Source organism: Acinetobacter sp. NigerLNRRAM0016, assembly GCF_054112845.1.
The window spans coordinates 57672-115342 of sequence record NZ_JBSYVT010000008.1; the positions used below are offsets into that span (position 1 = coordinate 57672).

The 57671-nt window shown below is 37.3% G+C and carries 36 protein-coding genes (2 of these 36 cut by a window edge); 14 read left to right on the forward strand and 22 right to left on the reverse strand.

What is annotated here, in order from left to right:
- A protein-coding gene (locus tag ACWQ4X_RS07400) for a hypothetical protein (protein ID WP_005028658.1) crosses the window boundary here: on the forward strand, position 1 shows a 1-nt sliver of it. The gene continues 644 nt to the left of window position 1, outside the view; a 1-nt sliver of its 645-nt coding sequence is all that appears in the window; the start codon falls outside the window, past its left edge; its stop codon straddles the left edge of the window (only 1 of its three bases is visible, at position 1).
- A 52-nt stretch (positions 2-53) separates the two neighbouring features.
- Here ACWQ4X_RS07400 and ACWQ4X_RS07405 read toward each other — a convergent pair whose 3' ends face one another.
- Genes ACWQ4X_RS07405 through ACWQ4X_RS07415 form a run of 3 tightly spaced genes read right to left on the reverse strand, consistent with a single transcriptional unit; the run spans position 54 to position 2939 of the window.
- Positions 54-479 (reverse strand): hypothetical protein, encoded by a 426-nt coding sequence (locus tag ACWQ4X_RS07405; RefSeq protein WP_005028662.1) that lies wholly within the window; start codon positions 477-479, stop codon positions 54-56.
- Between the two features lie 14 nt (positions 480-493).
- Positions 494-904, reverse strand: coding sequence for a hypothetical protein (locus tag ACWQ4X_RS07410; RefSeq protein WP_005005820.1), 411 nt, complete (start codon positions 902-904; stop codon positions 494-496).
- Between the two features lie 22 nt (positions 905-926).
- Positions 927-2939, reverse strand: coding sequence for a peptidoglycan DD-metalloendopeptidase family protein (locus tag ACWQ4X_RS07415; protein ID WP_005028664.1), 2013 nt, complete (start codon positions 2937-2939; stop codon positions 927-929).
- A 243-nt stretch (positions 2940-3182) separates the two neighbouring features.
- Between ACWQ4X_RS07415 and ACWQ4X_RS07420 the strand changes: the two genes are divergently transcribed.
- The gene (locus tag ACWQ4X_RS07420; protein ID WP_457903226.1) at positions 3183-3677 is read left to right on the forward strand and encodes a hypothetical protein; all 495 of its coding nucleotides are present in this window, start codon (positions 3183-3185) and stop codon (positions 3675-3677) included.
- Between the two features lie 61 nt (positions 3678-3738).
- Here ACWQ4X_RS07420 and ACWQ4X_RS07425 read toward each other — a convergent pair whose 3' ends face one another.
- The gene (locus tag ACWQ4X_RS07425; RefSeq protein WP_005028667.1) at positions 3739-6744 is read right to left on the reverse strand and encodes a DotA/TraY family protein; all 3006 of its coding nucleotides are present in this window, start codon (positions 6742-6744) and stop codon (positions 3739-3741) included.
- Between the two features lie 266 nt (positions 6745-7010).
- Between ACWQ4X_RS07425 and ACWQ4X_RS07430 the strand changes: the two genes are divergently transcribed.
- Entirely contained in the window at positions 7011-7424 is a 414-nt protein-coding gene (locus ACWQ4X_RS07430) for a hypothetical protein (protein ID WP_005028668.1), read from the forward strand.
- Between the two features lie 49 nt (positions 7425-7473).
- Positions 7474-7875 (forward strand): hypothetical protein, encoded by a 402-nt coding sequence (locus tag ACWQ4X_RS07435; protein WP_005028669.1) that lies wholly within the window; start codon positions 7474-7476, stop codon positions 7873-7875.
- 48 nt (positions 7876-7923) lie between these two features.
- Here the strand turns inward: ACWQ4X_RS07435 and ACWQ4X_RS07440 are convergent, their stop codons facing one another.
- The 17 genes from ACWQ4X_RS07440 to ACWQ4X_RS07520 all read right to left on the reverse strand — a co-directional run bounded on the left by ACWQ4X_RS07440 (position 7924) and on the right by ACWQ4X_RS07520 (position 46935).
- Entirely contained in the window at positions 7924-9780 is a 1857-nt protein-coding gene (locus ACWQ4X_RS07440) for a hypothetical protein (RefSeq protein ID WP_457903227.1), read from the reverse strand.
- Between the two features lie 97 nt (positions 9781-9877).
- Entirely contained in the window at positions 9878-10360 is a 483-nt protein-coding gene (locus ACWQ4X_RS07445; RefSeq protein WP_005028671.1) for a hypothetical protein, read from the reverse strand.
- A gap of 8 nt (positions 10361-10368) precedes the next feature.
- Entirely contained in the window at positions 10369-11157 is a 789-nt protein-coding gene (locus tag ACWQ4X_RS07450) for a hypothetical protein (protein ID WP_005028672.1), read from the reverse strand.
- Positions 11111-11683 (reverse strand): hypothetical protein, encoded by a 573-nt coding sequence (locus tag ACWQ4X_RS07455; RefSeq protein ID WP_125297400.1) that lies wholly within the window; start codon positions 11681-11683, stop codon positions 11111-11113. The genes ACWQ4X_RS07450 and ACWQ4X_RS07455 overlap by 47 nt, the downstream gene beginning before the upstream one ends.
- Positions 11684-11955: 272 nt before the next feature.
- Positions 11956-12387 (reverse strand): hypothetical protein, encoded by a 432-nt coding sequence (locus tag ACWQ4X_RS07460; RefSeq protein ID WP_005005806.1) that lies wholly within the window; start codon positions 12385-12387, stop codon positions 11956-11958.
- Positions 12388-12396: 9 nt separating this feature from the next.
- Positions 12397-19623 (reverse strand): LPD1 domain-containing protein, encoded by a 7227-nt coding sequence (locus ACWQ4X_RS07465; RefSeq protein WP_228261979.1) that lies wholly within the window; start codon positions 19621-19623, stop codon positions 12397-12399.
- Positions 19624-19910: 287 nt separating this feature from the next.
- Positions 19911-27197, reverse strand: a complete 7287-nt coding sequence (locus ACWQ4X_RS07470; RefSeq protein WP_336165468.1) for an LPD1 domain-containing protein — start codon at positions 27195-27197, stop codon at positions 19911-19913.
- 209 nt (positions 27198-27406) lie between these two features.
- Positions 27407-28648, reverse strand: coding sequence for a hypothetical protein (locus tag ACWQ4X_RS07475; RefSeq protein WP_005028681.1), 1242 nt, complete (start codon positions 28646-28648; stop codon positions 27407-27409).
- Positions 28649-28660: 12 nt separating this feature from the next.
- A complete protein-coding gene (locus ACWQ4X_RS07480) occupies positions 28661-29851 on the reverse strand; it encodes a hypothetical protein (protein WP_005028684.1) in 1191 nt (396 codons plus the stop codon).
- 5 nt (positions 29852-29856) lie between these two features.
- The gene (locus ACWQ4X_RS07485) at positions 29857-30693 is read right to left on the reverse strand and encodes a hypothetical protein (RefSeq protein WP_005028686.1); all 837 of its coding nucleotides are present in this window, start codon (positions 30691-30693) and stop codon (positions 29857-29859) included.
- A 12-nt stretch (positions 30694-30705) separates the two neighbouring features.
- On the reverse strand, positions 30706-31668 hold the full coding sequence (locus ACWQ4X_RS07490) for a hypothetical protein (RefSeq protein ID WP_005028689.1): 963 nt from the start codon (positions 31666-31668) through the stop codon (positions 30706-30708).
- 25 nt (positions 31669-31693) lie between these two features.
- A complete protein-coding gene (locus ACWQ4X_RS07495; protein ID WP_024160804.1) occupies positions 31694-32494 on the reverse strand; it encodes a hypothetical protein in 801 nt (266 codons plus the stop codon).
- Between the two features lie 9 nt (positions 32495-32503).
- Positions 32504-32932, reverse strand: a complete 429-nt coding sequence (locus ACWQ4X_RS07500; RefSeq protein ID WP_005028693.1) for a hypothetical protein — start codon at positions 32930-32932, stop codon at positions 32504-32506.
- Positions 32933-33000: 68 nt separating this feature from the next.
- The gene (locus ACWQ4X_RS07505; RefSeq protein ID WP_032055064.1) at positions 33001-33894 is read right to left on the reverse strand and encodes a hypothetical protein; all 894 of its coding nucleotides are present in this window, start codon (positions 33892-33894) and stop codon (positions 33001-33003) included.
- A 2-nt stretch (positions 33895-33896) separates the two neighbouring features.
- Positions 33897-38330, reverse strand: coding sequence for a hypothetical protein (locus tag ACWQ4X_RS07510; RefSeq protein ID WP_120364232.1), 4434 nt, complete (start codon positions 38328-38330; stop codon positions 33897-33899).
- A 312-nt stretch (positions 38331-38642) separates the two neighbouring features.
- Complete coding sequence (locus tag ACWQ4X_RS07515) at positions 38643-45269, reverse strand: strawberry notch C-terminal domain-containing protein (protein ID WP_262450250.1); 6627 nt, start codon at positions 45267-45269, stop codon at positions 38643-38645.
- A gap of 31 nt (positions 45270-45300) precedes the next feature.
- Positions 45301-46935 (reverse strand): hypothetical protein, encoded by a 1635-nt coding sequence (locus ACWQ4X_RS07520; protein ID WP_005005782.1) that lies wholly within the window; start codon positions 46933-46935, stop codon positions 45301-45303.
- A 1524-nt stretch (positions 46936-48459) separates the two neighbouring features.
- Between ACWQ4X_RS07520 and ACWQ4X_RS07525 the strand changes: the two genes are divergently transcribed.
- The 6 genes from ACWQ4X_RS07525 to ACWQ4X_RS07550 all read left to right on the forward strand — a co-directional run bounded on the left by ACWQ4X_RS07525 (position 48460) and on the right by ACWQ4X_RS07550 (position 54796).
- Complete coding sequence (locus ACWQ4X_RS07525) at positions 48460-48936, forward strand: hypothetical protein (protein ID WP_005005780.1); 477 nt, start codon at positions 48460-48462, stop codon at positions 48934-48936.
- A 167-nt stretch (positions 48937-49103) separates the two neighbouring features.
- Entirely contained in the window at positions 49104-50894 is a 1791-nt protein-coding gene (locus ACWQ4X_RS07530; RefSeq protein ID WP_005005779.1) for a hypothetical protein, read from the forward strand.
- The gene (locus ACWQ4X_RS07535) at positions 50887-51489 is read left to right on the forward strand and encodes a hypothetical protein (protein ID WP_005005776.1); all 603 of its coding nucleotides are present in this window, start codon (positions 50887-50889) and stop codon (positions 51487-51489) included. The genes ACWQ4X_RS07530 and ACWQ4X_RS07535 overlap by 8 nt, the downstream gene beginning before the upstream one ends.
- Positions 51490-51614: 125 nt before the next feature.
- Complete coding sequence (locus ACWQ4X_RS07540) at positions 51615-52460, forward strand: hypothetical protein (RefSeq protein WP_024160863.1); 846 nt, start codon at positions 51615-51617, stop codon at positions 52458-52460.
- Between the two features lie 685 nt (positions 52461-53145).
- Positions 53146-54276 (forward strand): hypothetical protein, encoded by a 1131-nt coding sequence (locus tag ACWQ4X_RS07545; RefSeq protein ID WP_005005771.1) that lies wholly within the window; start codon positions 53146-53148, stop codon positions 54274-54276.
- A 7-nt stretch (positions 54277-54283) separates the two neighbouring features.
- Positions 54284-54796 carry a hypothetical protein gene (locus ACWQ4X_RS07550; protein ID WP_005005767.1) on the forward strand — a complete coding sequence of 171 codons (513 nt, stop codon included), beginning with the start codon at positions 54284-54286 and terminating at the stop codon, positions 54794-54796.
- Positions 54797-54861: 65 nt separating this feature from the next.
- Here ACWQ4X_RS07550 and ACWQ4X_RS07555 read toward each other — a convergent pair whose 3' ends face one another.
- The gene (locus ACWQ4X_RS07555; protein WP_005005764.1) at positions 54862-55515 is read right to left on the reverse strand and encodes a hypothetical protein; all 654 of its coding nucleotides are present in this window, start codon (positions 55513-55515) and stop codon (positions 54862-54864) included.
- A gap of 164 nt (positions 55516-55679) precedes the next feature.
- Here ACWQ4X_RS07555 and ACWQ4X_RS07560 point away from each other — a divergent pair, with 164 nt between their 5' ends.
- The 4 genes in view from ACWQ4X_RS07560 to ACWQ4X_RS07575 are tightly spaced (at most 9 nt apart) and all read left to right on the forward strand, a layout consistent with a single transcriptional unit that may run on beyond the window.
- A complete protein-coding gene (locus ACWQ4X_RS07560) occupies positions 55680-56102 on the forward strand; it encodes a hypothetical protein (protein ID WP_005005760.1) in 423 nt (140 codons plus the stop codon).
- A 5-nt stretch (positions 56103-56107) separates the two neighbouring features.
- Positions 56108-56617 carry a hypothetical protein gene (locus ACWQ4X_RS07565; RefSeq protein ID WP_005005759.1) on the forward strand — a complete coding sequence of 170 codons (510 nt, stop codon included), beginning with the start codon at positions 56108-56110 and terminating at the stop codon, positions 56615-56617.
- Positions 56618-56626: 9 nt separating this feature from the next.
- Complete coding sequence (locus tag ACWQ4X_RS07570; protein WP_005005757.1) at positions 56627-57115, forward strand: hypothetical protein; 489 nt, start codon at positions 56627-56629, stop codon at positions 57113-57115.
- Positions 57108-57671 carry the 5' portion of a M48 family metallopeptidase gene (locus ACWQ4X_RS07575; protein WP_005005756.1) on the forward strand. The gene runs 216 nt beyond the window's last position, so only the first 564 of its 780 coding nucleotides appear in the window; its start codon is at positions 57108-57110; its stop codon lies beyond the right edge, outside the window. Before ACWQ4X_RS07570 ends, ACWQ4X_RS07575 begins: the two co-directional genes overlap by 8 nt.

Genomic DNA, 57671 nt, shown 5'->3' on the forward strand with positions numbered 1-57671 from the left:
AAACCAAACGACAAAAAAGGGCATCTTATAGATGCCCTTTTTATGTTTTGAAATTAATAAGAAAGGTCGATTGCCACTTGTGCTAAAGATGTAAAAGCAGAGGATTCACACATAAAAGATTGACGAATAAAAAACGATGGATTGTATGAGCTCACCATAGTTTGACTATCACAGTTTTGGCTAAATTTAATATGTTGTGTATTGATTGCTTGCCAAGCTGCAGCATTCTTTTGACTTTCCGCACGAACGTCTTTGATGAAACGTGTTAATGATTGGTTGTATGGTGTATTGCACTTAAGTTCTGGTGAACCGTACTCAGAATCACGCGCTTCATTATAATTAAACACGCATTTTTGATACTCAGCTTGTACCTTGTTATAAGCTTGAATAGCTTCAGCTTTGGTCTTATAACCAGCGTTGGCAGATGACGTAATAATGGTAGCAGCACATAACAAAGCTAAACTTAAAAACTTTTTCATAACCTGATCCTTTATTACTTCATTAATGCCGGAATAAACATTGCCCAACCTAATTTATTGGTCGCTTTACATTGCATGCTTAGTGTTTTGTACTTTGCAGTCTGGCCAGCGTATAACTGATCGCAGTTAGCAAGTAACTGAGTAAAGTTTCGATTGTGATCAGCTAGAACACGCGGAGCTTCTTCATTATTAATATATTTAGAAGCAAGGCTACCAAGCTGACTTGCGCGGTTATAAACATTTGTATAGCAATTTAGGTGTTTTGCATCAAATGGATCGTTAGAAACCGCAGCACATTTAACGTTTACTAAGCGCAGTTTTTCAAGTTCAGCACGAATAGAGTCTGAGCTAGTATTAGCACTAGCATTAAAAGATGCACATGCTAAAAGGCTAAAACCCAATAAAGACAAAAATCTGTTTTTCATAATATTTCCTTTAATTGCTCTATTAAGGGTATTCAGAATAGTAAGGGCATAAACGCATAACAATACCTTCAAATGTAACGGCTTCAGCTAAAGTCACAACACCATCTCGAGGGTTTCTATCGAGGTTTCTGTTCGCATTATATTCACGACTAGGGCTTTTATATGGTCCACCTAAAACTAGAGCATAAAACCCAGCTATTGTTTTATTATTATAGTCGCTTTTACGTTGTCGTGCTTTTACTGCAAGATATAAATCTAATAATTCGACTTGTTGTTGAGCACTCAGTGTAGTGATTTGCTTAGGGTTTGATTTAATTGAAGCTGGTATTCCTCTCGCTGTTAAATCTGAAGCATTAATATCTGTTATACCAATTTTAGTCCATTGACTTAAACCATATGCACCAGCGTTGTTGTCAATTTTAAGATTAAAACCGGCAGATTCAAAACCAAGAATAGCTGCAACGTCATTAGGGTTATAACCATGTTTTAAAGAAACACGTTTAATACCATCTTTAACCGCACCAAAAGCACCTGGTATACCCCAACCACATTTACGATCTGGAGTACCTTGTCCACCTTTTAAGATTTGTGCATCTGAATAAACTTGCCCGTTTCCACCTTCCTCAAAAAGCTGTTTCATTTCAACTACTGCTACTTCAGGAATAACAGTTGGTTGTTCAGCTTTCGTATAAAGTTCATCTACACGGCCAGAATAGCGTTGAGTTTCTGACGCTGTATAAGCTGCCAAAAGAGCCTCTAAGCGTTCATTTTGTTTATGGATCTCTTTAGTCAAATAGTTTTGTGCATTGATAATGTTTAGCTTTTCAATCAAAAGCCCCATCATCGACATAGTTGCTAATTCATTAAACCATTTAGAGTTGCCATAACGTCCAGTACCAATGTTTTCAATTAATTCTGCTGGCGTAGAATTAAGTGCACCAATATCAAAACCCACATCATCAGCCGTACCACCAAAAATAGTTCTAGGCGGTGCATATTGAGCAACATCATTTGCATAAATGGTACCGCTTGCAGCTGCTTCAGGTGAGATAGTACCGTCAGCAATCATTTGAGCGACTTGCACTTGTGCAGATCCATAAGCATCCATCGAAACATCGCCACTAAATGCAAGTGCTGGAAGCTTTTTGCCTTGTTTTACTGCAATGCCATCTACCGATGAAGAAACGGGGAGGGTGATTCCTGTTGATGATGAATATAAGGCATTCCATTGAGTCCTAATGGTGTTACCCAAGTACGGTGTGTATTTGTTTTCTAATGCTTGTCCTTGTGGCGAGACACTAATCACAACGTCTTGAGGTAAATATGGCGTAGGATCTGTTAACTTATATTCAGAACTACCCACATATGGCGCAGATCCTTTAACGCGTTGCTGAAGTGCAATGGATGGATTTTTAAAAACTTGATCTAAGTTTTTATTCAGCCAAACATCTAGCCCACGTTTTGCCTTTACACCATATTCAATGTGCAAATGCACGGCACATGAACCACAGCCTTTATTTGACATGTGTGCGATGTTTTGACCAGCTTGAATACGTTGACCAGGGTAAGCGTTATATTTTTTTTGATACGATGGATCAGTATGGCGATACATGATTCGATCGCCAGTATCCATCTGCATAATTAGTGGGTTAGTGGTTGATTGGTTGCTTGCACCAGATGAACGAGTGTCATAAGAGACAATAGAACCTGAACCAATTGCTTTAAGTGTAAGGTCATTAGGATTCGCACGACTAATATCAATACCGTTATGACTACCAGCAGCGCCCCCTCGCAAACGAAATTCACCAAAACGACCAGCACTACGGCGCCCATCATTCGGCATGATCGAATATTTATGGAAAATCATTTTTTGAGCGTTGTTAGGAACTTTTGCCGTATTAGCATTTGTAGCGGTTACGTTTTCAGAAATAGGATCGGCGTTAGCGGTATAAATAAAAGCCGAACAAGTCACTAAAATTGCGACTTTAATGCCACAGCTCAAGGGCTTTAATTGAAATGAGGGTTTAAATTTCATAAGTGAATCGCCAGGCTTAAAGGAAGTTCTTAAAATAAATTAACTTCTTATTAAATGTCCCTAATAGCTAAGTGGACGGATTAAGTATATACGATTAAATACTTATTTTATACTTTAAAAAAAGTTTTTAGGTTTTGTTTTAAGATAGTATATACATATAGTGTTAATCTTATTGATAGGTTTAAGAATAAGGTTACATGGTTTTAATATTTTAATTTAATAAAAGTAGTGAGGTATCTAAATATGTTAAATCACGCACACGTTTTAAGCGCTACTTTAGACCAAGCGATTGACCGTGCTTCAATGGGATTAGACTTTTTAATCCAAAACAAAGTACACATGAAGAATGAAAATGCCTTGTTAGCTCACATTGAAATGCTAGAAAACAGAATCAAAGGTATTACAAATCAGTACAACGAATTGGTTGCTGAAGCGAACGCACACATTGATGACGTTACAAGCAAGCACAATGAGCTGGCGAACAAGTACAACAATGTTTGCGCCCAAATGAAAGCAAAAGACATCGAGCTTAATAACAAGCAAATTGAGTTAGAAGAAGAGCGTATCAACAACTTTGACTTACTTGTGCAAAACCGTTCATATAACAATTTGATCCGTGCTTACAGTCATGCAGTTGGTCAGCTAGAGAAAGATCAACAGCAACTTGTTAATATCGGCGTTCGTAGATTTATTTTTAACTCTACAAACAAAAACAACATTCAGAAAATCAACTTTTAATTATGAATATTTTGATAAAAAAAATGGTGCTTATAAAGCACCATTTTTTATTGTCTAGATTTTAAGGTTTACCTTTAAACTTAGACAGAGTTGAACTTAAACCTGAACGCACACGATTAGTCATAGTGCTACGGCCAGAAATATTAGATTTCTTGGTTGCACTAGAACTAGCACCAAAACGTGCATTAGGAGTCGAACCAGTACCATACGTATAGCCAGTACCACTTGCAACATTCACACTACCGAAAGTAGAACCAGTCTTAGATGCTGATGCTTTAGCTACACCACGATTAAACGTAGAAGCTGTTTTTCCGTAAGCATTTGCACCATATAGACCACCACCAGTAGTAGGCGTATTATTTGTACCACTTACACTTGTAGCACCCATACCGAATGTAGATTGACCTTGGCTTGGGGTAGGTGATGTTGGTTTAGCACCAAGACCAGTTCTACCACCCGTACCACCAGTGACACCACTTGGAGTAATACCACCTGTACCACCAGTTGCAGCGCCAAAAGAAGCGGATCTAGCTGGCATGTTTACAGGGCTATATGCAGTCGTACTACCAGTACCGCCTAATGTATTACCACCTGTACCACCATTGCCACCACCACCACCTTTCGGATTATTTGGACCACCCTTACCACCATCAGGACGTCTACCAGGCGGTAAAGGACGGCGAGATGCTGGAGATGGACCAGACAACGTACTTGCAGCGCCACCAAACTTTTGAATAGCTTCTTTTGAGTTTGTTTCACCCCACTGACCGCCATTCAATCCAGAACCAATCCATTGTTGTACTTGGTCAGCAACACTAAATACCAACCCGTAAATCAGGTAGATCGCTGAAGTCATCAAGAATAGATATAAGAAGAACTTCCAGATAAACGTAATCAGCTCAGTAAAGATAACTGTAAACGTATTAGATGAATAAGCGATGCTCATTGCACCTTGGTAGCTAAAGAACATATCAGTAAGCGTAACAAGAGCTGGCCCGATAATAATTTCAGCCATCCAGAAACCAACAATGATAAATATTGGTCGCATGAACAACGTTAATACCGTGACATAACCTTGTGTTTGGCTACCGACAAAAGTACGCTCAGGGATCATGTGCATTAGCGCCCATAAAGGCAAACCACACACAGCGTATAGGATATGGATGATCCAACCTACACAAGCTAGACCAAAGAAGATCATTGGCATATATGGAATAACAACCGCCATCCACACACCAAGAATCGTCAAATACGTTACTAGCTGACCAAGGATAGGAGCAAAGATATTTTCAACGGCATATTCTAAAGCGTTGGTGCCTTCTTCAGTTACGCCCTTAAGCCCTGGTACCCATTGAACAAGAGCAGAACCAGAACGAGCAGTAAGCACGACTAATTTCATGCCGACAACAGTACCTTGAGCCACAGCTTTATAGACTAAGATTGCTTCACCAGTATCTTGAATATTACGGATAACATTCGTATTGCGGTGCAATGTAGTAGGGCTGATATTTGAGCTTGACGAATTATTATTTAATAATTCCGCATCGCCTTTTTCACCGACCAATACACCCATTACCAATGATTTAGTAATGTTTGTTGCCCAAGCAGAACCATATGCCGAAAACTTTTGATCGATGTTGGATACTTTGTTTGAGTCACCACCATCGGTAGACATTGATATTAAGTTGGTAGAGTCGGCAATATCGCCGTTTGCCACCCAATTATTGTTGGATGTAATGCTACCAACAGCATTATCCATTGCAACATAAACGGTGTTATAAATTGCTTCACCTTTTGAGTTGCTCATGATTGCTGAATTCAGTGTAGGAGGGCTGAACGTCCACAAAGGTTCAGTAATATACTTCTCAACAATAGCGCGATATTGACCTACTTTAATACGAGCTTCAGGCGTCATCATCCAACCGCGCTGATTTAGCGTATTAACAACAGTTTGAACCGCAGTATAGCCATTTTCAGAAGTCAGAACATTATTCGTTACGGTATGACTCTTATTCACATAATTATCAACTAGCGCATTGAAAGCATCCATAGCAGCTTTACTAATCGGGAATGTTCCTTCCTGTTCAGTGGCATTAGGGCTTACTTGATATGCGATATACCACTTTTCTAAATCGATAAAGAATTGACGATATAGATTGTTCTTTTCTTGTTGTAACTTAGCTTGAACATTTGCCAAAGCAACGTTGATCTTGTTTTGATCTGATTGGCGAAGTTTATAAACAGGAATGTCCATTAACTCAGCATTAACCGCAGCTGGATTAACAACGTTCATTGAAGCACCGCCACAGATCGGCTCTTTTTTGCCCCCAACTTCTAAACGGCTGTCAGCGTAAGCGAAGTTATAAGTAACAGATGTCCAGTTACTTGCAGTTTTAGCGGTTTTATCAATGTAGTTTTGCTTTTTCTCTACTGCAGTCATGCTAACACCAGGATTAGCATTCGCCCCATAAGCACCATCACTAAAATAGCGCCCGAATGCTGGCGGTAGAGTATAAAACTCTTGGTTTAGAACGTTAATACAATGCAACTGGCGAAGCATAACAGGCGCATTTTTCCTAAATCCAAAGATGTCACGCTGATGATCGTGCGTATCTGACAAACTAGCCGAAGCCATTAAGGATTCGCCTAACGTTCTATTATTAATTGTATTGGATACATTATTTGACCATAGCACCATACCTAGCACGACTACTTGAATGAAACAGTAGCCGGACGCCGTAGGTAAAAGTAAAATAATCGAATATAATATTCGGGAAAACATCGTAGTGACTTTTGAATCTTTCCCGAAAGCTTCACCGTCCTGGGCGCTTTTCAAAAGTGCTGTTAAACCAATACCGATCGCAAAAACCAAAACCAACGACATTGCCACACTAGCTACACCGCCTAATAATATATTAGTGAGTAAACCTGATGATGGTACTGTCGAGGCTGGTCCAGACGCATTGATAAACGCATTGATGAAGTCGTGTCCAAAGATAGATGAGAGAAGAGTAACGGCTTGGTCGCCATCACAATTCGGATTTGTCGATTGACAAAATAAACTCATAGCTAACTCACCGTTTTTCTTAATGCTTCTTATACATCGCTTACTTAAGACGACTAAAAGCAAAGTGTTATAAATTACAAGTTAGACGTTTAACTAAAAGGCTTAATACCTTTTAACCAAAGAATCATTAAAACCATTTTATTACAAATAACAATGGTTTTTAAATTAGCAATAATGTACCACAAAACTGTTATTGGTATATACAGAAAGTTTAAACATGACTTGCTAATTGTTTTAATGATTTAGTTTAAATACAAGAGACTATTATGGATAAAGCAAAGTTTACATCTCACTTAATTTTACTGTCGGAAATTAAGAAATCTGTATCTAAAGATATGGGGAAAGATATAACTGTTTTAGAGTTATCCTACATACTCAACCAAAGCATAAATCCTTTAATGGCAATAACTTATAAAGAAAAACTAGATAAAATAAATACTTTTGAATTAGATCCTATTGAAGTTCTCAAAAAACGGAAGAACCTAAAAATATTAAAAGTATTAAACCTCATGCTTACGTTAAATCTAGACAAAACCATTAAAAAAGACGATATAGAAAGTTACAACGAGTATAAAGACAAGTTTTTAGAGAACATCGCAACAATAGGTTTAGACAGATTAGAGCAAGAAGCGTTAAAGGTACAAATTGAAAATTTATTGAAGTATAATTGGGTATCTTAATACATCTCTTAATTTTAAGATTCTGACTTTAATAAAGGGTTTAAGCCAAATGGAAAACATACAGAACGAAGAAGATATACTTCAAGACGCGACCAGAGCCGTTTTTAATTGTGGCACTAGTTTTAGTGAAGCTAAAGTAGTTTCCCTTACTGACGAGTTTAACCCACAACCTACACTACAAACACAACGAACCAACCTAAAATATATCTACGACAATAAACTACCGAATGAAATTGGACGTCAATTAGCGCAAGAACCAGAATACCAAGAAGAAACACGTTCATTACTTGTTGGTCACTTTAAAGAAATGGCTCTAGAAGATTTAATTGAGCAGCAAGATTACCAAAACCGCTACAAACAAACAGATCCAGAATTGGACCAAGACAATGAATCTGAAAACAATATGGATAATGAATACACATCACGCCCACCAGAGCCTAGACCTTGGTAAGCCTAACCATTAAAAAGAAAATGCCCGAATGATGGGCATTTTTTATATCTACGTAATATCTAGCTTCAAAAGTTCAGATGGATCTATGCGCTGACGGAATGAACATGCGAGTTCTTTTACAATTTGATTTTGATATTGTTTGCGGTCGAATGTGTCAAAAGCTGAAACCTCAATTTCAGGATCAGTGATTGCATTTAGAAGATCCTTGGTAGCATTGAGTGATGCGGTAGGGCAAACATAGATAAGGTTAAGCACTGAAGTACGAAGCAAAATATCTAATAAGTGATATTTGGGCGGTTCCAGTTCCTTATCTACATTAGAAAAGTAGTTCACAAGATAAATGTCATTTGATAAATGCAGATTGATATTGTCAATGAGATCTTTGGTAACACCGTCAAGAATGCCATTCACCTTCAACAAAAGTTCAGTGTTTTCTATGTCTTTAATTTTTTGCGTATCGACACGTTCATTAAATAAGTTGTTTAGATTTCTCAAAAACTTTGGTTGTGGCGCCGTAGTTTCAAAATACATCTGATTTTTAATACGGTTCTTCATGTAAGTTTGGATAATCTTAGCTTCAGAAGAAAGAAACTCAATCTTAAACGTGTCGTATGACACTAGATCAATAAATACTTGCTGGCCAGCACCCGACTTAATATCAAACCAGTTCATAAAAATACTGGCTTTGAGTGATTTCAATTGTTTAAGAATAGCCGTCTTCTCAAAATCATTCATATTGAAGTAGCTACTTGAAAAAGTATCGAGATAAAACTTCCATTTATCTTGCACTATATTCCACGCTTGATTAATAGAAATGATTGGAGCATCTATAATTTCATCTTTGATGAATTTTGACAGCTCATATAATTCATTTAAACGTGCTTGATAGTTGAAGTCTTGAGTAATCACATTCTTTTCTGATGTTGTGGACTCAGAATCCTCAAGATCCGCACCAACCAATAAATAAGCATCGGTTACTTTTGGTGTTTCCTTATTTGACGGTGCTGGTACTGGAGCACTAGAAAGTTCAGTGGAAAAAGTTTCATCATCTTCCGCTGGCGTATACGGCGGTGTAGTCTCTTCATTAGGAGAACGTGCGTCTGTACGTTCAGCAAAAAAGTAAAACAATTCTTCTTGCGGTGCAACTTTAAACGGCGTCACATTATTATTAATGATTGCTTTTACAATATGGTTTGCCAGTTTAAGCGTGTAGGATAGGGCATGTATATAAAGCTCTAATGTTGCAAAGTTACTGGTATCAACTTCATTAGCACCAAACCAAGATAGGTTACGCAGTTCAAGCCAGCTCGTGAAAGAATCGTGAGAGCTATTAAAACTTAGATCTAAGGTCTTGGACAAATAGATAAAAACACAAAACAAAAACCTATTTTTGTACTCATACTTAAATACATCAGAATCGGTCCAGATCTTATTCTCAATGAGAGCAAGAATGTAATTTAAAAGCTCATGGTGTTTAATCGAATCGATTAAGTTGTCTGGTAATACTTTTAGTTTATTAAGGTGTGGTTTTACAGGTGCATCATTGGATGGTTTAAGGAAGTGGTAGAACAAGTTAAATGTTTGCGTATCATCTATATCAATTACAGGTTCATAATCATCTTCATCTACGTTATTTAGATCCTGTTGAATATCGACTATTTGCCCGGTGTGACCTTCTGAACGGTCAATCTGGCAGATACTAAAAAGAACAGGCAAAACCCCGACAATATTACGGTTGTCAATTGTTTGATATTGGGTATCAAAAAATATCGTATCAGCTAAAAACGTACCTTTATGATAGTTGAGAAAGAAGAATAGTACGTTATTTAAAGAACGGTGATTTTCACCAGAAGAGGTGTTAGAAATAGCGTTAAAGTCATCGAAAAAAACTAAATTTGTATCCATCTAAAAATACTTTAAACCACACCCTTAAACTATTACTAATAAGCATATAAGTTTTAAGAGAGGGTTTAAAGTTAATTTTAAATATATTTAATGGAGTTTAAGACATCGGGCTTTGTAAGCGCTCTACATTTGATGAAAGGTCAGAAACATCTTGCTCTAAAGTCATTGCCTGGTCTATCGCACGTTTCATTAAATATTCTTGATTAATTTCTTTAGGCTCTTTACGAGTAGCATTCTTTTGTTCTTCTTCTAATTTGAAACGTTCAAAAGCGAAAATAGAACGAATAATACATAAGCTATCTTCAAGTAGGTCTGAATGCACTTTAGGAAAAATTAGATCAGGATCTAAATCAGATGCGACTTGGTTAAACAGCATAAATTGATCGCGATGTTCGATAAGAAATTCATCATATGTACCGAACTCAGATTCGATCATATCTGGACAATTTGCGAGAGTAGAGACTTTCGTATCTTGTGATAACAGAATTGAATCACCTGATGGCGCAACTAAAGCATGAATAGGTTGTTCTGCAATAGGAGCCAACAACACTACAGTAAATGGGCGTGTTTGGTTTTTCATGGTTAGTCCTAATTAATATAAAAAAAGCTTTGGCCAAAAAGTCTATTTTGAAATTTTGGTAGGTTAATGGAATCGAATAGAAGGTCCGTCTCTTTAGTACACTTCTGATTAATTAGATAAATGATATTTTGAAGAAGTGCAATTAATTTAAATGGACTGTTGTATTCATTGAATATGGGTGCAGCAATGCAAAGAGTCTTTTTTCTATCGGTTGATAATGCCCATGGGTTCACCAGGGTAAAGCTCACCTTGGCATTATTATGTTCAATTGGTCGTGCATAAATATCAAGAACATCGGATAAAGTAGATACCTTTAATTCTTTTGAAATGTCAGTAAGAATCTCACTGACTTGAAGCGCTGTTTTATCATGAATATCGCTTATAGTGATGCAAACACCACTATTACTATTCATTAAATTTGCATAAAGAACTTCAATAACCATGGACTCGTCTTTGGATAAATCCTTTAAATTGGCATTGACTAAATCTATGATCCGATCTGATTTTTGTTCAAGTTTAATTTGAAGCAAAAGCGGTTCATTCTTTTTTGAAACAGGGAGTACTTTATAATCGCTAAGATTGTAATTTAACCGCTTCATTTCAGTAATCAGTGTTTCTTTGGCATTATCAAAAAGCTTCTGATCTCTCTTGGTTAAACCAATAACAAAATTTGTGGACATGAGTATATTCATGATCCACAAAGCAGTAGATAAGGATAAAACACTATCCTTAACAACTTCTGAATCTGAATCAGAAAACCCAGATATTTGCTTGATTTTGTCGGTTATCGAAATCATGTGAACCCTTGTTTAATTCGGCATTTTCATCTGAAACTTTGTCAAAAAGATTAGTTTGATTAAGTACGTCTTGGATATTTTTTTGTGGATCATCACTGAGTAAACATTGGAATAGGGCGCTAATTAAAGTAGCAAGTGATGCTCCATAGTCATTGGTACACTTGATTAACTGGCCAGCATCTAAGCAAATTGGTGTTTCATCATCATAAAGCAAGTGTAATTCTGGTGATTCAGCATAAACCAACTTTACATGAGTATCCGTGATGATTAACTCAACTTCTAAGTACTCATTATTTTCAACAAAATATTTAAAGCGCAACATCAATGCATCATCGCCACGTTCTATATATACAATTTGTCGATCGGTCGTATTGGTATGGCTGACGAATCTATTCTCTTTTGTGATCTGATCAATGTAGTTCAAAAAGATGGTTTTGAGTGACGCACTTAAAATACCTTTGGCAGCGAGTTCACTTTTCAAGTAAGGCAGAAAGTTTTCAAGATTTTCATGCAATGGTTTTTGCATTCGATCATCTCCAATGGGATTAATAAAAGGGCATACACATCAAATGTACAGCGACTCAGTTATGACTATTTCGTTATAACAGTTACTTAAAAGACTGCAGACTGTTTGACTTATAAAACTGATACTTTCGCCACACTTTTAATTCAGAAATATCTAACTTGTTTCTAAATCAATATGGCTTTATTTGATTATAAAGCCACATTGAAAGTTTAAATATTTAAAAATTATTTTTAGTATATACCTAAATCTAAGATTTAAAATGGATCTAACTTTTAACTGGCAAACTTTGTTGCTTTGGTTAAAAGGGTTAAGTCTTCATGGAATTGATTTTTTAAAAACCCATAGTTAAAAACGTAACTAATAAAGGTGAAAAACTCTAATTGGTTCGGTATTTTGTCTTCAAGAATACTGACCTCTAATTGCAATGTTCCTGTTGCACGTTTCTTAGAATGAAACTTAAGACCATCAAATGTTTGACCGTAATAAGTTGATATTTCCAAGAAAACTAAACGGAAAAAATAAGGGAAGATTTGAGAAACAACACGCTCAGGATCATCAATTTGAGTTAAACGTCTACCGTTGTGATATTTAAACTTAATACCATCAGCCATACTTTTTTCTACCAACAGGCGAATATAGGCATGACTACGAGTAATCATGCTTTTAAGTGGCGTTTTTGCTTCATGAATATTTTCGTATTGCATTTAGTTATCTCACATCTCAAGTCTTAATTGGTCAGCTTCATTTTCTTTTTCAATCGAAACTTCAGCAATAATTTTTTGGGTATTTTCGTTTTGCAGATCTTGATCAAATATTTCATTCACACAAGTTTCGACTAATTGTTCAGTCAAGTTTCTGCAGATCTCAAACTCTAAACCTTTAGGTTGTACGGTAGGGTAGCCGTCAATTAAAAATGAGTTTTTCATTTCATTTTCATTTGAAACTTTAGAGTACAAATAAGTCTCAAAATAACGGGCAAACATTTCGGTACTGGTCGCGTAATACGGCGTTGCACGATTTTCAGCACTGTCGATATTTAAACAATCCTTTTTATAACGCGATAGATTGTCACTAAAACGAATATCACCTACGCTTACTTCTACGTCTTGCGACTTATCAAAGAAGTTTTGCATTTGAGTATGAGGATTTTTAACACCCTCAGGCATGTACTTCTCTACCAGGTTATAGAACTTGTATTTAGATGACTCTATCAAGTATTCAGATAGGTTTTGCGATAGTGTTTTTAAATCCACATTCGCTGCAGTCGCAACACCTGTAATTTTTTCTTCCAAACCGGTTGTAGGTAAATGATGTTCTGGCTGGCGCATATCATTAAGTTTTTGCTGATAGCGCTCAAACGACTTAAAGCTTATAGCATTAATGTCAGTGTTAATTTTAGAGACAATGACATCCACCTTGTCTTGAACCGTACTGAAGAAAGATAGGTTTTTATCAGCTTTATATTCACGCTCATACTTCTTCAAGTACTCTTCAATTTTCTCAAACTGACGGCGAATGAGATCTTCATAGTGCTTTTGGTGCCAGTCAAAGAAGTTGTTTAAAGTTTTGCGCGTAGAATTAGGATAATTCTCTTTATTCTTAATCACTTCATCATGCATTGAATCAGCAACAATGTGGTACGCCTTGATTGCAGTCTCAGCATTCTCATGAAGTACTTGACCGTAATTTTTCATTGGCTGAACTGGCTCATTCATCATCGCACGATGTAACTTTTCAAAAGCACGACCGGACTCAGTAACAGGGGAGTATCCAGCATCCAACATATTTGATAAGAAGTGTCGTGCACCTGGTATCTCAAAATTAGGGATGTCTTCATAATAGTCCTGAAGTACAGAACGATTCATTTGAGCGTGATTTTTATATACTTCCGCTTTTTCCAACATCCCCAAGTGTGCATCTAGCGCATGGCCATACTCATGAGCCAAACTTCCAGATCCGCTATCACGAGTCAAGTTAACCACGTTCTTAGACAGCTCAAAATGCGCTGCAGATCCTTTAATTCCGCGTGAAGCCAAAGCAACACCCAAGTTCAATAAACCATTGTTTGATTTAAAGCCCATGAGTTGTTTTAAGTCAGCCAATGAGTCATACACGGCATTAACCAACTGTTGAGCCACAGGACTAACTTTATTGCCTACTTCAACACCACGGATAGAAAAGTCATCTTTAAGCTTGAATGAATCCACATCGGCACCTTGGCGATGATCAGGACCAGTACGAGAGTAATTTAACAATCCGTAAATGCTTGATTGGACTTTTTCAGTCACAAAGCCATTTTCAAGTTTTTTCACTTCACTGGTAAATGACGGCAAACGTGGTGCTTTAGGTGTATTCACAGCTTCAGTCGTTGCTTCTATAACTGGTGCAACAGGATCTTTAACATAAATAGGTGCAGATTCAGCTTTAACTAAACCACTTTCAATCGCACTTTTCAGAACGTATGGTTCAAGCACAGTTGAATATAAGCCAGTGCGTTGCATGTTGCTGATCGCATCGCTCACATCTTTAGTGACTTTCGACTTACCGTAAAAATCAAAGATCTTACCTGTTGATAGAATCTCACTGAGTTCTTTATCAATCGTTTTTTCGATGATTTTCTCAAGCTGAACACTGATACCGCCTGTATGTTCTGGCATAATGTAGTACTCATTCAAATTGCTAAGCAATTCGAAGTAGTTTTTGTAGTTGTTCTTGGTACCTTTACTATAAAGCCCGATATAGTCTTTACGTTGGCGATCAGTCATACCAAGACTTTCAGCAGATAAGCTTTTATTGTTTCTTACCGCATGAATCAACTCTTCTTGAGTATCTACCATCAAATTTCTGATGTTAGAAACAACAGCCACATACGCACGTAATTCTGTCGCACGTTGGCTATCAAGCATCAACGCATTTTTAGAGAATAACGGTTTAGTTGGGCAGTAGTCATACATTGCCTTTACGAATATTTTGTCATCAATACCGAGTGGCGTATTGGTGTACCAAGCTTGGAATTCTTTATTTGCAACGATTTTTGCTTTTCGATAGTCCGTAGCTGTTTGATCGGCTGATGTCGCTGAAATATATTCCAATGAAATATATTCTCCGTAGCGATCTTTATGTGCACCGCCAAACTTGGCACCTACATCACCTAAGTACGTAGCCGGGGAGTCACTTGGCTCTACCTTTACATCAACAGGCACATATTTGTCTTTTGGTACCAATTGATCGATAAACGTGAAGTCAGTAAAAACACGGTTTTGAAGTTGTAAGACATCTTCAACTGAGCGCATACTTTTAACAGGAAAAACGCACAGAGACTTGTAATCACCGTGAATATCGCCTTTATCACCAAAAAGTTTAACCGATGCATATTCATTGTCGGTCGATGGCTTGATGGCCAAAAACAATTTGTGATTTTCAGTTTTGATATACGGCTTTATGTGTGCAGTTTGATCGTATAGAGCACCAAGCGTATTCGTAATCAAAGTTTGGAAATGCAAACTTGCTAACTGTTTATTCTCAAAGTCAGTTTTGTGTTTAATCTGAATTTCAGGCAAGTTAGAAAGTGCTAATTGCTCTAAAGTGGTACCGAAATTAACCTTAGATTCGATAGCATTTAAGATTTCGTGACTAAACTGGTCTACATCATCAAAACCAGTAATCAATTGATACTGATAGTCATGAGACGGTATACGAAGAAGCACGGCAGTCAATTGAGGCTCATAGTCCGTATCAACCATAAACAATTGCGGTGTTTCATCTTGTTGAGATGATTTGTTTAGCAACTTGTATTGGTGAACTTTAGGGTTGGAACCTACAAAATGCTCAGCATAAGCCTGTTTAACCGTATCTTGTAATGCTTTGACATGCTCAAGCATGACGGCATTGACTTCATTTAAAGCGGTTAAGGTTTTATATTTTTCTGCAAACGCCTCATTCACGGCGATCTGCTCTAACATAAATCTAGGCTGAATATCCTCAAGTTCTGGATTGCCTACACGGTTTAATACAACACTAAATTTGAGCTTATTAATGAATGGATCAGGTTCACCATTGATACCATTGCTAAAAAGTTCTTTAAGATCGCTTTTCTGAAGTTTAGAGTTCACCAAATCAAACGGATGAACTTCTTCAAATGCCTGAACATCAAAAACTTTGGTTAAGTTTTTAGGCATGATTGCTGTCTGGCCATCTACATGAGCGATAACATAGGTGTACGCTGGAGAGATGTTGCTCAGAAGCTCAGTGACTTCATTCGGTTTTTTATCGTAGCTAAGATCCTCAAACTTTTCGTATGTTGCAGAATTAAGATTGCTGATGAAATCTAATTTAGAGTTGAAATTAGAAGGATGATCAGAAATGTACTGGAACATCTTGTTTGGTAAAGACGTAAACACTTTATTGATTAAAGTTTGCTGACTGTCTTTAGCTTTGAAGAAGTTGAGATCTGACTCGTAATATTTTTCAAAAGTGAACTTAGCTGGAGGCATAAACGTCATGCTGTTGCGTGAAGTCGATAACTTAAACAAAGCATTCGCAGACGTTTTAACCGCATCTCTATCATTAAAGCCAGTAGCCTTATGCATATTGGCATCTAGGGAAACTGAATGCCCAATAAACGGCGCATTTTTGTCTTTATGATTGTAGAGGCGTATATACTGAAGATCATTCTTTTGAAACACGGTGATAAACAAATCATGATCAGGGATCTTGATTGCGCCGTGGTGATCTTCATAGTGCTTTACAGCATTTTCTAGCTGAGTGTTAAAGTATTCAGATTCACTATTGAACTGTACGTTCTCTTCTTCAGCTGATAGCGAAAAATATTTAACGTTATTCTGAAAAGCTACATTAGGTTTGAGAAGATCCTTAATCACCTCAAATTCTTTTTGTACTTCAACATCAAATTTGCCAAAAACTGTACGCTGATTAATATCAATCAGGTTCAGATAGTTGAATAGCTGAATGTTGTTGTAGTTGTGGTTCGGTAGGGCAGTTTTGTTTAACTGGAGCTTACCATCTTCTAACTGCATGCTTTGGACTTGCTTTAAGTCATCTGCAGTCAGCTCTACACCAAAGACTTTCTTAGTTTCTTGTTTGAGCTCTTTATCTTCACCAGCAATCACTAAGGCAGCTATTTTTTGTGCCTTGTCATAATCGCCATCTTCTAGATATAGGGTTTTCTCAACAAAATACTTGGCAATGTTCGCATACGCTTGATTTGTTGCTTTGTAGGCATCGGTAGACAATGAATAATGTTTGTTTTCATCAAATTCATTTGATTTAACGGTTTTAACTTTTAAATCGTCAATGTCACCCGTTGGTTTAATCTGAACATAGATTTCATCTGCAGCGAGATCCATGTTCGAGACAAATAAGGTCGAATTTTTAGAATAAAACTGACGTTCGATACTCGACAACAAATCCTTTGCATCTTTGCAGTCTTCTTCGATGTCAGACTGCATATCTTCAGCAATCGACTTGATGTTTTCGCCACGGTCATCCTTTGTGATAAATGACCAGTCTTGTTGCGGATATTTGGCTGTTAATGCCTTTTGGAAGCTTTGAACTTCAACAAAGCGATTGAACTGACGGTCCAGACTAAACCCATCTGTATGTGATGAAGTTTTAGCAAAAATATCCTCAGGAACAGAATCAGATTTAGTCTTACGATTAAAGTTTTCACTTGCATTTGGCACCAATAAATTACGGAATAAAATCTCATTTACACCGTTCTTTAAGAATGACGCACTTTTAGTTTGTGATAGAGATTGTTTTAAAAATGCTTCATCAAAGTTTGATTCATCAAGAAGCCGAGTAAACTCTTCAAAATACGCTGAAGCTAATTTATCGTTATTAGCAAGATCAGCCGTGCACAGATCGCTTAACTCTAAACGCTGTGCATCTTGCTCTAGCTCTAACGGCGCAGAAAAATCACCAGCAACAAAATCATTGATATTTTGCTCAACATAATTGTTCGTGCGTGACATCAACATATTAACTGCAGTTTCATTATTCACAAATTCCTGAAGCTCAGGCGTGTTAATTGAAACCAATTGATTGTCGAATTGCTTAGATAGTAATTTGAACAGATCCGCTTTGTGTTGATTACTTTCTACTTCAGATTCAAAACCTACAAATTTGCCGTTTTCATCTTTAGCGTAGTAGAAGCTGTTTTTATTAAACAAAAAGGTATTTGTTGCAGACGTAATGCCAGATACCAAAGTTTCACTTTGCCATAAGACTTTTTTAACTTCATTGTACTGTTTTGAGATCTCAACATTGTGTGTGTCGATTTCGTCAGAGATCGCTTGAATATCATCTACGCTGAAGCTTTTTGTTTGTGTAGCTGAGCGCACGACATCTTGAATTTCAGCATATTTCTGATTTAGATAATCACTATATTGCTTCTCAATTTGTTGAGCTTGTTCGGTAGCCTTAGGAATGACATAGACATCCAAGATCTGTCTAATTTCAAGCATAGACGGCGCGAAATCACGCACCTTGTCATTGCCTCTTGCATCCAATAATTCTTCAGGAAACTTTAAGAGCTCTTTAAGTACGGCAACATCATCAATTTCTGGAGTAGGGAGGTCATTTGCAATGTTGAGTAGATCAGACTCAGTAATAGATGCCTTCTCAGTTGCCTCAAAATTAACATCAAGATCATTCAAGATCTCGTTAACATTTGATTCATTGAGTTGTTCTTCTAGTTTACGCTGTTTGATTTCAGCAGATTGGTGATCATAGAACGCATTAAACTTAGGAACGATGTTTACAGAGAATTCAGAGAACTCTTGGCTCAGATCGGCAAAGAAAACTTTACCTGTTGGCATCTGGCGTACCATTTGTTGTAAGACATCATGGCGAAGCATGGCAGCGTCATACACCATCTTATCTACAAGGCGTGTTTCAATACCTTGTTTAGACGCCATCCATGTGCCGTGTTCATCTTTATAAAAAGCTGGAATACCTTGTTTAGCTGATTCTAATAGCTTTGGATACGGCAATTGCTGTTGATTAAACACACGGTCTATCACAACAAGATCAGAAGCTAATTTTTGTACATAAGCATCAACATCTTTAAAGCTCATGTTAAACATTCTGTTGCCACGGCCATGCTCAATCAGCTGATTAAAAGTGGACTCGTATTCATGAGCAAAATGCACCAGGTTAATATTGTCATTTAACCCCAATGCTTCATACGGATCATGAGCAAAGATTTCAGGAATATGGCGCAAGTCATCAATAATCAGTAACGAACCATCTTTTTCGTAATTGACGGGTACTGCAAATGGAGACAACTTAATTTTGGCTAGTTTATCTGGACTTTCGCCACTGGCCATCGCCGATTCTTCATCTAGATAGACTTTAGAGAAGATATTTTCATAGCCATAATCTTGAAGACGATTAAAAGGAATTTTTGAAGACTGAAATTGAGCCAAGTAGGATTTGTTCGATTCCTGAAGACTGGTTTTCAGCGTATCAAGGATATTAGATCCATTGTTTAGCTTGCTGACATACACTTCAGGGAAAGCGGAAAGGCGTTCGGTCGCTGATGCGAAGTAACTTTTCCAGTTCGGAATGTTCTTTTTAAACGGTAGATTGGTGAGATAAATATCTTCTTGCTTAGTCGGTACTTTCATATCGTTGGTAAACGCTGGAAAGACCTTCTGAAGATCGTTTAGATCGATACCAGACTTTGCCGGGTTTTTATAGTAGTACGCATGAATACCATCATCATTTTGCACTTCATAAAAATGGGCATCCATTAACACTTGTTCAAATTGCTTAGAACTGTTTTGTTCAATAGATTTTTTGAATTGCTCAAATTCATTAACAACAAGCATCGCCGTTTTTGGGCGAAAATTGTTGGCTGGCGATACTACAAGACGCGCACCAAGACCAGTTAAATTAGGCCATTTAACTTCATTCACTTTATAGTCTCCTACTTGGTCACATAGCATGATCCAAGACTTTAAAACGACTCTTACGAGTACTTATATGTGCTTATATTAAACTAAAAAATTAACTTTGAGGGAGGGTTTAAGCGTTATTCTTTAAAATAGTATATACCGAGTAAATAGCACTGTTTAAATACCTATCATTTTTAATAAAACCATCTAAAACCGTGCACTATTCTTTCTTTTTTTATAAATAAAAATGCCACCGTATAAAAAAAGATGCCACCCACAGGGGATAGCATCCAAGATCTCAAAATTGCTTATAGTGCCAATTCAGGATCGCTATTCTTTTGTTTGCTTAATTCTGGATCTGCTTGTACTTCAATGTTGGTCATGAGCTTAGTCCAATATTCATCGTATTCAGCTTGTGACATCTCATTAATGACTTCATTCCATTTAACTAGGTTCTCATGTTGATCTGTACCCGGTTGGAAGAAGTGCATTGCATTTCTGACATACTGCTGATGATCAGCAAAACGCAGTTCAGCAATATTTTCCTGAATATAGTCCAGGCCTTTCACCGTAAATTCGCGAATCTCCTTCATGATTGCATCTTTTTCTATACCATGCGGTTGAGTTACAGAAGATGAACCACCTTCAGGACAAGGGTAAACAAGCCAATCATTACGCAAGTTCATTTCTGCTAAGGTCACTTGTAAGTACTGCTCACCACTACGGGCAAACATTTCATGTGCGGTCGTCCAATACGGCTTCTTAGCACTTGTTAAGCCCTCTAATACCATCGCATTTTTGTAGAAATCAGTTTTTAGCTGAGATTGATTAGCTGATGTTAAGCGATCGTTCGTCTGTAAGCTTAAAGAAATTAACTTTAAGTGTTCATCTGACAATGGTTTAGGGCTGTTTTCTTTGATGAAGTCGAGTGCACATATCGCAAACTGACTACGCAACATTTGTCGATAATCACGGAATACAACTGATCTAAAGACTGTACTGTTCGCTGCACCAAGTACTTGCGCTGCAAAGACACGATCATGATCAATTTCAGAACGAGATTGCGTGATATATTTGTTGAGCTCAGTCCGTGGGATTGGATACTCATTTTCAGACAAGAACTTATGCAAGCCTTGGGCAACGTGCATATAACGTCTATGCTGTATAGCGTCTTTTTGGAAAAGTTCAGGATCTTCATGACGATTAGCGAAGTTAATCAATGAAGATAGTTCAGTATGCAACTTGCCACGTTCCGCAATAAACGTATTAATTTTCTCTTTTATGCTGTCTCTATCTGGCGTAAACAAATCAACAATGTCAGGTTGATCTACCAATGTTTTATCCAAAATCGTTTTGATGCTGGTTTCATAAAACTTGACTTGATTCTCAAGACTCGTGCGAAGTACTTCTATCGAGTCATCCTTTTTCATTGGCAAGTAATACATCGCTTGATTTACTTTGGCTGCAGCTTGCAACAAATCTTGGTTAATGTTGGCATACTTCTCAGACTTAATGTTATTCAATTCTGCAAAACGAGTTAGATAAGGCTGTACGTTTTCCATCATCATTTTTGGTTGATTGCGTGTCATCGCACTAAAAATGAGATGGTCATAGGCATGGAAAAATTCATGACCAAACGAGCCAAAACCTGAATTCTTGGTTAAGTTAATCACACGGTTAGATGGCTCGTAATGTGCCATCGCAGCGGAACGTCCACGCGAACCAAAAGCAACACCCAACATACCGTTAAAGCCAACAAATTTCGGATCTATATCAAGTGCCTTAGCAAGAGCGAAACAACCGTCATATGCGTTATTTAACGCGATTTGACGATCGCTCTGGTTCAAGTACTCGCCAAACTCTACGGCTTTAAATCCAAAGGTCGCTTGCAAGGTATGTGCTGTAACATCTTGGCCATTACGTGAAGCAATGTTTTCCGTCACAACCACATCACTGAGCTTGAATGCCTTACGCATAGTACGAGGCTTAGCATACTCTTTGAATAGGGCATCTAAGGTACTCGCCGTGTCATCTACAATGTGCGATACATTCTTTTCAGATAACGAGACTTCTTGAGTATCATCATTCTCTGCAGTTGCGTCTTTGGTTTTTTTAGCAGTTAACAGATCCATTACTTGTTCAGATAGACCAGCATCAGATCTGCTAAATAGCGTACTCGAATCTATAATGTTGCCACTTCTAAAAGTAACAGTCGCTTTTACTTTGTCTTGGAACGGTTTGGCATCAATCGCACTACGTATTTTTTTATAGATAGAGTAGGTGCCTTTAACTGGCGGTAACTCTTTCCGTAAATGATGAAGTGCTTCAGTGAGCGTTTTACGTGCTTCACTACTATCGGTTTTCGCCAATTCAGAACTAATAATCATGTCAGTGGCAGCATATTCAGCATAGCTTTCTACCAATGAAAATAATGACCGATCTAATGATTTAAACGCCGTGAACAGATCTTTGTCTTCATTCAAACGAACGTATAAATCACATGCATTAGGAATAAATTCACGAACTGTTTTTGCTTCCATTAATGCATCACGCATACTTAAAACAGCGTCATAGTATCCAGCACCTACTTTTTTAAACTGTTCTTCAGTGGCATTTTCAAGCGGATAACGTGGCTGATCATTCGTCATCTTGCGTACAGCGTCAGTCAGCAAGTGAATGTAAATATCTCGACCAGCTTCTTTTGCTTGTAAAACCGATTCCTTTTTCCAAATTTTGTCACGCGTAATTAGGTTTTTGACTTGCAAAAGCGACATATCTTGAATCTGACTGAGCGATAAACGTGGACCATACAGATCCTTTTTCGCACCAGGCATTTTCATACCCGTATCTTCAATAAGTCCAACTTCAGAACGTGGCTCAGTGGCTTTCGGTTTGGTTGTTTTTGGCTCTTTTGGTGCTTCAGCTTCAGGCTTACCCTCAGACTCAAACAGTGATGTTTGCTCTGGAGCAACTGGCTCAGTCGGCTCTACAACTTCTACCGTTGCTTCCTGTACTTCTGGTTCAGTAGGCTTTTGAACTTCAGGTTCAGTTACGATCGGTTCTTCAACCAATGGTTCTTGGGCAACTTCTACAACAGGTGCGCTTTGAACCATATGTTCAGGTTTATATACTTGATCGCGAGACTTAAATAATTCTGCTTTTTTGAATGATTTTGCAAAATCAGTAATTAAGAAGTTCTTAGAGTTCGGGTGCTTTGGCGTAGGAAGAATTTTATAGCCTTGATCAACAAATTGCTGATGTTCGGCATTATTCACAATGGCCAGTTTTAACGGAGATTGATCATCGGCAACTTTAATCGCGAGATCGAACCGGTCTTTAGATTCAAGTAGCTTTTCACCAAAGGTAAAATCAATTTTATTGACCAATGTTGAAATATTAACAGCCACAATCTCATTAAGGCCTTTAACATCAATATTTTCAAAACCGGGTGATAATGGCACCTTGATTGTCTGCAGTATGTTTTCACGTAACCCAAGATCATTTAATACTTGGTCCACAAGATGCGCTTTTATCCCGTTTAACTGGAAGTCTTTAAACAATCCACCACGCTCGTTGAATTTAGCAAACTGCTCAACATTATCAAAAACCCGTAATTGATCATGCTGTAAAACTGGTGTGTCTTTATCTATGACAGAAATCACTAAATCAGCACCGTCATTGGCCACAATAATTTTGGAGCCGTTTTCAAACGCTTGATCCATTTCTTTTTGATTGATGTAGTCGGTAAAGACGTTCATCAAATCAACATTGGTCATCACATCATTGCTTTTCACAAAATCGATTAGATCTTGTTTCGCCGTTGGATCGATGTATTGATTATCGGCATCACGCAAAGTTAATGCCTTGTAATCGTCCAACTCAGGGTTAAACAATACCTTTTCTTTAAGGTGTAGGTTTTCGATCGACTGGAAGATCTGATAGCGTTTTTCTAATGAGTCGATCAAGTACTGCATTTGCTCTTGCGTACTTAAAACTGAATCATTGCTAAGCGTCAAAGCTTTAAACAGCGCCTTATCGTCTGCAGCTAAGTCATTCAGACTTGATTTAACGATTAAGCGATCGGTAGACGGAATCTGTTCACCGCTGAAATATAAGTTAATCGCACCGTGCTTTTGTTCATCAGCTGGTGAAACCGTGAGATAAAAATTTATCTCAGGAAACTCAAACTCTTTGATACGTTCTGGATTGGTGATAATGCTTAAAAGAGATCCCGTTTTTGTCTCGAGGGATTTATTTTTTAGTGCCGTCCATTCTTCAATAGAACGATTTTCAAATGACTGCAGTAGGGCAGAATTGATTAAATCACGGTTGAGGTTAAATCCATTCTTGAGTGAGTCTGGAGTCGATTGTAATGCTTCAAGCACAAGCCCATGTTTAAAGAGATTGCCAAAGTCATTTTCACTGTTAACATCGGTCTTTTCAAGTGGCAAGAAACTTGATGCATGCTCATAGACATTCTTAACTTCAATATCAAGCTTTAAGCCTTTTTCATATTTCGGTACCGCTTCCTTGGTCAAAATACGATTAAGAATTACATTCTTAAGGTCATCATAGGTCAGCTTGTTTTTGCTGATCGGATTAGAGCTCAGGATATGTTCAAACGAAGAAGCACCATTAATCATAATGGTTTTTTGCTTTTGTAATGAACTAACCTTTTGACCTAGATCCATCGGCAGTAAGCGAATGAAGTTCTGATCAGATGCTATCGTACTGCTATACACCGCCAAAGAACGTGCGCTAACTTCAGGCTCAACCATCAAAGCGTTACCTTCAGCTAGGTAGGTTTTTACCGCTTCTTCAGTCAACGTGACGACATTTTCAATTTTCGAGTCTTTTGGCGCCGTGACTTCATTGTAGGTCGGTGTTAGATAACCTAGTGCCATCAAAATATGCTTGTGCTCATTATTAATAATGGCAGTAACCGCTTCAGATTTAGACTCTTCACCCACGGCATTTTGATAAAAGTCTTGTAGATAGCGCTTATACGCCATACTTACCGCGACCTTTTTATTTAAGGCAAAAAGCTGTTCTTGTGTATTTGAGTTGAAGTGGTCTTTATGTATCACCTTAGGCAGATAGTTTTGAAAGCTGTCTACCACATAGATTTCATCTTTTTCGAGTGTTTCTTTTAAAGACAAAACTTCATTGGTCGCAGCAAAAACAATCGCGTTGGCCAGTGCATTACCAGGATTCGTGCGTACACGTAATTCCTCATTTATCGCATGATTGAGTTGCGACCTAATATCAGGTAATCGGTTAAGGATAGGGGAGTCAGGATTGTTGCCAATATTGCTACTCAGCTCAGAAAGCACATGAGCCACATCGATGCGCTTATTAAAACCCTTGTAGTTACCGTCCTGTTCTAACAGGTTATAGAATCGCTCTAAGCTTTCATCCGATAAATATTGTGATGCAATGCTATGGGCATCACCATCACCAAGCGCCGTAAATTGGCTATTAATACTATGCAGTTGTTGAAGAATACGAGGCATTTGCTGATGAAATGAAAAGTAGTTTTTACCTACATTTTCAGCACTGGTCGCAATCATGTCCTCAATACTGTTATCCAGCACTGATACAGCATTCGAGAACACCATATCGTTAAAATCTGGCATTGCAGATTCTTGAGATGGTGAATATCCCAAAATAGAATATTCAAACTTTTCGACTGCAGATAACTCTTGATCTTGTTCATCATAATAATGAACCACATCAAACTGGTTAACAGCTTCATTCCAAAGCCCGTTAGGTTCTTCACCTAGATCAACGTTGAAATGATAAATGTCAATGTCATTTGAGGTGTGAGTAGCTTCAAACTCGTTCGCTTCATCCAATAGACGTTGCATTTCATCTTGCAATTCATCATCGGTGACAACGCTTTGTAGGAAGTTATCCAGATCCGTGCCGTATTCTTCACGGTCTATCACTGAATCAAAAAAACTATCATAAAGATTGTTCAGACGCGTAGAAGCGATGTTTAACTGACTTAATGCCAATTCCATTTCATAAGCTTGATCTTCATAGGCTTGCTGATCCAAAACATACGCATTTTCAGTAGCAACAGCGACTTGAATCGCAACCGCTTTTTCAATACGCTCACTGATGGTATGTGTTGCTTTTGCTTCAACAATGGCTTGACGTTCTTCTTTGAGCTTTGCAATTTTTTGTAGGTATTCTTGCTTAATTTTTCGCATTAAAGCGAGTTTAGTCAAAGAGTCCTTAATGACTGGTTCCGGAATGTTCGGCTTAAACTTGGTGTGTCTAAAAAAGTGATCAATTCGATTGAACAAACGTTTTACTGGAACCTTAGGTTCAGGCGGTATGGTTTGCTTAATTTGATTGAGATCCAAGCTTTCTAAACTTGTACCGATGTCATCCAAACTTTCATAAATTAATTCACGATCAAAACTGCTATCACCAATTGAGTAGGGATCAAATGTTCTTAAATTATTAATATTATTTTGAACGCTTTGGATCAGGTCCTTAATCTTATCGGTAAGGTCGAATTCTTCTACATCTAAAGTTTGGTTGTTGTATTCCCAAACTTTCCAATCATTGTCCACCAGCTGTAACGCAGTTGTTTCTATACCAAATGGTGCCAATGCTGACGGGATGCTGTTTTCTTCGTATGAATACAAACAGTCATTGATTTTCGTGACTAAGGTTTGAAGCTTGATCAATCCTTGGTGATTAACGGCATGATCATCCGATCTAAGCGCATTCACAATTGGATCAATGCTCGTATTCAGTCCCTTATTCAGCTCTCGAATATCAATAAATTGCTTCGGTAAGCTGTTATACGCTGGCCATGCTGGATGTGAAGATATTTTATAATTGGTCAGCTCAGGGATTTGCGTAATATCTTTTAGGGCAAGTACTTCACCGCCTGAATTAACCGAAATCACTAGCTGTTTGCTTAGTTCAATAGGCTCTATCGTATCTTCTATGAGTCCAGCATTTAGCGCTGCTTCTTTATCAACATAATAACGAGTCAGTGTTTTATCTGCTTGGTACCCGTAATTGTCTAAATCAGCCAACGGCAATGGATCTACTGACTGCAGTAATGTCGGTAGCTTATTCCAGCCTAAATCTGCTTTATTGAATTGTTTAACCGCACCCATAATGGTTGTATTTTGGGCAAACGGTTTTTGCTGTTTTGCTTGGTAAAGCACAACGGACTTTTGATTATTGAGTTCAAATAGGGATTGCCACTGGTTTTTTTCAGCACTACTCATTGGGTTTTGCAGATATATATCTGACATATCCATTTCAATGAGGTCATTTTTAGAGTCGTAAGGAAAAACAGATTTTATGTCAGCAAGAGAGAGACTATCTTGCGAACTCTTATACATAAAACTAAGGTCGTTATTTTGCTCATTGGTGATATAAACAAACTTTCCAGTCTGTTTTAAACCAGTTAAGAAGCTGTTTAAAGATGTGTTCAACTTTTTCTCTAAAAGCTCAACATCTTTAATCTTAATAATGGCTGCTTGGTTTCTTGAATCAGTTTTAGGGGTTACTACAAGTTGAGCGCCAAAGCTACTCAGATCCAACCATTTCTTTTTAGTTGACATATAAACTCCATGGCAATATGTATAAGCATCTTTTAATTAAAATATCAAAGCACCATCGGTTACTTTTGAGCGGTATATACTAAAGATTATAAGAGAATTTATATAAAGAAACTATCTAAAAGGGTTTTAAACAAAAAAAAGAGATGGCTTAAAACCATCCCTTTTTTTTAAGTTTTTTTCATTATCAGTCTGATAATGAAAAAATCAGGCTATTTACTTGCCATTGCTTGTGAAAGTGCAATCCTACGAATGTTACCCGTAGACTTAGAACGATCAGTCACTTCAATTGAGCCGTCAGTTAATTTGCTTTCAGCAGAAACTAGCGCAGCCAATACCGCTTCTTTACGTTCATTTGACTTGTATTGTTGATATTGCAAGTTCAAGCGTTCAGTACTTTGAATTAAACCATCGACCATCAAACCACGTTCATCTTTAATCGCTTGTGATTTAGCAAAGTCTTTGTAATCTTGCCCTGAACCTAAATAACGAGAGACACTTTTTTCCAAGTGTTGCATCGGTGCAAGTTTGGTACTTGAATCATGACTATTGGTACCACCACCAGCAACAGGGGAGTATTGCGCTTGAATTGCTTTCAAAGAGGTAATTGCTGGAGAAGTTAAAGCATCTTTCGCCAGTTTAGCCATCACATAATCTTGACCAGCAGATGTTTTCGCAATTCTACCGTCAATTGGAGCATCAGGTAGACCAACCATGTTGTTGATCAATGCATTTTGAGCACGAGCCATCGCCGTGTCTGGCGCTGCAGTCGTGAATAAAGTTGAAGCTTGTAAACTTAGACCAGCATTTTCACCAGCAGCACCACATAGTCCAGACGCAGCCTGAGAAGTGGTACAAAACTCATTATGAGCTTGTAACATAGCTTCTTGTGCTTTGTGAGGGTTCATGTAGACACCAGGCGCAGCAACCACTTCAGAGCCAACTTTATTTAAAATTGAACTATCAGCAGATTTATTGTCTTGTTGAGCTTGTTCACGATCGCCTAAAACTTCACACGCTTTAAATGCTTGGCCATGTGCACCAAACTCAAATTGAGCTTTTTTCATTTGCTCACTTTGTTTAACAGCTTGGTACGCCGTTACAAGACTTTGTGCGTTTTTATGTGCGTTATCTGAAATACCTTGAGCAGATACAGCCTCTTGTTTCGTCAGGATCTTAATCGCTGCCGTCACATCATCTTGTTGCTTTTTAATGCCCAAAGATAAGTTTGTGTCCAACGCACGTAACGCAGCGCTTTCCACCGCATCAGCCTGTTGAATAAGCATATTCAAGGTATTTACTGCCATCGGGTTGCCCACGGAAGCACAGTAATAAGCAGATGCAGAACCGCTAATAATGGCGAGGGTTAAACCGAGTGCACTAATTTTTGAACGAGAGCCGTGCGCTTGTGGCGCTTTCATAACTTTACGTGATGTTCTTTTCGGAGTACGCATTATTTAGTCTCCTTAAAATTGAGGCATAGTTTGTGAAAGCTTAACTTTCACTGACTGGCCGTATTTCGTTTTCACATCATCTTTTATCGGCTGAGATTTCGCTAAAAGTAATGCAGACAATAAACCTTCTTCACGCAAACTTTGCTTGTAAGTTTGAAGATCTAAATAAACAGAAACACCGTTAATGATATTGGCTTCTTTAAGTAGACCGCGTGGATCTTGCATCGCCATCGCCATTTGCCATTTTTTAGCTTCAGGACCACCGTAGTAACGTGCGATTGTTTGGTCGATCAAATCGTTGGCAGACACCATTTTGCCGTCAATATCTTTGAATGATTTTGTATTTTGCGCGTCAATAACCGCCAAGCTATACGCTGGCATAGCAAGTAAAGCTGTTTTTTGGTTTGTTGCTTGCAAATAATCTCGACCAGCTGGAGTACGTGCCGTTGCATTAGACAATGATTTATCTGGTGTACCTAAAATGTTTTCACGCACGTAATGTCTTGCAAGAGCTTCTTTTGAACCAGGTGCAACAGACTTAAACAGTAGGGAAGCATTGGTATCGCCACCCGGTAATTTAGACAACGTACATTGACCAGCTTGTGCTTCAGCAACCGTACAGAATTCAGCTTTATGCACGTTTAGGCGTTGATTAATCACTTCCTGTTGAGAGCCAACTAATTTACCGCCGACTTGAGAAGTTTGAGTCGCCATATCAGCTGCTTGATCAATCACTTGACCAGATGCACTCGACATATTTGTATTTTCAGCCAAAACCTCACAAGACTTAAAGCCTTGACCAGTATTGGCGCCATAAGCAAATTGTGCTTTTTTCATGGTATCTGACTGTAAAAGCGCTTGAATACCAGAGGCAATAGTTTGGGTGTTTTTAGTTGTCGCATCGGTAATTTGGTTAGCAGCTTGCGCCTTTTGCTTCACCGCAACTTTAAGCGCTGCAACGATGTTTTCAGTCGAATCATCTAACTTTCTACGGGTACTTTGAGATACTTGTTGAATATCATTTGCTTGGTTGCTTGCATGCTTAGGAATCTGAGAAGACATCTCGCTCATAATCGTACCCAAACCAACCGTAGCCCATTCAGCAAAAACAGGACTACTAATCACCAAAGTTGCACCTAAAATGACAGGTACAAACTTTGATTTTCCTTTAGGCTGTCTTAAAGTATTTTTACGCTTTCTCATAGTCATTACTCAAAGAATTTGGCTGAAGCATTGGAGTTTGGTGTAGTGCGTTGCATCACATTATTAGCCACCGAATAGTTAGCCAGTGATGAAAGAGTACTTCCAGCCATGTATTTATTTTGAAAATCAACGCAAGTTGATGAAGAGCATTCCATCAATCCGACTGGAACAACGTTGTTAGATGCAATTGACGAGTAGTTCAATGCAACAGTCGCTTGCTGTTCAGAAAGTCGAGAACGAGAAAAAACAAAAGCAGTATCAATGTCGCCATACTGCAGACCATTTGGAATCAAATTACAGACACCCATTTTTGCTTCTTCTACGCCACACGAGGTCGCCAAGTGAAACGCATATGGTGAGGTTGCTTCATCTGTTGAATTTGAGAAAAGTTTCCCTGAAACATCTTGCATGTATTTAGAAACGTTAAAGTCTTTTAAGTTTCTATTGAGATCGGTTTGTTCACGTTCTTCAAGAGCCGTACAAAAAGCTGAATCAGGGAGGGCAGCATTCGTACCAGAATTTAAAATCGCTTTTTTGATCTCAATATTTTTATCGACACTTTGAATACCAGCAACGATCATTTCTGAATCACGCGTTTGGTTATCAACAATTTGATTTGCACTGACCGCTGTTTGTTGAGTAGATACACGCACAGCAGAACGTACCATCAATTGCTGAGCTTGTATTGCAAGCTCAGAAAGGATAGTGCCAAGACTAAAAGCATTGGTAAAAAGTGGTACGGATAATAGACCAACCGTTAAAGTACCCACCGCAATTGCTTTAACAGGTGAAAACTGATTAACAGTAATTCTTCTTTTACGCAGATTATTTCTATTTTTCATACCACCCCCAACTTAAGAGAAAAAGTCTTTAATTGATTGGGTGACAGAAGTAGATTCTGAACTTGAAGTTTTTGCGTTAGACGGTGTGCTAGTACTGGCTTTTTGATCAGTTGAATAAGAAACTGGACTAGTCGAGCTACTACCATTGATTGTATAAGTATCTCCACCCTCAAAAGCACCGCTAGGCATAACTAGACCAGGATCAAGTTTACCAAGTTGACCATTCACAGCAGTACCAAGCGCACCCGATACATCAGTATATTGACCAGCTTTGTTGATTTCACCTATAACATCATTCAATGGGCCAACAAGTTCAGTACTTGCAGTTTTCATTGCGTCACACGCTTTTTTAGTCGCGTAATCGACAACCATTTGTTGCGCTGCATTGATGATTGTATCAAGTGATGGAATAGTCACAGAAAGGTCAATGATTTTACCGATGTCAGCAAAACAGCCACCTTGACTAGCTGGACTGAACATTTTGTTAATATCGATTGGACGACCCCAAACCGTCATTTGTAGATCTAAGTTGTCTTTAACGACTTTACCGATCCCATCAGTTGCACATGATTCAATATTGGTTTGAATGTTTTGAGCAGCTGCTTGTTCACCTTTTTTAACCGCCATGAAGTTGTTTTCAGCAGCAGTAGAGTTGAATGACGAATTAGAACTGGTAGACGAATAATATCCGCTATTTGAATTCGACAAAGGCGTATCACCACCAGAGCTACTTGCAATGGTCGATGATGTTGCGATGTTTAAGTTACCCATGTTTTGAGTATTACTGGTAACAGAAGCAACGGAACTTTGTTGAACTGCAATAGCACTTGAACACCCAATAACGGTAGCAACAAAAATGCTTAAAGCACTTTTAGTTTTAAAAGCTGGCTTAACATTTTGTAGATTAGGGTTAGTCCTTAAAGTCTTGCCCCGAACTTGTTGTAGCCTTTTAGCTTTCTTGTGATTGTTACGCATATCTAGCCCTTTAAAAGAGTTATGATTAATGTTTTTTAGAAGCAAGTTCGCAAAGCACTACAACATCTTTTACTACAGCTTCACTACTTAAATATAAGGTAGCTATAAGGTGTTTTAACTCATATATCCTTTTAGCGAACTTATATATAGAATCATAATACCATTCTTCACCATATTGTAGTATATACTTCTCATTGGTTAAACATAGTTTTATGAATTCTTTTAAAATAGGACGCTTAAAAATAATAGCTGTCGTAATATATATAAACTGAGTACTAACCAAACACATTAAAGTATTAATTAGCTCTACTTCCTCTTTTAAGCATTCCTGTAAAACCGATGGCTTTAGGGTTTTAGAAAAACCTTCCTCAGTCACAATATCTTTTAAAAAACCTGAATCCGAGTACTTATTTTTCAGAAAATTACTTAATTCATGCACGTTCTTTAAGTAAATATTGATCTGATCTTTAGACGCAGTTTTGAAATGTTCCTCTACACGTTTTGGATCGTTTAACGTGATGTCGAGCATTTCAGATTCATTATTTTTTTGATTTAAAAGCACAAAAGCGGTGAAGCTGGTAACTTTGCGTGTTTCGCCAAGATAGCCACTACTGCAAGCATTCAAAAAAACAAGGCAATGCTGTTCAGTAAGATACAAGCCGTATTCTTTTGGTGTACCTGGTTCAAAGAAATTGAGTGAACGCTTATCAAAATGAAAAGTGTTCTCTAAGGTCTGACAAAAGTAGTTAATAGAGTGTACAAAAGCTTCTGGTACAAAGGTTGTAGGCTCTTGAGACAATGCTATGTTTTGGCTTTCTATGCTCATTCCCACGATTTAGTCCTCTTTGAGAGGTAGGGCGTAATAGCCCATTTGACTTAAAACACGTAAAGGAATATCAAAGTTAAGACTTTGCGTTAGACCAGATTTAGGGTTAAAGGTTTTAGCTGAAGCTATAAACAAAGTTTGCTCATTAATAAACACTTGAATGCTATTCGTGACTTTTTGTTCATCAAGTATGACGCCACATACAATATCTAATTTCACATCAAACGTATAAGCATCCATTTGAACGTCTATTGATTCCCAATCGATCGTCATGAACAAGTTTTGGTTTTCAAATTCCAAATTACCTTCTTCAAGAGCTTTATGGATTAATCCCTTTTCTAATAATTCCAAGTAAAACGCATGTAAAGGCGTTGCATCTGCAAAACCATGAGGATTAAACGGCGTTCTTGTCGGTTCAGTGATTTTAGTTTGAATCATGTTTAACTCCATTAAAGGGTATTTAGATTCTATCTTAAAACACCCTAAATGTTTTTATTTAAAATTAATTAAAACCCATTGCTATAAGTTGAAGCGCTTTCTTTAGTTTTAACGTTTTCAAGATTGCTTTGCGTAATAGTATCTTTGTAATGCTGACTAAACGTATTTTTACCCGTTTCGTTTATGTTCTTAAGCTCATTTTTAATGACCTTAAGATAGTCTTGATATTTTGGTGACTGTTCTACATAAACTTCGGTCGCTGCAATTGAGAACATGTTCTTATCATTGGTTGCGATCGGAAATAGGGCAGTATAGGAAGCATCTTGCTTGAGCTGGTCTACAGTTGTTTGTTGCTCAATGATCTTCGCCTGATAGTCCAACAATGTTTTATTGATATTTTCATGACTATGGATAACGAAATTCAACTGTCTGTCATTCGGACGTTCAAGGGTAAACGGCTGATCGATACCAGAAAGCTTATTACAGATCTCCATATTGTATCGGTAGGCTTCAAACGAGTCTGAAAAGTGATTAAAGTCTTTTCGGAGAGCATTATTGTTTTCTAAGTCTTGCTGAAAGTCTTGAAAGCATTGCAATACATATTCATCTTCATTTTTCTCAACGAATAATTGAGCGATGTTGGAGCACTGGTGCCGTTCGCAGAGATCCGCAAGCTTTTGAATGCTTTTAACCTCATTTTTCTTTTCTAAGATGTTGCGTAAATGTAGCTGAGTTGCCCGATACTCTTGCATCAACATATTGTGATGCTCGACAAATAGCTCATAATCGCTTTTAAGGTACGGACTGGCACCTTCAATCTCACGCTCTACCTTTTCATGCTTAGAGTTGGTTTGAACACGCTCACGCGTGGTATTCACTGTATTTTGACCAAAACCACCTAAGATTTTATCAAAAGCAATCATCGCATCGATGTCGCCAGTTACGTTTTTATAGAAATCCATGATTAACGCCCCAATGTTTGATCATTGTCATGATCGTTTCTACGTGCGACTTCTAAATCTATATGCTTATCAAGGTCACTCAAAAATTGAGATGTCGTATTTTTCTCAAGCTTTACTTGGTCTAAGTAGTTTTTAGTATTGAGATTCAAACCATCTTGGAGCGCTTCTAAGCGTAGGCCAGTTTTATCAAAATCAGCTTCAAGGATCTGATTCACTTCTTTGATTTTTTCCATGTCTTGCTGTTCTAGACGGTGTAACTTCACATCCTCATGAATCGCAGCGATATAGTGATCGGTTAAGATCTCTTGCTTTAAGTGCTGAAGCGCAATTTCCACGTTTCCTGTTTCGGCAATCACGGCGTTGAAGCTGTCAAAGATTTGACCTGTTTCAGCCGAGTTTCTAAATTCAACAATACGAGGCTCAACACTATTAAGGTTTACAAACTTGGCATCACCATACGCAGTAGGTAGTACTAGATGATCATCCATACATTCAAAAAGTTGCTTATATTCAGCATTCATAAGATTTGATGCTGCTTGAAGCTTTAAATCTTGTTGTAACGTGTCTAGGCGTTGGTTGAGATGTAGAAAGCTTTGAACATACATCTCGTTTTGAGAGTTTTCAGGCGCAACAACGGTTGAGGCCATACCTTTAACAACATTTTTCAGTTGCGTATTTTGAATCTGATCAGCAATTTGATTAAGCGCGTTAATGTGATCGGCTTTCACAAGGTTATTGTTTTTCAGTTGTTCAATAAATTGATTTTGTTCAATCACTTTTTCACTTTCCTTTTCGCTGAATAACGAATCTTTAATTTGTTGTTTCACCTGGTCCAAGTTAGAGAAGAGGTGAAGTACTTCTTGTTCATTGCTGTTATTGACTGCATTTAGCAATGTAACAAACACATCATGGCTGATTAGTTGTTGCTGATTATTTTCCGCATTCTGAAATTCAGCAATTTGACTACGGCTAATGACTTCAACACCAACATCATTGATATAGCTTGCGCCAATCGGGGAGAGTTGATTATCTGGAGCTTTTACGGCGTAGTACTCGCCTGATTTGCCATCATCTTTGGCGCATAGACCAATATATGTATTGCCATCTTGCGTAATGATTTTTGAACCGATGCTATTGAGTGCTGCAGAGGGTTGTAACGTACTCAAAGTTTGAATCAATTCTTTTTCGCGATTTTGATGAATTGCATTACTTACTGCCTGGTAAACTTCAGGATCTAAATAAGTCACCTGATTGGCAGATTCTTCATTGAGCGCCGTGACAGTATTCCACTCTAAAATATCTTTACGCGGTATCGTTGTAATACCGGCATTAATAATATCTTCCGTGGTAATTTGACGATCAAGGTTAGTAATGGCCACGGCGTTGTATTCGGGTGCAATTGATTTATGACCTTCCGAATCTGAAGTCAGTACCACGAATTGACCGTAATCCGTTTTCACCATGGCACCTACAACACTGAGCTTGCCTTCCAAAATCATTTTTGAAAGTTCAAGTTCACGTTCGGCAGATCTGGCATAAGTATTAGTCTGTTCTGCAGTATTGTTGATGGTATCGGCTTTGAGCTTGTCTAAATATTCACTTGAAAATTTACCAAGCGCATTTAACTCGTCTATCGGCTCGACAGACTCCAGCTCATACAGTGGAACGGTAGAGGATTCATTCACGATGTCTTTAAGATAAAGCACATCTTGTTCAGTGATATTTTCGAGATCTTCAATCACCGAAAGAGGCACAACGATCGCACGTTTATCCAGATTATCGGAAGCTATATCCAAAACAACCATATTGGTTTGGGTTGTTTCATCTTCATAAACCATACCGACAAACTGTTCAATTTCAGCATAAGAAACATTGTTGTGACGGTCTTTAAAGAATGCTTCTAAGTCAGAATCATGATCAACATAAATACTGTCATAAGGGTTCATTGGTTTACCGTCATTGTTTTGGTCTTGGCTTTGCGGTGCTGATTGAGTTGCCGACTGTTCTGCAGTATTGCCTTTAAACTTACCCAAAAGGTTTGAAAGTTTAGATTTGACTTTCTTTACTTGATCCGAAATTATTTGACCTGATTGATAGGCACGTTGAATAAACTGATCTTTGTATGAAGCTTTGGCTTCTTCAGTCATTTGTTCTGGATCTTGCCCTAATGGATATTCGGCACCAAGGAACATACGTGCTTGTTCTAAGTACTGAGAACAAATGGGTTCAAAAAAGCGACCTTCAAACTCATGGATCTTTTCAGACTTAATGCCTTCATGCAGTTCTTCAATTGAGAGAAACGTTACTTTGTCTTCAATCGCTTCTAAATAGAACGGCGTAATCGGGGTAGGTGCATCGCTACCTTCCACTTGAGGCGGTAAATCTGCTTCTTTAACTAGTTTGATAAATGGGGTAGAGGATTCAACACCTTCGACAGAATCCTTACCGACTACATCAATCACGATGTATTGTTCACCGTCAATGGCATAGACTTTACCGACATTTAGATCGAATTCTTCTAAGGTAACGCCGTCACGGTCTTTATTCAGTTGAGTGGTATATGGATCGTTTAAAAGAGGCAACATTTGCTCTTTAGAGATCGGTTTTAAAATATCGGCATTCTTACCAAGTTCAGTCAATTTTGATTTATCGGCTGTATTGGCAAGCTGTTCGGGTTGTTGTGCGTCTGGATGGTTACTTTTAACGGTAACATCAGGATTGATTGGTTTATCCCAAATGTTTTTCAGGTTATCAAGGCTTTTGTTCTTGTTGAACATGGCCATAATCGCTGCAATGATCAACTTGATTGTTTTCTTAACCAGTTCAATCATGACTGCAATCATTTTTGCACTGAGCGCAGCGAGTTCATCAGCGACCGTTCGTGGATGGCCGTGGCTATTTTCACGCGCTAAAGGAGGACGTTCGTTACCTTCCTCATTTCGCATATCCTTAAAGCTTTTAGAGGCAACGCTACTTGCAGCCAAACTTGCTTTGTCTTGTGGACCACCAGCAATGTTTAATGTGCTCTTTGGTGTACCTTTTGGTGCATTCGGATCAGCTGATTCAACATCTTCCTTTACTGTCTCTTTAGTCTTCTGATTTTCTTTATGTTCTTTCAAAAGTAGAGCAGCTTGTAACTGGTCGCTATGTTCACGGGTTTCTAATAACTGAATTACTTCCTTGGTTAACGTGTCCGTATTGAATTCAAGATAGTGAATCTCAAGTTGTTCAAGTCGAGCAGCTGTATGGTCGCTATTCACACGCCATTGATCCATGACGATAGATTTTGGCACTAAGCCAAGTTCTTCAGCTTCAATCCCACGAATTAAGCAAAAGTCACGCACTTGGCGCATCAATGCGTTAATTTGGTTTTTATCGGTTAATTCACCTGAAAAATAGGTATTCGGTGCACCCGTAACTTCGTTGTAGATCTGCTGTTTTGCTTCACGCACGACTTGGTTTTGGTTAATCAGGCCTTCAATCGCGAATTGACGATTACTCAGGAAGTTGAGGGCATTTTCTTTAGTTGCACCCTTCAGGCTTAAACCATAGTAGGGCTGAGTGATAAAAGATTTTGTCTCAAAGTTAAATAGGGTTTTTTCAGCCACTTGAACGGCTTCAAATGGATTCTCTTCTTTGGAAAGGAGGAAATCAGGATCATTGTCTGATAGGTATAATTTAGAGTCTGCAGTTGTATAAACACGGTCTTCAACTGGCAATGAACTGTTATTTTCAGCAATATTGCCTAATCCTTGGTCCAGTGCGTTTTTAGTCTGGATTTTATTCAGAGCCGCAATAAACTTAAGATCATCATCATTCTGCAGATCAAGCCCGATGTCTGCAAAGAATTCTAATTGACTGGCTGGCTCTCTTTGCTCAAGTGCATCAAATACTTTACCAATCAGAACAGGATCAAGTTCAGCTAAATCATTGACAGTGACAGCGGAAAGATCAAACGTGTTTTCAGGAATGATGGACCGTTCATTCTCGTAATTCGGGTAACTACTACGCTCATAATCACCTTCGTCAAAAAACATCGGTTCATCATCGTTCAACCGAGTATCTTCAAGAGGGGGAGCGTAATCATAATCTGGGTGCCCAGGAGGTACAGAGTTACCGCCCATAGGCTGATCATATTGTTCATACTGATCATACTGATTATTTTGATACCCATCATCTTGCATGACTGGCGGTTCTTCCATTAATGGAGGTTCAGATAGGGGATCATTGGGATATGGTTCAGACTGGTATTGTTGCGATTGATCTTGTGCAACATTGTTTTGTTGTGGCGTAGGCTGGATGGATTGAAATTCCACGCCGTCCAAACTTAAATCATCCCACTGTTCCAGGCCCTCATTGAAAGTTAATGATTGGCCGTCTTGCAGTTGATCAAGTGTTTGCTCGTCAAAATTATCTTGTTTAGGGCTTTGGTCCATATTTGATCCTTATGACAGGTGGCCTTCCTGGTTTTAAGAGTCCTTTTTAGAATCTGTATCAACATTCCAAATAAAGTCTTCTTTAAAGTCAGAATTAAAACCAGTTGTGATGTCTAATTCACTGTCAAAATCCACTAAATCTGAGTTATTAGAAGATTCCTCTAAGGGATTAGAGTTGCACATAAAATACCTGTATTTGTTTTTTAAAACGTCAATGTGATCGTCACGGATATGATACATGGTATATACGAACTAGACCACACGTAATTGTTATTCACGTATGGTCTGGTATATACCTTTTAAGGGAGGGTTTTAGAAAGATAATTGCTGGATTTCTTGATCGTTATCTAAGGTTTTACCCTTAGGTAACTCAGCCTTATAAGCTGGCTCTTCTGGAGGATTAAGCATACGGTTAATTTCATTTAAAAAGTAATCATTACCATCAGGAAGCTTAGATTTTAAATCCAAAAAGGCAGCTTCAATTTTGGTTGTACTGTCCAGCTCGTCAACAAAGCGTTCAACATCCTTGAGATCAAGCGCAAATCTAAACTCATTACGGCCTGGCTCAGTAAAGTGGATGTTCAACGATTCATCTGTTTTACCGCCTTTAGGATCATGGAATACGTTGGTATTCGACATAAAGCGATTGAACTGTTTTGCAACAGATTTCACCGTCACATTAAAGCAGTCTGACCCGTTGTAGTAGAACTCAATACTTGCTTTCTTGTACGGGAAATTAACCTTAGTACCCACATAGTTATTGCGGTTGAAATCAATGTTTACAGGCAATTGATTAAAGAAGTTCGCAATCTCTTTAACTTGCTTAAACGTCACTTGGTTTTCAAGAGAGCTTTCAAACAAGTCAGTTGGTGTATTTGATGGCAATAATAACGCACGGTTACGCATACCATCAGCATCGGTAAATATAACGGTTGAATGTCGTAGATCTAGTGAGCTGACAATCTTATGTGCCTTGAACATATTGCCCGTTAAGGTAATCGCTTGTCGTGTGACATCACCAGACGGCGCTTTCTCAAAATAGGTACGCGTATAACGGGAATAATTGTTTTGTTCAGTAAATAAGTTCACCAAGGGTTGACGATCCTCAACATGACGTCTATTCACATCAGCATAAGAATAAAATTCAGGATTGAAGCGTTTTAGGATAATACGTCCTTTTTCACTCACTGGAGCTACCCAATCCAAGTCTTGCTTGGCATTTTGCATGGTGTAATTGATCAGTGGAACTTTAAACGACTTCTTATCACCAGGGTAAACCAAATCAAGCTTAACCGCATTCGGTGTGATTGCACCTACACGTAACGGCGGTAGGTCTAGACGTAGCAAAGCACCTGTTTTGTGATCTGGCGTCACTTCATCATCAAAAAGACTAGGTTTTGAGATAAGGAACAATAACCCATGCGCTGAATGACCTTCTTTTTCGTTCCTTTCCATAGAACGAGCCAAGAATTTTAGATCCTGAACAATTCGATACATGCGATCAAAGTTAGAGGTCAAAATAGGATCATTGGCAAGATAAACCGCTTCAGCTACTTTTTCAAAAGCATCTGCAGAGTGATCATCAGGTTTACGAAATTGAATATCATCAATGTGTTTTACATTGGCTTCAACAACACCGAAATGATCAAATACTTCGTGTCGATAATCACGAATCACTTCACCACGCATTTGCCCATTTTTGAAAAATAACTTTTGCTTAGCAAAGCCTTCATATTTTTGGTACATCAATGCCTCAAAGTTATAGGCATAGTGTAGTAGTCCGTGTACCGTTTCATTGATGTTTTCATTGATACGTTTAAATTGACGCACCAGATAATCATCACTTTCTTTGAACATGAGTTTTAGATTGTCAGCACGTAATGGCTCAACATGTTCAATGTATTGCAGACCTTCAAAACGCACAGGTAGATCAAAGGTATTGATCTTGGCTGCTTCTGTTTCTGAAGTCACGGTAAAGAAGTTGTCCTTCACTTCAAACTCACGGACTTTTTTAGCTTTCCAGTCTAAAAAGTTGGTCTTGAGAGGGTTACGACCCAACAAGTCTAATTCACGGATCTTATCGTTATAGTCAACAACCAAGTCTTGATAAACCTGTTCTTGCTGACTAATCGGCATCAAAATCAGTTTAGATAGCAACTGGTTCACATGATAGTTTTGCGCCGTGCGATATGATGGTCCTTTTTCATCATCCGAAATATCAATATCAAGTGTGTTCGCCAAGTTTACGTTATTTTTTAAATAGTCCAACGCTACCCGGTTGCCAATGTAGTTGAGCATGTCAGGATAATCGTTTTCGTTAAACTTGGTTTCTGAGTTGGCAGAGACGTTCGCTGATAGGGTAGACAGTTTACGCATCATCATTAAGTGCATACGTGTTTCTGCTGGAATACCCGAATCTACTGTCGTCATAATCGGATGTGATTCTTCACCACGGCGACCCACACGACCGATCATCTGAATCGTATCGGTAGAGTTCTCAGGTTTTTGCAAGAAAAACAACTCACGTTGGCGCAAGTGATCCGATGGAATTGTAGGATCAGGGTTTTTGGCTGCATGTAGAGAAATACCCGTACAACCAGAGCGAGTCACAATAACAACATCGATTTCACCAGATTGGAATTTTGATTGAACCAAAATCTTACCTTGTGTCGTATTGTTCTCTTGTTTATTAACCTTCCATTTGCCGTCTCTTGTTTCCGTTAAGTGGATCTGACGGCCAGAGATTTCATCAATCTTGAAGCCAGCTTTTGTCACCTTGTTACGTAGTACGTCCAAAGGCATCAAAGGTAGGTCAGGGAACTTTTGAATCTTTTCTTTGATACGATCCAAAATGATTTTATACGGACTTACCACTGGATCGCCGTTTTCATTAAATGTCACTTCCGTACTGAGCTTCTTAACGAACGAGTTACCGTAGTTATCTTCAGCTTTCACCACATCGATGCGATCTAACATCACTTCAAGCAAGTCACGGAATTGTGGGAGTTCATCTAAAACAGAAATTTGACTTTGCAGATAGCTACCGCGCTTATCTTCAAGCTTAGTCAATTCCTTTTGAATATTTTTCGCTGCTTTTTCATCGCCAGCGTCACGGTTTTCTTTGATCATGAGTTTTTGAAGCTCACTTTCAAGAAATTCAATTTCTGACGATACCGACTTGAAGTTATTAAACGCTTTTTCTTTTTCAGGCGAATCAGCGGTAACGTCTTGCGCCGTATCTGCTTTTAAAATCGCTTCCATGTGACTTTGCATCAAAATGTTGAATAGACTCTCACCCGTATTTTCCAAACCAATCACGGGCTTTCTACCCTCATGTAACGCCTGAATCACAGCATCACTTGTAGAGTCAGTTTTCAATGCCAATAGGAATTGCTTTTGGATCTGGTACATTCGAGATCCAAAGTTCATCACACTCAAACTTAAACGGTTTTTCGGATCGTCTGAATCCTGATGAAAGTCTAAATTGGCAACAGCATCATCATCATTGGCAATGTTTTCTAGCGCATCGAGGCGAATGTCTTTAGAAAATTTCACCATGTCCGTCAAGATGTCAGAAAGAACATCTGAGTAATTGTGAAATTTCTTAATTTCCTCTTCAGTTGGCACAAAGGTTTGAATGGTAATGTGCGAGAGATCTTGCTCTCTACGAATCATTGCAGAGCTATCTACCAAACCTTCAGAAATAAACTCCAAAATTGGACCATCTGCATTATCGATAACCTTTTGTAAGTCATTACGAGATACGGATCGAGGGAACAATTTATGGAAGAATTCAAGATTTTCAGGTTTCTTAATTGCCGATGCAGACTGGAAATTAATTAGGTTGGTCTGATCAATAACATCTAAGAAAAATTGACTTGTAGCTGATTTCAAGGATGCTGCACGGTGCGTTTCATCCATCACCAAAACAGTGTCTTGATTAATAAAACGAGTCAATAACGCACGTTTACGGTTTGGTCGGTTAAATTGGCTATACGTTGCCAATACCAAGTCATGTTGCGCTGGAATATCTTCAATTTCCTTAGGCAGATCTTGGCCAGTGAATAAAACCTCTTCAGTACCAAAGCGGTTAATCACAGCATCCGAGTTAAAGATAAACGGATCTTTAAAGAACTTGTCACTGTCTGTAGCAACAATATCACGCCAAATGTCGTTCAAGAGTTGCGTTGTATCTGTAAGGAAAACAGGGGGCTTTCCTCTTAACGCACTATATCGTAAACACGCAGCTGCAATACGACCTTTACCTAAACCCGTCTGGTCGCCAATAAGCACAGGTAAGTTTTGGTCAAAACGTAAAATGATATGGGCAACCGCATCGACCTGTTCACATGCAAAAGCGGACTTTAGTGCATCAAAATTGTCATATTGCAATTTCTTAGCGACATAGGCATCAACAAGAGTAGGGTAGTTACCATTATCGACTTCAGCTTGGAAATTGATACCCCCAAAACCTAATACATTTTGGATGTGTTTAGTCAATTGAGCATTTGCCTGATTAATCGCTTTAATCTGGTTTTTAGCCACTAAAGCAATTGGCTCAGATGCCATGGACATCGGTATATACTTAACTTGGTATATATTTTCCGGAGTTGGTTCTGTTGTGTTTTCAGCATTAGGAACAGGAACAATCGGCTGTAAATTTGATTGGTCAGATTCAACAGTCGGTTCTTCTTCTTTTTGCTCAGTACCGATCGCTAATTCAGAATTTAACTTAGCAATCTCTTCAGCAGTTAAACCCGGTTCCTGTTTTACTTGCTCTACCGCTGGTTCTTCAGCTGGTGTTTGTTCAGGTGTTTCACCCTCATTGGTCGCCGTGGTATCACCTACTTGAAGATTAACGTCATCGTCAAGGTCTTCATCCTGATTTTGGTTCTCGTGCGGATTCTTTACCTCAGGCACGAAATCATTGTCATTTTCATTTTCAAACGTTGGTGTAGCTTCAGTTGGTGTAGGTACATCATCATCTGAACTGGTTGTTTGCGTACTAACTTCAACGGTTCCGAAGTCAAAAGAAACTTTATTCGGTTTTGATTTAGGTTTACGACCAAACATCGGTTTTGGTTTGACAGCTTCCTCTTGCTTAATCTCTTCTTCTTTAGCGACCACGACTTCATCAAACATAGTGACTGCAGACGTAGGCGTTACACTTGATGCAATATCTTCAAGTGGCGAAACAGGCTGTTCATCACCTAGACTGGCAAACAAATCGTCATTTTCTTTTTCAACAGGCTTAACCTCAACAACAGGTTCAACCACTGGTGCTTGTTGCTCAACTGGAGTCGGAGTAGTTGGCTTGAAGTATAGATCCTTATTCGGATTCAAACGTTTATAGATTACGTTATTAGCCCATCCCCAAAGTTCGTCATAGTCCGTTATGACTTTCAACTTATCTGGTACCACAGAAGATTGGTAAGTTTGTAGTAACGCTTGTTCATTTTTACGATTGCCTACCACCAACATACGAACATTTTGATTAGCGCCGTTTCGTGCATATGCATTGCCGTGGATTTCTACAACCGCCTCAACTTCATAATGCTTATAGAGATAATTGAGTAAATTCTTTGATTTACGCTCAACCGTACCATCTGAAATCTGTTTATCTGAGCCAATAATGAAAACTGAACGCCCTTGATCGTTTCGTGCGTTTAGTGATTTAACCAGAATGGCATGGTCCAATTTATCCGTACTGAACCAGACGTTTTCTGATGGATCTACCAATAATGGGTTTGGATCTACGCCGTTACGCTGTTGAACCAAAATTGGTGCAACACGTTCTAATTTATCCATAGCACCAAAAGGAGGGTTGGCAATCACATAGTCAACTTTTTGCTTAAACGTTTGCTCAAAATCAATTTGTGTAGCATCTGCAGTAACAACCGTGCATTCATAATTTTGAGTCAGTGCTTTTGTACGTTCAGCACGTTTGGGATCTAACTCAACCGCATAGACAGAAGCATTACGCTCTTGGGTTAATAAACCGATTAAAGATCCATTACCCACAGTTGGCTCGAGCACGGAAAAGTTTTGTTTTGTTCGGTTATCACCCTCAATCAATAAGCGCTGAGCCACAAGTGACATCGGGATTGGAGTCGAATATTGCTGTAACATACGAATCGTATTGTTTCGCATGGTCTTAGTCGGCATGCGATTGTATAACGCTAAACTCGTTTTAAATGAGCTCTCAGTAAAATCAAGCTCACCTAACTTTTCGACCATCACTGTTTCAAGCGCTTCTTCTGCAGTATGGATCTGTTTATCTGTTACCTTGGATACATCAACGTCAGCATTTTTGGCTTGCGTGATTAGAGCTAAAAACTTTAAAAAGTCCTGGTGATTATGGCTCTTTGTTTCATGTTCTAATTGATAGATATAGCCTCTTAAGCATTCTTTTAAATCTTTTTGCTTGGTCGCACGTAAGTACAGACTAGACGGCTGATCATTAGGACCTTCAGGTATTTGCGTACCTTGGGCATTCACGTAAAAACGGTTATGAGCTGAAGCATAGATTTTGTTGCCATCAGAGTTATAACCGAGTGGAGTTGCACTATTCAACGCAACGTTCAATCGTTGTGGCACCAATGTTTTTGCTTGGGCATTGAACAAATCATGCAATTCTTGGCGAGTCGCAAGCACACTACGGATAAATTCTTTTGGAATACCCAAAACTTCATGAAACAGTCTTGGTTTGATCGTTTCATTCAAATTGTATTGATACAAGTGACCGTCAAAGTGAGGATAAGCCTCAAACTTCATCGGTGTAAAACCAATGTTATTCAAATTTTCTTTAGATAGTTTTTTTTGAACGTCCAATAAGAGTAATTGGCTATCCGTCTGGCCAACACGCCGTACATCGAGATATACACCAGCTTGTGATAAGTCGATCCATTTAATTTTTTCGTTTAAATCATGAGTAGTCATAGCGAACCTGAAGAAGAATTATTAAATTTGATTAAAAAGTCATGTCGTTATAGACATCAGAAGTCGCAGCCTTTTCTTGGCTTTTCTTAACATCCATTTCTGGCTGTCTGACTTTCATCATTAACTCTTGTGGATCAGGTAAAAGATCGTGGTTGAAGTTCTTAGATAACGGACTATCGATTGAAGCTTTATGTTGCTGTACATGCTCTACCGTAATTTCTGAAAAGTTCAACGCATTCATACGGGTTTGAGTAAGTTCAACAGGCTCGATAAACGAGACAAAACAATTATTCGAGTTCCGTTGGTGTGGTTGAATAACAATAAACGCTTCAGCAAATTGCTGTTTTGCATGCGTCAATTTATTCATGGTCTGACGATCAACTTGACTTAAAAATTGAGGATTTAAGTCGTGCGGTTTTGGATTGCCGTAGTCATCGGTAAATTGATTCACTAGGGGAGGTGCACCAACACCACGAACACCCTCACCAGTACGTAAATCTATTTCTGGATCTACCTTGCGAAAACCAGCGTGAGGCGTTTTATTGTTGAAAAATTTCTTTAAGAACGTGTCTTTGTAAAGCGCACCTAGTTGTAGTTGTTGGCCATGATAAACCTCAGGCAGTAATTTTTGACTCACCAAGCCAGCGTAAAGACGTTTTAAATTTTGATTTTTTTCTTTGTCTACATCTTCATTGTAGAACACTTTAATTTGTCGATCGCCAAGTAATGCAAACAGGGCAATACGGGCCTGGTCCATAACATAAACGTTCTGAGCCTGTTTATCGAACTGGTCTTTTTCATGCTGGTTGGATGGTACAAAATTTGGATCAAAAGTTGCGGTGTGAAAGTCATTGCCGTTCAAAATATCTTTGATACTTTCAATCGGATCTTTAGCAACCCGATAAGACTTTTTAGTTTTATCAATACCGCCACGTTGCATCAACGGATCTGGCTTAGCGAATTGCTTAACACTTTCACGATCAGCACTGTCATAGGTTGGAATCAATGGGATTGTAGTTAATACAGAACCAGACTCATAGCGCACAACAATTTTTGAAAATGGAATGCGCTCAGGTTGGTTGTCAGTACTATTCGATAAAGATTTAACAAGAAGCTGTAAATTATTTTTAATAATAGCGTTATGAAGTGCTGGAGAATTAATTTTTACATTGGGCACTTGCATATGTGCTGCATCTTCAATGATTTGAGCTTTAACAAAGAAATCGCCGTTTTTTTGTTGATGCACATTGATAGAAGTGACTGCTTTGATTAATTGTGAATTCGGGTTGTTACTCATTACGTTGCACCACTGAGCAACATAAGTTTTATAACCGTCAAGAGATTCGTAGGGTGAGTCAACACATTTGTCAAAACAGATAATTCGACCACGGTTAGCACCGCGATTATGTGTGTCTAATGAAGTACGTTGGTTACGTCCAGAATCAAATTTTGCGTGGACTTCATCTACTGAAACATTCTCAGTATGATGCTTGTTGAGTTTATTAATGATCTTCGTGAATTCTTCAGATGAACTCATTCGTATGCGAACTGGTTCATTGGTAGACATATCAAAGCCGTATGCATACAGCTCGTCTTGTTCATCATGTTTGTAAAATTGATCTACAGTCATGACGATACGTTTAATCGTATTATCACTTTTACTCATTTCTTAAATTCCACGCTTTATATTTTTGATTGCTGGTCATTGACTCAAGCTATTTATAAAATACTACAAAACCTCATTGGTATATACTAAGGAGGCAAATAAAAAATTAAAAAATATATTAAAAAGTTTAAGAGTAAATTTTTAAAAAGAAATTTTTTGTTTATTATCTTTCTAATTAAGGGAAGTTAATTAGGGACATTTTTTATGCTTATTTTTCATGATATTACAGGATTAGTACGGAAAAACACAAATGGTACGAGCTAAAATCAAATTCATTTGAGCGCAAATTGAATTTGAATTTTTAGAAAATAAGGCGTTTTTAGCTGGTTTTTGATGTTTTTATCCACTTTCCTATTAAATTCTATCCACAAATTAAGTTCTTGTATATTAGAATGAATTTAAAAATATGAGTAAAATATTGTTCATTTTTTAGCTTTTTGCAATATTGGAAATTTGCAAACTAGCAAGTGTTGTAAGTCGCTGTTTATAATAAAATTAAATAGAATAAAAAATACTTCCAGCGCAAATTAAATTCATTTGAGCGCAAATTAAATTCAAAACGTTGCGGATAACTTCTCCAATTTCCTGAGAGCCTTGATAATAAAGACTTTCAGATTTTATGAGGAATAGCCCTTATATATGACCCAACGATCGCTATTTAGCTTGTTTTACGACAAATCAATAACTTACGCCATTAGGACGGAAGAAAGTTTACAACCCATTTATAAAAAACTTTCGCTGAGTTCAGACTATAACAGAAAATCAATGAGTTACGCCATTAGGACGGAAGAAAGTTTACATCCACTTATAAAAAACTTTCGCTCGTATTTTGACACAACTATAAATCAATAACTTACGTCATTAGGACGGAAGAAAGTTTACAACCCATTTATAAAAAACTTTCGCTGGAAGTTAGGTACAGCCAAAAAGTTATAACCTAACCTTAAAACATACTAAACATACTATCTATGATAGTTGAGCTATTGGATCTGGACAAAAAAGTAAAATCAATAACTTACGCTATTAGGACGGAAGAAAGTTTACAACCCATTTATAAAAAACTTTCGCTCGTATTTTGGCACCACTATAAATCAACAACTTACATCATTAGGACGGAAGAAAGTTTACACCCACTTATAAAAAACTTTCGCTCGAAATTTGCCAGCAATATAAATCAACAACTTACATCATTAGGACGGAAGAAAGTTTACAACCCATTTATAAAAAAGTTTCGCTCGTATTTTGGCACCACTATAAAACAATAACTTACGTCATTAGGACGGAAGAAAGTTTACAAACCATTTATAAAAAAGTTTCGCTGGGTGCCTATCTTGAGCACATATTTATTTGATCAAGTATTACATTGGTTAACTTACATTGTAATTGTGAATATTACTCATATAAGGCACTGTTTTTCATAGTCTTATTTATTAAGAAATTACTGTTAAAAATGCTTTTAATCGTAGTCTAATTAACGAATTGATGCTATAATGTCTACTCAGAATGCCTATGGGAATTCGAGATATGCAATATCAATCATTTAGTCTTAGACATCAAAAAATACTCATTGACTTCAATGTGTTTAGCTCTGGCTCGTCTGATATTTTGCTAAAAGGTGTTTTATCTGCCGAATTGCTTATTCTAGTTGATAATTTAAATGCATTTTATTCTGCAGAAGACGGTAGATACGTTGTATCAGCTGAAAAAGTTAACCACGTTACAGGTCTAGATTTTAATAAGAAAACTATCAACCAGATCATGCGTGAAGCTTGTGATTTATCATTTATGATTGATACAGATGCGAAGCAAGCTGCAGCACCTATGATTGACGAAATTCAAATCTTATCAAGTGGCGATATTACTTTTAAACTCACTAAAAGCTTTGATTTTTTTAGAAATTCTCTTAGTTTTAAAAGCATATATGAGAAGCTACCATACAGGTTCACTACTTCTAAACTAGAGTTACCGCAGATCGGTCAACAAATAATGTTAATTGCGTAATTAAGCCTCTGACGAGGCTTTTTTATTGTCTAAAATTTAGTTAGTATATACACAGCTTTAAAGCGAAAAGACTACAACGTTAGTTGGGTTGCAAATATATTTTTATTTTTATTTTTTAATTCAATCTCAGGCAATGTACGTTGTACGTTGTCTAAAGTGGAGCAGTTATGCAAGATTCTTCACAAGTCTGCATAAGTAAAGGAATTTCAGAAGATGAAATTTTTGGACTATCGCAGTCAATCAAAGACTCAATTATTAATGCCGAAACAAAAACCATGGATCTCTTGGGTTACGGCAACAAAATCAGTAATTTCATAGTCGAATGTTATCTAGATATTCCAGTTGTTGATCAATTCATTTTTTACTTAATGTTGGTGAATGCCAAAAATAAGTATGCACATCAGCTGCAGCGCGTTATCGCTGAAAAACCTGAATTATCCCAAATTGAAGCATTACAACTAGCGAACAACTTTGTTCTGAATTTTGAATACATCCGTCAAATTCTTTTATTCAAAAATAAAGCTAATTACCTTAGCAATGGCCGTATCAAATCTTTGGCATGGAATACGCTAAATAGTGTTGGTAAAGTGATGCTACCAATGAGCTCTTTACGCCAAATGGACAGCGAACCATTTTCAAGAAATGACGTAGACAGCGTAACTCATAAAAGAATGTTTGCCAGTACGGGCTATTTTGAATTAGATAACAATGCGTTTATTTGCTATCAGCTTGAAGAAACGTTGATTGCCAATCTATCTGAATTAGATTTTGATAAAAAGGGGCGCTACACAGTTCTCGACACTTTAACGGTTCTTGGATTTAAGGACCGTTTTGATCTTTATATGTATAACTTGATGAAGATCAATGAGTTTCGTGGCGAAGTGGTTATTCCTTACATTGACTTCAAAGCATTAACCGAGTTTTCAGTAGAATTTAAATACAAAGCAAGTGATTTTTACCGTAAACGACTTCTTGTTTCATTAGAAAGACTGAATAACAATCCATCTATTGAATTATTTATTTCTGTTAAGTATGAACCATGCAATAAGCGTACACCAGATCGTGACAATTTTTGCAATTATCGTTTTCAGATTCAGTTGAAGTCCAACTATCGTAAAGCGCTTAATACATTAAATGAAATGTGTGCAAAGGTTCAGGATGAACAGGGCAATGAGCTTAAAATCAGTAATGCGCTCTTCACTTCAGCAATTCGATTGAATAATGGTGAACCTGAAAAAGTAATAGAACTTGTTAAGGATCGTTTAGCTGCTTATACAACTAAGAATGGACCATCATATTTAGCTAAAAATCTTAATTTGGTTGCGTCTTATGTTACGCGAGCTCTAGAAGATCTATATAAAAGTAATCACTTCTTTGAAAGATTCCTAAACGATATGAAGCAAGCAGATAATTTACTTTATCTGAGAAATCGTGATAAGAAAGTTGAGATCGAAAACAAAAGTGCATCTACTTTCTCAAGCGAATTCATTAATATTCGCGACAAAGTTGATGTTACCACTTGTGAAATTCTTACAAACGCTGAGTACATTTCAAAGAAAACGGAAGCTACTGTAATTATTGATTATGCTTTCATACGTAATTCTATTTTTATTACACATCCTCATTTGCGCCACCAGCGAAATGCAGACGAGAAAAAATACATAGATCTCGTGTGTGAAAGCACAAAGCTTTGCCAAATATTCTTTGGTACGGGTAATGAAAATAAAAAAACGTTAACTCAAAACTATTTAACAGAACTCCTGTTTGAACATTTTTTTGATGATAATTTCCACTTGAACTCAGATGTATTAAAGAATCTTCTAAAAAAAGATAAGGACTATTGGGTACAAGAAAAGCAAAAGACATTTATGCGGTTGTGGAAACTTGCAAATGAGTTCAGTTTAAAAGCTATTAGTCCAGCGAACTACAACGGTAAAGAGAGTTCAGACAATGAATAATAAACTTTATTTATGTGCAATTTTTACGGCTACTATATTGAGTAGTAGTGCAAATGCCGATTTTAGTGATTGGTATAAAAAAGCAACTTCAAATGAAGATTCAACTCAGCAAGTGCCAGCTCAACAACAGCAAGCACCTGGTCAAATTCAACAGCAAGCACCAGTTCAGGTTCAGCAACAGCCGATACAGCAAAGACAATATAATTCTAATCGGAACACCACAGCTACGCGTTACCAAAACAATAATGCAAATGTCACTGGTGATTCTGGCCTTGAAGCACGAATGAATAACTTGAATTCGACCATTGAGAATCTAAACAAGTCATCAAAAAGTGGTGACAACCTCACGAATAACTATCTAAATATTGTTCAATTCATAGTGATAAACGAAGAAACACGTAAATTGGATGGTAAAGACAATACATCACTGATCAATAACATGTTGGCTGGTATTGTGAGTTGTCAGAATAAATACAAAGTCGATGTTATACAAAAAGTGAATAATCAACTCCCAAGAGATGTTGCTAACACCGTACAACGGTATTTAAGCCAGAATGGACGCTCTATTGGTGCAAACGGCAACTGTTTATACTAATTAAACCCCCTTTTAAAACCGTCCTTAAAAGGCGGTTTTTTTTATTCTTAAAACATACCTATTTATTTTAAAACCACATTCTATATACTACTAACAGTTTAATGAATATTAATGTGGGTTTTATCATGATCAGTTCTAAAACAATATATGAACTATATCAATTGCTGAATCAATCCGAAGTACAAGAATTAAAATCATCTATAACTGAGACTTTTGGTGCAGATGTGGAAAGTGAAGTTGATAAAAGCCCGGTCTTACAGCAAAAGATCAATTATTTTATTTATCAATATATACATCTCAAGCATCCAGAAAGAACAGACAAGATCTTATTCGATGCAAATGAGTCGGCTCACGAGGTTGTAAAAACAGAACACCTTAAAAGTGAGCCAGTACCCTTATTAAAAGATTTTGTATCAAACAGCAGCAATAAAAGTTTAGCACCTGAAGAACAAAAAGATGTAATTGCAGTCACTTTACCAGCCGAATTATCTGACATTCCTGTTGAACCAACAAATCAAAACCATACAGGAAATAATGAAGTAAAACATGACTATAACATTATCCTTGATGGTCGAACTAAGCTAAATATATTGCTCGAAAGATATTTAAGTGGTGTTGATGATGTGGCTCGTGAAATCATTGTGAAGTGCTTTCTTGTTATCTCTATATTTGTAGCACTGATCTCTCTTGTTATGGTTCTTCTGAATACGACCAATATTAACCAGATCCAAGAAATGTATGATATTGGCCATAAAACATTCCTATTCCAATATGCTGAAGTCTGCAATGTAAATGTTGAAGTTGCAAAAGCGAATCCATGTGTTATCTCAGAAATCAATAAACGTATTTCTGAACTATCAAATAGCAGATTTTGGAACACGTTCGGGGTGGTGCTTTTCTCACTTTTATCGTGCTTTTTCTTCTACCATATCTCTACTTACCGTGATTCTAAAGATAAGCACAACGGCTAGTCTTAAAAGGAGGGTAGGGTGTTTTAAAATGGTCTTAAAAGGCCATTTTTTTATTTTAATAACAAAGTTTTATAGTTGATAAAAGGTATTCTAAAAGTATAATAGATACACTCTTAAAACTGGAATGCGTTGTGCTTTTTAAAATTCCAAAAACGGGTGAGATTGATTCAAGTGAACAATCGATGACAGGCCTGGTACTCAAATCGGCATACAACTTAGTTGCCATTTTCAATATTTGCTACATCTTTGTAGTTGTATTCTTTGTGTTTGAAATGTTTTTAAATACAACGATATACAAGATTAAATATCTACCAGAAACCCTCAATACTCCATCATATATATTGCAAATCATCATATTCATTTTATGTTTTTCTTCACTTCTGTATGCGATAAACAAAATGTTTGATGAAAAGTATATCCCTACACGCAAAGAAATCTATCTATTCCTTATCTCTTTTACTATCAATAGTTTATCAATGTTTAATTTTTTAGCTACCAAATAACACTGTAATACCAAGTTCCCACCGTAGCCTAAGCAAAAGTTACCTGTTTTTTTGGGTTTTAAAAGCAGTGAACAAGGGCAGAATTAAAACACAAAAAAATAAAATTAATAGTTTTAAAAAATATTTTTTAAAACTAAATCAGTGATAATATGTAACCAACGTTAAGTTTAAGAAAGTATATTATGTCTGATATTCGCAGCATCTATTTTTACGGTAATAATAAAAGCATCAAATTGGGTAAAAACCCAATCTTAAATACTGTCTTTGAAATTTTTCCAGCCACTAAAACCCCTTTAAAGCGGATTCTTAATCATAACCACCAGTGGGTTAGTAATTGCGCTTTTTACGTGCCTAACGATGTGAAAAGTGAATGGGTTAAAACGGTAACACTTTCAATTTTGACAATCTCAATTATGGCTTCCTTCCGTAATGCAATTGCACAGCAAAAAGGGTTGTCACCAAACGATGAAGCACTTGATGAAGAGGTAGAGAACCTTGTGCCAGATTCGTTATTCAATTCTGCTATTGAATTATCGGATCTTAAAAAAAGTTTATTAGAAGTTCTGCCAAATTTAATGAGCGAATACCTTGCACAAAACTTTGGTGAATACGAAAGCATTATTACAAACGGTGTAGCTAAGCTTTTTATTGATAACCATGAATTTTTGGATAAGCAACTTGATTCTGATGCTGGAACAGATAATCAGATTTCAATGTTAAATTTTACTGACAATGCAGATGAATTATTTCACACAACAAACTATATTTTAGTCCGTATTGCTGATTCAAATGAAAACTTGAAAATCAACTTTACTAACAGCAAACCACATGCAGAACACTTAGGCCGAATTCTGCATACATTGTTGGGGGATGAAAGTTTTGAGATCTCAAAAGGTTCAATTGAGATACCTAATGACGAAGATGGCCAAGAAATTTTCATCTTTGAAAAAGAAACGAACTTTATTGATTTTTACAATTCATTATTGCTGGAAGTTAGTTTTTTTCTAGATCATGCAACAGTCTTAGAGCATATAGAAAAGTATGCACCAATTAACCAAACACTAAGCAGTTTGAGTGAGAATTTAGAAAAGAATATTAACTTTGTCATTTCTTCATTCAAAGAAACTCGCGATCTATCTGCATATTTAGAAAGCCGTGCTCAAATCATAGGGTTAATTCATGAAGCTGCACAAATCGCCAGCATTGAAATACAGCCAGTTGCTCAGGCTAAGGACCTTAAATCGTTAATTGAATCGCATCACCTGGTTACTTTTAATGATAAAGACACCTTTAAACAATTTAATTTATTTTGAGGTGAATATGAAATTTGTTATTAAAAATGGCATTGGTACACGTAAAGTCGAAGTGGATCTCGCATTAGATATACCATTGGTGCTACAAAAATCCATTTCTGTAATTGAGTATGAAGATTTCTTTAAATATTTTAGTGAGCAACATTTTCACATTTGCAAATTTAGAACGTTGAACTTTAAAGATAATAGCGTAGAGGGAAGTAGTAAGGAATTAAATCGCTTTATCTGGCTTGCTATGGCACATCAAGCTTATATGGAGCGTAAAGCTTTACTACCAAGTAAATATATTGCGGATCTAGAAGCTTCAATTTCAAGCATGTTTAATTTAGAGAGCGAATCGCGAGAATGGTACCGAGCTATTCACAAAGCCATAGATGCTTACCTTAAATCACAATTTCCTGAAGCAATAGAGTTTTTACCTTCCAACATTGCACCACTGGATGAAGTGACTAAAATTCTTATGCAAGAAGTACAGCCAGTGATACCAGTTGCAGACGAGCCAGCGAAGCTTTATAGCTGATTCTAGAAATAATTAAGACATAAAAAAACCATCTAAAAATTAGATGGTTTTTTTTGTTTGTGTTTTTATAATTTTGCGAATACTTCAGGATTGTCATTCATAAACTGTTCAATGAAATCATTGTCTAATTCGACATGTTTTGGAAGCTTCTCATGTTCACGAACAATGGATTTTATAGATTCAATATTTTGCTGATTGAAAACAGGTGTTGTACGGCTCTTATAGCCAGTATCAGCCATCGCATAGCGATCATCAAACATACCTGAAGAGGTATTAGAATCGACTTCTGAGTCGCTTATAGATAGTGTTAAGTTGCGGTCTTCAGCTAACTTTAAAATGAATTCGTCAGAGATAAAGTTACGTAGCTCATGCAGCATAGATTCAACTTTATTGTGTTTAAAAAGCACCTTTGCAATTGAACGACAAGATAAGAAACCTTTTGTGATGTTTAGATCTAGTAATTTTTGAGGAATGATTGGATCGCTTTTCTTGTTGCTATTCGCGATCTGTTCAACTTCTTCATCAGTCATAGAAGCTATAATGTTTTTAAAGAAATTGCCATATTGAAACTTTTCAATTTTCTCCAGCATTGTCACTTGTTCTGTATCTAATAAGCAAAAAGAAATAGGTTTAAGCTTGCGTTGGTCGGTTTTGCTTAAACTGCCATTTTGGTTTAAGCGGTTCTCTTTGGTTTTAGCGTTAGTTTTAGAGTTAGTCATTTTAAACACCTTTCAATATGTTTTAAACTTTGGTTAATACCAATAATCATATTATAAGTGGTTTTAGCTAAAATACAAAAAATGAACATTTTGTTTTTTTAAAAAAATCTTTTAAATGTTTTTCGTATATACTATAAGAATATCTATCTTAAAAGGTATAACTCGTGATTAAAACTGATACAGGCGATACGGTTGGAGGGGGTTTAACGAATCCTCAGGATGAAGTTCTAGCATTGTTAGAAGAGTGCTTAAACTCTGAACAATATACAGCTCGTATTACTTATATTTGTGAAGATGGCGGTCAATTAGTAGGTAAAAAGGCAGCTTTAAAGATTTTAAAGGAACAAGAGGACAATGGTTTAATGCTGGTTCCAATACCAGTCTTAGGAAAACAACTAAGAGTCTGGAGTGGTTTAAGTAAAACCAAAATGTCTAGTCACACAGGATTGTACAACAATATACAGTGGTCAAAGTTTGAAAGTGGCGAAAAGTTAATAACAAAGCAAGCGTGGACATTACTTCAACTTAGACTTGGGGTTCATCCAAAATACAAATTGGTTTTAAAAAATGAATTAGATGTCGAGTGAATTATATGTTAGTGAAATTAGCCCTTAGTGGTCATGCTTCTCCAGAAGCTTTAAGTAAATTTGAACGTATCAAAGCGTATGTGCCAGATAGCGCACCTGTTTTGGTCACATACTTTAATAAACAAGTTTTATTAAGTGATCTACTGGTTAATTTTTCTAATTTTTTACCATCGCTCGAAATCACAAAAGATAAAGACATGCTGGTTACGATTAGAGGAAATGAAACACCTTTAGTCGAATTTATTGTCAATTTAAAACTATACAGCATGAAATTAGGCAAACTTTTCTTTGAATTTGAGAATCAATTTAAAGAAAAAGAGCAAGACTTTAAGGGCTTTATTAAACGTCACAAACTTAAAGGTTTTGATCATGCCAATTTTGTTAATTACGTGAAACTAGGTGCATATGATAGTGCTTTAGACATTATCAAACACCAGTACGAAAGCGTTAAAAAAACATTCTTTGTACTGTTTAAAGATCGTTTCACCCTATTAGAAAGCAAGGGTTTTATTTAAGGATATTCTATGGAAATGTTAGATCCATCAAACACAAACCCTGGGCTCTTTTTAGTCATAATGGCTACGGCAATTGGTACCATACTTTTTGGTTTTTTAATTGTCGCTTTAATTGCACGATATAAGTTCAAGATTAGAGTTACGGTATCTAGTTTTATAGCTGCAGTTACTTTATCTGTATTTAGCTTTATATGCTTTGGTTCACTTGGTCCGATGGAACCTAAATACAGTACTTCAGTTGTTCAGCTTTATGCGTTGGGCTTACTGGCTGGTACTTTAATATTAAATATAGTTCTTCTGAAATTATTCAGCCCTAAAACTATTGAACAGTTAGCTTTGAAAGGTTTTAATAAGTCAGAAAATGAACAAAAAGAGCATTACAAAAACATCTTAAAAGAGTTTAAATGTATTACTGATTTGGAAGATAAAAACAAGCTTAATAAGCGCAGTTTTAACTTGTTAAATGTTTTTAAACATAAAGGAAAACAAAATGTTTGATTTTAAGATGAAATCTTTGTGTGTTTTGGCTGTTGCCGGATCTCTTTTAACTGGTTGCGTATCTAGTACTATTGATGGAATGGGTTCTAAACGCAAACAAATCATGTTGTATTCTGAAAAAGAATATCTTCAGCAAAGTACTCAGTCTTACAACAACATCATCACGACTGCTAAACAGCGTGGATTGATTGTGAATAACGCTCAAGTAAATAGAGTAGCAAAACGTCTTATCGCACAAGTTCCACATTATCGAGCTGACGCAGCAAATTGGAATTGGGAAGTTAATACAATCCGAGATAATGAAATCAACGCGTTTTGTCTATCTGGAGGCAAGATCGGTGTGTTGACTGGTTCTATCACAAAAATTAATGCAACTGATGATGAATTGGCTGCACTGATCGGCCACGAAATTGCACATGCTTTACGTGATCATGGGCGTGAAAAGGTAAGTAAAAAGCTTTTAACTGGTTTAGGTGTGCTTGCAGCTAGTTCGGCTGGTCTTGGTGACATGGTTGTATCTGGCACAAGTTTACTAGGCGATTATGGGGTTAACTTA

Bases quoted from the DNA above. Each gene is read 5' to 3' on its own strand.
- ACWQ4X_RS07485 (WP_005028686.1), bottom strand. From the start codon at position 30,693: ATGAAAAATAGAAATAATCTGCGTAAAAGAAGAATTACTGTTAATCAG.
- ACWQ4X_RS07565 (WP_005005759.1), top strand. From the start codon at position 56,108: ATGTTAGTGAAATTAGCCCTTAGTGGTCATGCTTCTCCAGAAGCTTTA.
- ACWQ4X_RS07460 (WP_005005806.1), bottom strand. From the start codon at position 12,387: ATGCAATACGAAAATATTCATGAAGCAAAAACGCCACTTAAAAGCATG.
- ACWQ4X_RS07550 (WP_005005767.1), top strand. From the start codon at position 54,284: ATGAAATTTGTTATTAAAAATGGCATTGGTACACGTAAAGTCGAAGTG.
- ACWQ4X_RS07430 (WP_005028668.1), top strand. From the start codon at position 7,011: ATGGATAAAGCAAAGTTTACATCTCACTTAATTTTACTGTCGGAAATT.
- ACWQ4X_RS07495 (WP_024160804.1), bottom strand. From the start codon at position 32,494: ATGAGCATAGAAAGCCAAAACATAGCATTGTCTCAAGAGCCTACAACC.
- ACWQ4X_RS07510 (WP_120364232.1), bottom strand. From the start codon at position 38,330: ATGGACCAAAGCCCTAAACAAGATAATTTTGACGAGCAAACACTTGAT.
- ACWQ4X_RS07520 (WP_005005782.1), bottom strand. From the start codon at position 46,935: ATGAGTAAAAGTGATAATACGATTAAACGTATCGTCATGACTGTAGAT.
- ACWQ4X_RS07475 (WP_005028681.1), bottom strand. From the start codon at position 28,648: ATGCGTACTCCGAAAAGAACATCACGTAAAGTTATGAAAGCGCCACAA.
- ACWQ4X_RS07420 (WP_457903226.1), top strand. From the start codon at position 3,183: ATGTTAAATCACGCACACGTTTTAAGCGCTACTTTAGACCAAGCGATT.
- ACWQ4X_RS07525 (WP_005005780.1), top strand. From the start codon at position 48,460: ATGCAATATCAATCATTTAGTCTTAGACATCAAAAAATACTCATTGAC.
- ACWQ4X_RS07490 (WP_005028689.1), bottom strand. From the start codon at position 31,668: ATGCGTAACAATCACAAGAAAGCTAAAAGGCTACAACAAGTTCGGGGC.
- ACWQ4X_RS07505 (WP_032055064.1), bottom strand. From the start codon at position 33,894: ATGGATTTCTATAAAAACGTAACTGGCGACATCGATGCGATGATTGCT.
- ACWQ4X_RS07445 (WP_005028671.1), bottom strand. From the start codon at position 10,360: ATGAAAAACCAAACACGCCCATTTACTGTAGTGTTGTTGGCTCCTATT.
- ACWQ4X_RS07410 (WP_005005820.1), bottom strand. From the start codon at position 904: ATGAAAAACAGATTTTTGTCTTTATTGGGTTTTAGCCTTTTAGCATGT.
- ACWQ4X_RS07515 (WP_262450250.1), bottom strand. From the start codon at position 45,269: ATGACTACTCATGATTTAAACGAAAAAATTAAATGGATCGACTTATCA.
- ACWQ4X_RS07455 (WP_125297400.1), bottom strand. From the start codon at position 11,683: ATGCAAAAACCATTGCATGAAAATCTTGAAAACTTTCTGCCTTACTTG.
- ACWQ4X_RS07450 (WP_005028672.1), bottom strand. From the start codon at position 11,157: ATGATTTCGATAACCGACAAAATCAAGCAAATATCTGGGTTTTCTGAT.
- ACWQ4X_RS07540 (WP_024160863.1), top strand. From the start codon at position 51,615: ATGATCAGTTCTAAAACAATATATGAACTATATCAATTGCTGAATCAA.
- ACWQ4X_RS07425 (WP_005028667.1), bottom strand. From the start codon at position 6,744: ATGAGTTTATTTTGTCAATCGACAAATCCGAATTGTGATGGCGACCAA.
- ACWQ4X_RS07555 (WP_005005764.1), bottom strand. From the start codon at position 55,515: ATGACTAACTCTAAAACTAACGCTAAAACCAAAGAGAACCGCTTAAAC.
- ACWQ4X_RS07415 (WP_005028664.1), bottom strand. From the start codon at position 2,939: ATGAAATTTAAACCCTCATTTCAATTAAAGCCCTTGAGCTGTGGCATT.
- ACWQ4X_RS07545 (WP_005005771.1), top strand. From the start codon at position 53,146: ATGTCTGATATTCGCAGCATCTATTTTTACGGTAATAATAAAAGCATC.
- ACWQ4X_RS07535 (WP_005005776.1), top strand. From the start codon at position 50,887: ATGAATAATAAACTTTATTTATGTGCAATTTTTACGGCTACTATATTG.
- ACWQ4X_RS07570 (WP_005005757.1), top strand. From the start codon at position 56,627: ATGGAAATGTTAGATCCATCAAACACAAACCCTGGGCTCTTTTTAGTC.
- ACWQ4X_RS07530 (WP_005005779.1), top strand. From the start codon at position 49,104: ATGCAAGATTCTTCACAAGTCTGCATAAGTAAAGGAATTTCAGAAGAT.
- ACWQ4X_RS07405 (WP_005028662.1), bottom strand. From the start codon at position 479: ATGAAAAAGTTTTTAAGTTTAGCTTTGTTATGTGCTGCTACCATTATT.
- ACWQ4X_RS07480 (WP_005028684.1), bottom strand. From the start codon at position 29,851: ATGAGAAAGCGTAAAAATACTTTAAGACAGCCTAAAGGAAAATCAAAG.
- ACWQ4X_RS07440 (WP_457903227.1), bottom strand. From the start codon at position 9,780: ATGGATACAAATTTAGTTTTTTTCGATGACTTTAACGCTATTTCTAAC.
- ACWQ4X_RS07470 (WP_336165468.1), bottom strand. From the start codon at position 27,197: ATGTCAACTAAAAAGAAATGGTTGGATCTGAGTAGCTTTGGCGCTCAA.
- ACWQ4X_RS07435 (WP_005028669.1), top strand. From the start codon at position 7,474: ATGGAAAACATACAGAACGAAGAAGATATACTTCAAGACGCGACCAGA.
- ACWQ4X_RS07500 (WP_005028693.1), bottom strand. From the start codon at position 32,932: ATGATTCAAACTAAAATCACTGAACCGACAAGAACGCCGTTTAATCCT.